Below are 48,993 nucleotides of genomic sequence, written 5' to 3'. Positions count from 1 at the left end.
AAGAGAACTCTACCACAACACTTTCGGTCATGCACGAAGTCTCTCACTGATCGAACGATAATCCACCAGTAAAAGGATCTAAATTGGATCTCGTTTTGCGAGCATCATACTACTGGCCTAACTCCAGTCAATGATTCCCAGCCGGAAACCTGCGGTAAAGCGTGGATAAGGTAACATCGAAGATAATCGCTATCCGCTTACGTGAAACACCATTCGCAATAAGCCTTCCGATCTGTTCCCATTGCTCTGGTGCCAATTTTGAGCGGCGTCCTCCTATCCTGCCGTTAGCCCTTGCCACCGCCAATCCTGCACGCGTTCTTTCAATCATATTTTCCCGCTCCATCTCTGCGACTGCACTCAGCATCGTGTAGGCAAAGCGGCCAATTGAAGTGCTAATTTTTATCCCTTCCGTAATCGAAATAAACTCAATGTTGTTTGATAAAAAATAGTTTAGTAAATCAACAAGATGAATCAGAGAACGCCCCATTCGGTCCAGCTTCCAGACAATAACCGTATCGCCCGGCCGTAACACCTTCAGTAGCTTATCAAGTCCTGGTCGTTTTGATTTAGCACCGGATATTTTATCTTCAAAAATCCGGTCACATCCTGAACTCCTGAGCGCCTCCAATTGTAATTCCAAATTCTGGTCAAAAGTTGACACCCTCGCATAACCATATTGCATACTTTCTAAACCGCGATTGTTGCTAAAAGCGGGAAAAAATATCGTTCAGACGACACAGAGGCAATTCGCAAAAACCTCGGTTTACAGGAAACGGTAAATCAGGCTTCTGGCGCATTACAGAAAAACCAGAACGGCGCAGATATTCCGGGAAAAGATACCTTCACCAAAAATATTGGGGCCTGCCGCGCATATAGCGCATGGCTGGATATTGGTGGCGATAGTCAGGTCTGGACAACCGCGCAATTTATTTCGTGGCTGGAGAGTCAGGGAGCATTTAACCATCCTTACTGGATGTGCAAAGGCTCATGGGCTTATGCAAATAATAAGGTCATTACAGATACAGGTTGCGGAAATATTTGTCTTGCAGGTGCTGTGGTGGAAGTTATTGGCACTCGCGGCGCAATGACCATACGCGTTACCACGCCGAGCACGTCCAGCGGTGGAGGAATTACTAACGCTCAATTCACTTATATTAATCATGGTGATGCTTACGCTCCTGGCTGGCGACGAGACTACAACACGAAAAATCAACAACCTGCATTTGCTTTAGGGCAAACAGGAAGCACTGTCGGAAATGATAAAGCTGTTGGCTGGAACTGGAATAGCGGGGTCTATAACGCAAATATTGGTGGCGCATCGACATTAATCCTCCACTTCAATATGAATACGGGGAGCTGCCCTGCTGCACAGTTCCGCGTGAATTACAGAAATGGCGGAATCTTTTATCGTTCAGCGCGTGATGGTTATGGCTTTGAAGCTGACTGGTCAGAGTTTTACACCACAACCCGCAAACCCTCTGCGGGAGATGTTGGTGCATATACGCAGGCAGAATGTAACTCAAGGTTTATTACAGGTATTCGCCTTGGCGGTCTGTCATCTGTTCAGACATGGAATGGTCCCGGCTGGTCTGACAGGTCAGGTTATGTCGTTACGGGTTCAGTTAACGGAAACCGTGATGAATTAATTGATACAACTCAGGCAAGGCCAATTCAGTATTGCATTAATGGAACGTGGTATAACGCGGGGAGTATTTAATTATGATGCACTTAAAAAATATTACTGCTGGCAACCCTAAAACAAAAGAGCAATACCAGCTAACGAAACAATTTAACATCAAATGGCTTTACTCTGAGGACGGAAAAAACTGGTATGAGGAACAAAAGAATTTCCAGCCAGACACTTTGAAAATGGTCTATGACCATAACGGCGTTATTATTTGTATTGAAAAGGATGTTTCAGCAATTAATCCGGAAGGCGCAAGCGTCGTTGAATTACCTGATATTACAGCAAATCGCCGTGCTGACATTTCGGGTAAATGGATGTTCAAAGATGGCGTAGTGGTAAAACGAACTTATACCGAGGAAGAGCAGAGGCAACAGGCGGAAAATGAAAAGCAAAGCCTGCTACAGCTCGTCAGGGATAAAACCCAGCTATGGGACTCACAGCTACGGCTGGGCATCATTTCCGACGAGAATAAACAAAAATTAACCGAGTGGATGCTCTATGCGCAGAAAGTCGAATCTACAGACACCTCCAGCCTGCCAGTAACATTTCCCGAACAACCTGAATGAGACAAGGCCCGATAGCGGGCCTTAATTTTTATTCAGGCTTTTGTGGCCATTCAGGATTTGCCGTATCCACACGGCTGACCAGAACACTGTAGCGTTCCCATGACTCCAGTCGTGCGCGCTCCTCATCCGTCGCCATATTCAGCCTGACAGCGCGTTCCAGTGGCTGAATAACGCTTTCTGCTTCGGAAAGTAACGCGGCCTTTTGTGATTCGGCCTGTTGTTGCTGTTCGTCAGCCGTATAAATCCGTTTAACCACAGCTCCGTCCTTAAACATCCACTTCCCTGAATCATCGGCACGACGATTGGCTGTTATATCGGGAACCTCAACGACGCTAAAGCCTTCAGGGTTAAGCGTAGAGGCATCCTTGGTGATAGCGACAATAATATTATTTTCATCGTAAACAATCTTTATTGTGTCTGGCTGAAAGTTTTTCACTTCCTCATACCAGTTTTTTCCGTCCTCAGAGTAAAGCCAGATAACTCCGTGTTTCTTTGTTAATTCGTACTGCTCAAGTGTTTTAGCGTTACCCGCTTTAATGTTCTTTAAGTGCATCATATTAAACGCTCGCTACATTATACCAGGTGCCATTTATATACTTTTGAACGGGTCTGTAATAAACGCCCGCTATATTATCGGCAGAGTTGGACCCTGTATCCTGAACATTAATACCAGACAATACATGACCTGACGGGCACTGGAAATTCCATGTTTGCCAGTTGTTCACTCCATAATATTGCTGTGAACCAAGTCGAACATCTTTCACATATCTGGAATCAAAATTGCCATAGTTGCCGGGAATAACTTGCGCACCGCAAAGCCAGTTTCCGTTATTATCCATGTACGCCTGACCATCGGTGCCATTGGCTGTCCTTGAATTATTAATCATGTAGATGCCAAATTGCTTGTTCCCCAGTCCACCTATCATGAACTTGCGGTCGGCGTGATTCTGGCGAAGCAACGCCTGAGCGCTATCAGTGTTAACTATATTTTTCCCAAAGATAGCGTTGTTATCGCGCATCTGAATCCACATACCATTACTGCTGTTAATAGCAAAACGGTCTGAAAGTGTCTCCCCTGAAACATTAAGACCACGCCCCATCGAAACAGCGCCAGTAGCGTTATTAATCCATAATGGCCTTAATCCGTTATAAGTCCCCATGTTGTCACCGGAGTTTGTCAACATGAAGTATGTATTTGAACCATCATTACGAATAAAGAATCCGTAATTACCATAAGCAATACGTAGGCCGTTTGCTGATTTTGATATGACTTCGCCATTTACAATGGCATTGACAAGAACATACAAAGCATCCCATTTAAGATTCATCAGGTCTTTTGTTGTGGTACTTTGTTTGCTTCTCCATTTGAAATATTCATTGCCGTTGTCGCCTGTCTCAAACCACATGTATGAATCAGTGTCACCATCGGCATCATTTTTAAATCCAATCTTCGCCCAGTCAGTATTTCGAATCCAGGCAAGGATTGAGTCATTTTCAAAAGTAAGCCCGCCGGACAAGGTATCGCCTGTCTTTTGAACGGCGTTACCAGCCTTGTTTACCGTTTCCTGTAAACCGAGGTATTCGATAACGGCAGCAACGGTCGATTTCGCAAGAATATCCCGCCCGACTTTTGTCAGGGTTGCCAGGCTGGCGACATCATTCCCCGTAAAATACGGAAACTTGTCTGCCGCAGTAGCAAGCCCGGCCAGCGCCGTCAGGGTGGCATCTTTCGGTTGCTTACCCGCAAGCGCGTTAGTCATGGTGGTCGCAAAATTCGGGTCGTTTCCCAGAGCCGCCGCTAACTCGTTCAGCGTATTCAGTGCGTCAGGTGACGAGTCCACGAGGGCAGCGATCGCAGCCATAACGAAAGCCGTGCTTGCGATTTGGGTATTATTCGTTCCCTGTCGCGCAGTTGGCGTTGTTGGCGTTCCGGTCAACGCAGGACTGTTTAAGGGCGCTTTCTTGTTCGTTTCATCCATTACCGCCTTGACCGCTTTCGATGTCGCGGCCAGTGTTTCAGACGTGCTGTTGGTGGAACTACTGAGCTGAGTTATTCCCCTTACAGTCAGTGAAGCTACAGGCACATTTGTTATCTGCTCCCACGAATGCGTGTGATTGGACGGAGCCTTTCCGGCCGCAAGATCATACGCTGCCTTAACAGCCTTTGGTGTTGCTGCTAGCGTTTCAGACGTGCTGTTGGTGGCACTACTGAGCTGAACAATCCCTTTTCGCGCTGTGGTAGCGTCCTGTGCGGTGTATTTGCCATTAGCCAGGTCATATGCTGCCTTAACAGCCTTAGGCGTCGCAGCAAGCGTTTCAGACGAGCTATTGGTGGCGCTGCTAAGTTGAACAAAGCCTTTTGAGGTTAAAGTTGCATCAGGATGATTACGTGATTGTTCATGTTTCACAATGGCTTGCTTAAGCCGCTTTGCTGAAACAGCAAGGGAATCATCTGTACCGTCATCAATTTCTTGTTCATTGGCAAATCTTGCAACCCCAACAACAGTTTCGGTTGCGGGAGGATTAATAAACTCAATATCACCAAATGTAATATTTTTAGTATCAAGAGTCTTGATTGCTATGTCACTTGATATTAAAGCAATAGTAGATGATGCTTTATTTATTATTGCTTGTTCTTGCGAGTATACAGCAAACAACGTTCCCTTATTTGTATACAATCCTATTGTATGGACAACATACTCATCTTTACTATCATCCTTCGCCGTTACATGAATTGTATCAGGGGAAACAACTTTGCCACCTATTGTGGTAAGTCGTTTTATTTCGTTTGTTATATTTGTTTGTGAAGTTGACGTGACATAATATCTACTACCTAAACCAACAGAAACAATCTCAACTTTATTTGTTCCTGTTTTGTTGGCATTAACCAGCTCCTGACGCCCGGCGTCAGTCATCGTAAATAATAATTTACTCACGCTTAATTCCTTGAATTAACAAATTGCGAATTAGCACTCGCCAATTAATCGTACATAAGACACAGGCTGACAAGCACCAACAATACCGACACCACCAGAAACATTGGCTGCTTGCGAAAATGTAAATAATGTTCTTGCCGACTTTGCGCTCTTGATACTTCTTAACGTATCTTCCAACATCTCTTTCGAAGGAACGGCACCATCAAAAGAGTTAATCGAAGCAACAATTGAGGCTGTATATGGTTCGCCAGGTGGTGATGTTTCAAACCATTCTGTTATGTTTACCTCTCCACCCAAGCTATTTACTACATCTTCAACCGCTGCCCTTGTACCCTTTATTCGCTTTGTTCGTATTATTGATTTAAAAACAGAACGCTTTAACGATACAGGCCAACTATCCCTCCATGTATCAGCATTCCATTGCCAAGCTAAATGATCGAGAACAACTGAGTCCAGGTTATCAACAACGCTATATATTTCTGTCTTATATATTAAATTGTTAATTGCTTGTAGTTCATCATCAATAGCTTTCGACATAGCTATCACGTTGGGATCTCTAGCTAAGTTAGGAGGTAAAACATCCAACAAGCTAACATTAAAGATATCAGCCATCCTCTAACCCCGCATACTGGCAATTTATATTTCTCTCTCTGGCGACCTGCGTCTCTCCAACTACAGTAAATACAGGACTTGATATTTCTAATCTTTTAGCCCCGGCATTTTTTAAACGTTGAATAATTTCATCTGGATTTATATCTCTTCCCATAACCGAACGTTGCCATTGTTTATACTCATCAAGAGCTTTCTCAACCTCACTTTGAATTAACGTTGTTCTGTTTTTGTCCGATGAGTTAATCCAGTATTTAATTATTATATCGTATTCAATGCTCTCTGGTTTCTTAACAAGAACTTTATCTGTGAATGGTCGAATATTAGTTGCAGAGAGAACGCTATTTATCTGCTCTAATAGTTCATCAGAAGGTATATCCCCGTTCTCTAACAAAGAACGGATTTCTACAGTTCCGGGCGATGGTGTATATACATTCACATCTTTTATATTCTGATTGGCTGTTCTTGTCCAATATTTATAAGAATCCTCCGGCCCTGCTGTAGACAGTTTTTCCGGCGACAGTTTTATTCTTTCAGCATAATTATCATCTGACTCTGTATCAGCACCAGAATTAGATGTTGTTAGATTCCTTACGCTGGAAACATACGGCAACGGAGTCACCAACTCGTTTATTTGCCCAGGTAAAAATCCATTCCCCGATAAGCCAGGTATAACAGCATATCCTGAGACTGTACCAACTGTTTTCCCAGCTGGTATTTCCAACAAAACATCTGTTTGGAAAATAACACTATTTCCAGTTGAAATTTGAGTGCCAGCAGGTATTGTATATATCCCCGATAATTTTGTTGACAGATTAAACTCAAATGTAGTCAAGGCAGATTGAGCTTCCAGCCTAGGCGTATCCGTCAGATAGCCTATATGGTCGAGATATTCACCCCCACCATATGTAAGAAGGTTTTGTTTTGCAGAAAAATCGATAGCTTTTCTTTGCTGTATAATAATCTCACACAATGACAAGATGAATAATCTACGTGGATCAGCAGGTGCTAATGTTTCACCTGTTATACTCTCAAAAGCCCTGATTGAACGAGTTGTTATATCAGTCGGGTTAGAATCTGCGAAAGTAATATCTGGCAAACCACCGCGCGGCAACGTCATTCTCTAACTCCTATCACAAGTTTTGGCCTAATAAAACCATCAGAAACGTCCGTTCTTTCAAAAGTAACAGAATGGATAATCGCTCTAGGCTCAAACTCACTAATTTTTTGAATTATTTCTCGTGTTGCTGTAGCAATAAAAATTGGGCTAGGGCTATCAACAAGACTTGAATTAACTCCTAATTTTCTGGCATATGGTACAGTGCCAATCTGAGTATTAATAATAGTAGAGACATTTTGCAAAACTTCTTCTACAACTGTTTTGGGCGACCAATCAATCGAGTAAGAAGGTGATGATATGGTAAACGTATTATTCATAATAATTTACCTAACGCACTTCTAGTTTTTGACTCTATATTGCCAGCAATATCAACTAATGCTTCTTTCAGAGAGGTCTGTCCGACTTCCTGTAATTTAATGCCGACGATAATCACTCGTGGATTCCCAGTTGGACCGAAATAAGTCCATGATTCCTCTATATCTGTAATTATAAAATTACCAAAATACTGAATACCAATTACAACAGGATTTACTTCCTGAATTGATTGCATTGTCCTAAGTAATGAAAGCGCAGCCAATGGAACAATGCCAAGTGTTGTATCCAACCGCATATTAAAACTAACTTCATCCAGATCTGGACCTATATCCTCCAGAACAGGTTTAAGCCCAATAACATCATGGCGCGCTACACGACGCTTTGACGTCCTTTTAAAATTGTTGAACGTATTCACCACTATTGATGAGGCAACAAAAGGCATTGTACCAAGCATACCCACAATCATGCCTGAGCCTCCGTTGTCGGAGCGTATTCCCCCTGAGCCGTGTGATGGTGGCCTTTAGATTTAATCCCATCAACATCTATATCACCACCAACAACCTTAACATCCCCAGAAATTGTAGCTGCAACACCTCCAGCAGAAGATCCTTTCATTCCACCTTTGAAGGTTAGTAATCCTTCAACTGTAGCATTTCCGGTAATGATGGTTTCTGGAGCATCAATAGTTACGGTTCCTGTAGCCTTAACGGTTACATCTCCGACAGCATCAACAAGGAGTAAATTAGATTCTCTGTCTACCTCAATACGAGTTCCGTTATTAAATCTAATGACGCGTTTATTAACAGTATTAGATGGCGGCTTCTGTGTTTCATCATAAAAACTACCAAGAATAAAACCTTGTTGCGGCCCTGCGGGATGAAAGATACACAAAACTTGCTCACCAATATCTGGCATCCAGTAATCAGCATTCTTATCCGTATTTTTCACAATAACTGATAACTTTGCCGAAGTGACGTTATCCTGATCATCGAAAGTAACTCTTGCTGTAACATCACCATCATCAATATCAGAAACAACGCCAACTCTTATAGTCTGACGTAATAATGTTTCTAAATCATTCATAATTAATACCCATTAATTACTCTTCGGACATCAATCGAGGTGGTATAACCACTAGCCCCAATTGAATGCACAGCTTTCGATATAAGATATTTTCCAGAAAATGAACCGAATCCGTCCAGATTTATAGTTACACCAGCTACCAATCTGGTGTCTCCAACCAATACTAAAGATCCTGTATTTTGATATCTATTTTTAAGCCGCAAAGCAGCCTTTGCCTTACGTTTTGCTTCATCTAAATTAGCTACCAGTTTTCTTATCTTAAGATTCGACCCTTCTTCTACGGATGGATCTACCCAAGTATACGAAAGCGACTTTCTTTTTTTAGGTACGCGATATTTGCACGTGCAACTTTTATACAAATCTGTAGATTGTGTGCTAAAGCTATATCTGATTATCTCATCAATACCTAACGTAAGCGTAGCGATAGGATCTTTTTGCTCAAACATCTCTTGAGCAAATATTATTAATTGGCTATCAGTGACCTTTAACGACAACCCTTCATCCTGGCATAGTCGATGGAGAAATTTTAAATCGCTTTCCTCCATTTGATCTTCACGCGCATAATATGGATTACTATCACCATCAATAAGAAACAACAGTTCAAGGTTAGCTAATTTAGCTATAGAGGTTGCTATATCTTTAAGAGTTGTTTTTTCCCATGCATTACTTTTTAAATCACGTCTAATGCCTGATGAAACAGGAACAGAAACAGCAGTCACCTCAACAACAGAAGGTGGTCCAGAGCAAGTTATGCCATCTACCTGGAATTTCCCGCACTCAAGGACGATTTGATTTATAGGCTTAAAGCTCAAATCAATAAAATCACCCTTTTTAGGTGTCCAGTCTCCAGACCATTTCCCATCATCATTTTTTAATATAATAGAAATATCATCGACCTGACCATCTTCATTATCTGTATAAGACATTGACAAAACATCAGGTGACATATGAGCGGTAATATTTACATTCTGATATATAACATCAAAAAGCGTTTTACGTAACACTATTGCGTCTCCACGGAGGCAAATTGTTTACTGATATTGGCATAACCGGAGCATCAGGAACTTTAAGAATAATTCCCGCAGAAAAAAGCACCGTAAAGCGGTGCTCAGTATTAGCATCAATAAGAAGATAAGACAGGTACTCATTACCATACAACTTTAACGCGATACTATCCCATGAGTCCCCTTGAACCGTTCTATAATCATCCAAAACTTAATCTCCGTTGTTGGAACATATGAGCACTCAATTTCTTCTCAAAATCAGAATATCCCGCATCTAATGCTCTTTTAGCTGCCGCCTCAGTTTCCTTTGGTGAACCAGCCGGAAGATTGATTACAGGTGAATAGGTTATTCCACCAGTCACAGCATTAACGTTCTGGCGAGGTCCAGAAGTCCCGGCGGCAGATATCCCGTGAGGTGATAAATTTGATTGCCCGAACTTGGTTGCTATTGCATTCTGTAAGCTGTTATTCCTGCTAACGCCTGATGCCAGAGTAGTCATTATTGCACCACCTGACTTTGTTAGCTGTGAGAATGGACCTTTTTTCGCGTCAGAGAACGGTAAATACTCACGTACAGAAGAAAAAACGCCTTTCACTTCATTAATTAAAGCATTTGCTTTTGATTTTATCCCAGTGATTAACGTCTCAATTATTTTTGCGCCTGACTCACTCCAGTTTATTCCAGACAAATAAGCCGTTACAGATTGGAATGCTCTTATAAAGAGTCCAACTGGTGAAAAACGCATAAAAACAGATACCAGTGTATCTATGATTTTCTTTCCTGTTTCGCTCCAGTTAATACCAGAAAGGTAATTTGTTGTAAGTTTAAATGCTTTAATTAAGAACGGAAGCGGAGACATCCATTTAAAAGCACTAATTAATGTACTGTAAATTCTTACTCCTGCCGAACTCCAGTTTATGTTGGAAAGATAATCCCATGCTTTACCAAACATAGATATAATCCATCCATTGAGATCAAAGTTTAAGATAAAGTTTTTTATAGCTTCAAACGATTTAACTGTATATTCCTTAACAGAAGGCCAAACTCTGACAGCATAATCTCTGATCTTATCCCAGTTCTGATAGAGCAATATTCCTGCGGCAACCAGCGCAGATATAGCCATCTGAATCCACCCGAAGGGTGTTAGCTTTGTCGCTACAGATAAAGCCAGCATAGCTACCCTACACGCTATAACCACACTTTTCATGGTTAGAAACGCACCTGCCGCCATCACAATCTGAGACACAAAATTGGGGTTGTTAGCTACAAATTCACTAATTTTTGTAATCAGCGGAACCAAAACACTAAGCGCGGCATTCAAAGCAGGTTGCAAGGCCTGACCAAAACTTAATGATGCATTGCTAGCCTGAATACGTAATTGTTTCAATCGCTCCGCATTGTCTTTCGTTATGTTGGCAAAATCGCGGTCAATAACAGCACTTCCAGCACCAAGAGATGTTGCTTTGATTCTCTGGTATTCCTTCCAGTTTTGAATCATCGGACGAACAAAGTTCTGAACCTGCATATCGCCAAATAGCTCACCAAGTAACTTCTGATCTCCGTTCTTAGTCATTTTCATGACAGAATGCATTGCAGCTTCGAATGGATTCTTCCCTTTTTTCTGCGCTGTTGTGACAATTTTATATAAATCTACACCGAAATTTTTCTTTGCTTTTTTTAGTGTTTCAGGGGAAAGTATTTTCGCCAAAAAGTTGTTCATATTATTAGCAGCCTCATCCGAAGTTGCAGCACCTTTGCGAGCTATCTGCAAAGCTGCCCCCATCGTCGCGGCGGCTTCTTTACCTCCCATTTTTAATGCCTGGAACTGAGCACCAAGCACAGGAAGATTTTTGGCCATATCTTTAAATTCAAAGTTTCCCTCTTTCCCTGCCTGAACCAGAATCCCCATTGCAGACTTCATTTGAGATGGATCAATCTTCAATGAGTCACTTAATGTAAATGATGCTTTCGAGACATCGAGGATATCAGAGCCAGTAGCTGTAGCTGTTCGCCCAATAGTTAGTAGATTCGCCTGAGCCTCTTTATAATCCTGCCCAGCAGCGACGAGAAAACCCTGAGCGGCCTGAATATCAGATGCAAACTGGTTGGTGGCCGTTCCGGTAACAAGCATCGCCTGCCCCATCGCCTGAACTTCTTCCGGCTTCATATCTGCCGTAAGACCAATCATTTTGTTTTCACGATTGAAATTTGCTGCATTGTTAGCAGCAGCAAATGCACCAGCCGCTACAGCACCAGTTTGTAATCCTGACCTTACAAGTTGACTCTTTGCCTCACCAAGATGCTCTCGCTTCAATTCACGCTGCCTTTCCAACGCGCGGTTTAACTCCTCCTGAGCACGTTTTACTGCAAGAACATTTTTCCGTGCTTCAGCCAACGCATTTTTATAGCTGTTAATTTTATCAATACGTTGTTTTTCTAATGCCCGGTTAAGTTCCTCCTGCTGTTTTTTCACTTGCTGAACATTTGCTCTGGCTAAAGCCAAAGCCGTTCTGTAGCGGTTAACCTGCTCAACGCTACGGACCTGAGCCTCACGATTACGATCAATGCTGGCTTTAAGCTCTTTCTCTCTTGAGGCCAAAGCTCTGGCAGATGTATCAGCTCCCTGATAGGCAGACTTTAAAGCGGCCAGTTCTTCACGCTGAGAACGTAGTGATGCTCGTAAATTCGATGAATGTGTTTTTGCCTTCTCAAAGTCACGAAGCATCGCTCTGGTTGGATTGGCCGTGTTTTTTATTTGCTTCTGTAACTCTTCAACGCGAGCGGCAGCTTTATGATATTCGAGGGCAGTCTGTCCAACCTTTACTTTTACAGATTGTAGCTTTTGAATTTCCCCATGTTCTTTCGTTAATCCAGCAAGCTCGGCATTTAATTTAGCAACAGCCTGATTAGCTGTAGTAAAACTTTTGGGGAGAGAGGCGGCAACTTTGCCGCCAATTTCAAAAGCCAGCTTAAAGTTCTTATTGCTGGCCATTAGTATTAATCCTCATTAAACACATCAATCCATGCGACGATTCGCCTCAACCGAAGCGAAAGCCAGTAGGATATAGGTGTTGATTGAGATGATTGAGATAGAGAACTCGCGGCCCTCATTATTTGCTTATCAATAGGTTTTTGCTCATCAAAACCTACGAGAGCAAAAAATTCTGTACCTTTTGACAAACTTTAACAAAGTCTTTCGCTGGCAATCCATTCAGATACTCTATTGGACGGCCAATACAGCGAGCAGCCAAGGCTGCATGGACTTTATTATCAAGTGATGTTTGAACTGAAACATGCCCTTGAGATTGCAGTAAGTCCGATACCTCTAAAATATCACTGCCTTTTAGGTTGTCTAAATCAAGGTTGAGTTCAGTCACCGGCTCAAAGTCTTCAAAACGATATTCTTTACTTAATTTAACGGTTTCCATTTTGTCACCTTATAAACCTAAATCATCACGAACGCTTTTTAATATATCTTCACCATCAAAGATACAAATAAAGTTCAACTTATCAATTTCCAAGACTTCTTTTCCATCAATAAATAATTTGATATAGAGAACTTCAAATTCATTCTCTGAATCAGTAGCCTTTGCCACCTGTAGCGAACCTAAATCCAGTTTTTTAGGGTTTAGCTTCATTGAAGCCCGAATAGGAACCGTTTTATATTTTCCTGTTCCTGCATCATAAACCTGCTGGCTACCGCGAAAATCTACCTGATGCGATGAGGATAGAAATAATTTTGTACCAGCAGAGGTCAGAGTTCGCCATTTAAGAGAGACAGTCATTGGTTTGAAATGCCCCAGCGTTCCGCTCTCAAGCTCTCCAGCGATACCTGCACCACTAACAGTTTCTGTCATCATCTCAATTGATGGCAGCTTTGCGTCAGCAACACCGATAATACGGTTTCCCTCACCGTATACTGTAAAGTTAATAAGTCTCTCAGGAATTTGATTGCTCAAAGCAACCTCCTATTATTTATTCAGAAAACAAGTTCAGCAGATAATCAGGATTATATTCCATGACGAACTCTATATCTCTGGCAGGTGAGAATGGTGTCATTTTTACATGGAATTTAACAATCCCGTCCATCAATGACGTAATCGTGTTTTCAGATTGATCAAAGGTAACAACACCACCTGCAATATCCTGATTACCTGTGAGGCCGTTAAGCCAAATATTCGCACTTGTAACAATCGATTCAATTAATCGACGGTTTGCAGGATTGTCTATTTTTGACCAATGCGAAAGAATTAACGTATTACCCACCCAGTTAAACATACGTCGGCAAACACGAAATGCGTCTTTGGGGTCTGTAGATGTTGGATAAATAGCATTACGGTTTCCCCATGATTTCCAACCATCAAAATTAAGGCTTGTTACAATCCCCTGTCCATTTAAGTAGTTTGCCTGGCTAATGTTAAGCCATACTTCACTGCCATCTTTACGTACAGCACCGTCCATCTGTAGTTTTATATTTGACGGAGAACGTGATGGAATATCACCATACTGACTATCCAGCAAGCATGTTGCGGCCGCTAAATGGGTTGAGTGATGGTAAATATTGTCACCAAGTTTCACCATCGGCCAGCACACTGTCTGGTTAGCGGCCATGTGATTATTGTTCTGTTTCCATTCAGGAACAGCCGAGTAATCACTGATAGTAGATTTATCGGTCGGTGCATCAGTTATGGCTTCTGCTTTGAACAATTCACTAATCAACGCGGCTTTAGCCGCCATTAGCTGACCAACTTCACTATCAGAACTAAATCCAGGCGCAATCACTTGTCCAGGAACCAACTTGAAGCGGGGATACACATCAGACAGTAACTCAAGCCCTGTATTGGCTTTAGTGTTGGAATCCACACCACCGATAATGTCATTTTTAGTTACGGCACCGGGATCAAGATGCGTATAACTAACCTTAAGAGTAGCGTCTTTTTCGGTAATTTTTCCTCCGCTAATAGCGGTAATGACCGTATAGCCATTATCATCCAGCGCCAGCACATAATCGGTGTCAACCGTTAATCCTGCCGAATCACCATCTGCTTTTTTCACAACAACAGATTTATATAAGACACCATCGTTAGAGAGCGTACCTTTCCCGCCAGAAAGTTTTACTACCTCATCAGTTACGTCTTTCTTATGCTTTGCTGGATCAAGCACATTAATAAATACAACTGGCGCAACACCATATATTCCAAATGCGACTTTAATTACTTCGCTTAAAGTATATTTCTCGAAGTTTGTGCTATATCCTATTTTAGATACGGCCTCTGCGTATGTATAAGCAATGATAGGTTTATTTACCGCTGAGGCTGGATCTTCTAACTGATTAACAGGAGCTGTACCAAATGCGACAATCAACCCAGCACTAACTTGTACTGGAGGAGTTATAGATGTAGCCAGCTCAGATATATAAATACCGTGGCGATATCCCATTATTTAATCTCCATGATAGAAGAAGAAACTCTAGAGTACATTACATACTCGACACTGGTTTTATCAGAAAGTCTTTTTTCTGCATCTGCAAAATCACTGGTTGCCACAAACAAACACTTTGCACCAGGAATATGTGATATTAATTTTTTACACTCTGGAGATAAACCATTCTTAAATAGTTTATGCTTCAAAATTGAGAGTTGAGGGATTGTTGGTCCTATATATACAAATGTTTGAGCAACATCTTCCTTCTTTTCTATATCTTCTTTACTACTTTTCTTATTAGCCATTTAGATAAACTCCTGAGACTGAATATTCTGAGGCTTTAATACTAGCCACGTTCCAGTTGCTTCCGTTATCCAATATGGATATGGTTGATCATCAAACATTCGCCATCTGATATCACCCTGAAAGAGAAATTTCTCTTCAAGTAAAGGCTTCTCCTGAAAATGAAACATCATCCTTTCAAGAAGAGCCATTACCCATTCATATCCAGTATGGTCCTCACAAAAACCACCTAGAAGAAACTTAACCTTAACTTCATCCGTTTCAGGCTGCATTCCTCCTTCCGTGGGCCTGATAATCACATGAGGAAATTCTGGCGGTTTATCTGGAGATGGTTGTGATTTAGGAGGCAAGTACCCTTTAAATATTGTTGGAACAAACAATTTAATATCGCTGTCTGTTTCATCATAAGGAGGCCCCTGCACTAATAAATCATGGAAAACCTCATGTTCCAACCGATTTTTTATTGCATCTATCAAAAGATTAATCAAATCGGCATTCCTCTGTTAGTATTAACAGTGAGAGTTATTTCCAATACACCAACATTATCTGATACTTCATCAATAATATAATTTTTACCGTTGATTTTCATTGACTGGTCTTTGACAGGGAGAACAGGAAAATCTTTTCTTGAAACAAATAATATTATTTGCCCCTGATTTATTCCCTCTGCAAACTCAGCATATGAGCGTTTATTCCGCTCATGAATAAGGTCTGTATCAATAACGGCAAGGATATCCTTGCCGTCTATGTTATATGTATCGGCAAACTCTTTTTCATTGAGGAATATTGCAGAAATATCTTGCGCTATAACCTCTTTGAAGGAGTTCATTACTTCTTATTACCTTTTTTTTGCGTTGATTTTTTCGCATTACTGGTATCAGAAGTAGCTACAGATTCAGATGAATCATCAGCAACCGTTTCCTCATTGCCGCCATCATCCTCAAACTCAACCTCGAATACACAGCTACCCGCCTCCGTTCGCGTAATCAACCCCGCGTCCACAGCATCATTAACAGCAGATGCGTATCCATGCTCAAAAGCTAACTTAGCAGCATCATAGCCCCCGGCCGATGCCAAATCACCATCCTCTTCGGTGGCAATAGCATGTCCTGACGCAATCAGTTCGGCAATTCTGGAGTTATCCATTAGCCCATTAAGCAAACGGCCCGCTTTTAGCGAGCCGTGGCTTATCGTATCAATGTTTTTAATCAGTCTGGCCATTTAAACCACCTTAGCCACCAGATAGGCATCAGCCACACCAGGATTAGGCAGTGGAGATGACTTCATGGCAACATAACGGCCAGCCGGCTTACGAGTTACCCAGGTGTCTGGAACTCGTGGTGACTCAACAATCGTTAGAGTCTTTTCGGCGTCATCTACAAGCTCTACAGCACCATACAGCATCGTTCCTCGACCAGGAGAGCCAAAGAGGATCTTATCTTCCGGTACTAATGGTTCTGGTTTTCCTGTTTTATCATTGCGAATAAGTTCGTCGTAACCATAAAAATCGACACCTTCAAGATTGCCATAATGAGTTACGCCTTCTTCTAACTCCTTAGGCTCAATATACCCAAGCTCTTTTCGGCGATTATCAAGATATTTAGTTACTGCTTCATTTTTAACGAAAGCATCAACAACTTTTGCGCCCATTACGGCAACACGAGGTGTAAAACCTGAAGTTAGTGATACCCGACGTTTCCAGTTGCGAACATTGACCAACGGATCTGATTTTGCAGCACTCCATAAATCATCACCTGTCAGTTCAAGATATGGTTTATCTCCTTCCTCTTCAGGCCAAAAATAAACTGTGTCATCCACACCTTCACCAACAATATCAACCTGCCCCGTAAACAAGACTTGTGCACACATCCATTCTTCACGGCGGTTAACCATTTCATCAAGCTCAAGCAAATCTTTACCTAATTGCTCGGCGGCTCGTTCTGCTGGCGATTTTGCGTTGTAAATATTCTCACCCGGAAGCCTGTTTAAAAGCAGCTCTGCTGTTGTTACCAAATCAGGTGCAACAAGTGGTGGCTCCAGAGTTCTCGTTACAAAGCCGCGTCGCTCAACGGTTTTTGAGCCAAAACCTTTACCAACAAACGGAGCCATAGTACGGCCACCGCGAACAAAATCCAGATCAACTTTCTTTGTATTAAAGGTCTGAACACCAGGAAAAAAGGTACGAAGAAGAAAACGACGAGCCTTGAAATTCTGAATAACAGGCTCAAGCATTGTACGTCGTTCAAAAATATCAATATTCGGCATAAAAATACGACCTCTTTATATTATGCAGATGGATTTTGTTGTGCGGTGTTAAGGAATATCCCAACCTTCCGGCAAGCCAGATATACATCGGCAATCTTTGCTGATTCAGGAAGGATAACCGCATGTGCATTGAACATTCCGGTCAGCCATGCTGTTCCAACTTGCGCTGAATCAGTCGCATCAATACTGTGTTGAGCGATACAATACGGTTCTTTTGCCACCCCCTCACCAGAGAGATTTATTGGTGCTACAGTGACAACATTTGTTGTCTGATCAATACTGACAAAAGCAAGCAACTCACCTCGATTTACTTTACCGCTGGCAAGTTTAATACTTGTTGTAATTGCTGGCATACCACCAGAAATAATCAGATTATCTGGTTCAAATGAAAAAGACTCTCGCATAAACTCACCTTAATTTTTATCGCGGTTTTTAAATACTGACCCAATAACATTTTTTACTACTTCAGCTTGTTTATCTCCGTTGTTTTCTGGTTGATTAACATCAACTGAATCATTCACCTCATTTGCGTCTTCTTGCCGTTGATTAAGAAAGTTTTTGTTACGCGCTCGCTCTGCATTCATAATTTCCAAAGCAAGTTCAGCCGCAGAAACTCCCGTTTTGAATTTTGCATTCTTAACCAGGTCGTCATGACCTGGAATCACGCTATTCTCGATTGTTTCAATGCGCTCGCGTTCTGATTTAACGCCCTCGTCTTTACCAGCATTAAAAACCTGATTGTATAATTCTGGATGTTTATTTTTTAATTCATCAAGAGTCACAACATCGTCCTCATTTTGTTCATTTAATTCAGTAGATAATTCATTTTTATTTTGTGGCAACTTTGCGAGCGAATCAGGTAATTTTGAAAACCTTGATGCTTCAAAAGTTATTCCATTGAGCGAAAGCATCCCTTCCTTTATAGAAGCGGATAAGCGCATTGGTTTTTCAACTTCGTCAGCAAATCCAAGCTCTACAGCCTCTTCTGCATTTAGCCATGTTTCCTGATCCATTAGTTCAATTAATTTATCCTCAGAAAGCCCTGTTTTCTCCTTATATGCAGATAAAATACTATCTCGTATCTTATCCATCATCTCAGCAATATCACGTAGTTCATCCGCATCACCAGCAGCAAATGTCCACGGATTATGGATCATCATCATAGCATTAGATGGGATAACAACTTTATCACCTGCCATTGCAATAATGGTTGCAGCCGATGCAGCAATACCATCAATATAAACAGTAATATTAGCCTTATGACGTTTTAATGAAGAAAGAATAGCTTGAGCAGTAAAAACAGAACCACCATAACTATTAATTTTTACGTTGATAGCATTTGATGATATATCCTTTAATTTATTAACTATGTCAGAAGAAGAAACCTCATCAAATTCGCCAATATATCCGTAGATTAAAAGTTCAGCCGGAGAGTCATCTTCACCCGTGCTATTTTTTATTTCCCACCAATTAGGCATCATCTGTCTCCATATTTTGTTCATTTACCTCAGAAACAGGAGGCGTAATCAGCCCCAACTCACGGCGAGCATTCTCTTCTCTGCCACAAATTTGTGCGGTTTCTTCCCAGTTAAGACCTGACATTTCAGCCGCTTCCTTTTCACGGGTAGAGAATGTTTCCTCAACACGCAGTTTTGCAGCTTTGACTTCTTTAAGGGGATCTAATTGGCCTTGTGATGGGCCATACCATTGAGCGCCACTCCATGCAGCGCGATATTCAGGCCCATAAAAAAAACCAGGGGCAATAACACGACCTTTAGCAACGGCTTCGGCCAACCATTCCTCATAGATCGGTTGGCAAAATGACTGAACCATCCAGTCACGTCGCATACGGAACATTTTCCAGGCTTCAAGTAATGCGGCCCTGCTTGCGCTATAACTTGCTGTAAAATGCTTTACCAAGAGTTCGTAAGGGAGTTCTAAAGCAGCCCCAATTTGACGGCATATGGCGACAACAAAACCATCAAATGCCGTATTTGGTCGCCCGGGATTTGCTGTATCTATCGACTCACCTTCACCCAAACTTACTATGGAGCCATTCCCCATTTCTTGGGTGTTATCATCATGGTTATCGATCTGCTCGTACTGAGGGATACCCGATTCACCGACTGGTCCATCAGGAGCGTCTGTTTTAATAAAGACAGTAAACATCCCTGACACAACCGCAGCAACCAATTCAGCATCGGTGTATCGTCCTAACTGCTTCAATGCTTCAATAACAGGAGCAAGGACAGGAACGCCACGACGTTGCCCAGGCCTTTCAAAATCCTGCATGACATGCAGAATATTTCTTCTTCCTGTTTTACTCCCATATGCGGGAATACGTTCCCACTTGCGGGTTACAAAACCAGAAGTCCCGGCTGGGTGATGTTTTGCAACCCAGTACGCCACAGGCTCGCTAAATTCACCAACCTCTACGCCACCGTAAAGATTTGGTATAAAACGATCCTCTGGATTGCAAACACGATCACCTTCAATTAAATAGACGCACAAATCATATATAACACCCTTACGCTTAATAACTGGTAGCGCAGCAAATATATCGCCAGATGTTAACGCAGATATTTGGACCAATGATTGCAATTGTCCAAAAGTACACATTCTTGATGCATCACAATTTGGAGAATCAGCCCATAATCTAAACTCACGCTCAACATGCTTTTCCCATGCTCGCGCTTCTTCCTGCGTCATCCCCAAGAAATCGGCATCAATGTTCGCATTTAGTTTTAAACCGGAACCAACAACGTTTGTCCTGATAGTTTTTATTGCGCCAACCGATAGCGGGTTTCCCATGAAGAGATCACGAGAACGCTCACGCAATTTATCTATATTTTTAACAATATCATCATCAGGAGAACCAGCTTTACTAAACCAACCCCTTAATGATTTTTTATGAGTGCTTGCACCATGACGTGAATATCCAAGGTTATTAATACCTTCAAGTGCTTCTAACCGTTTTCTTGCCAAAGCTCGATTTAATGCCCTCTGAGGTGAAAACGGCGCAATAACTCGATCAAGAATATTCATAAATCTCTTATCACCACTCGTTTAATTCGTGGGCCTCGGCGTATACCTGCTGATAATCTTTCTACTTCATTACGCCAGTAATCCATCTCTTTTCTGACTTCTGATAAATCCGCACGAGTTAACTGCCGCGTACCAAATTTATATGACTGACCGCCAATAGCAATAGCGCGATATGCTTCCCGCCAGACAGATAACATCTCTCTGGCTTCAGTCAGAGAAAATGCTTCATTGTTCATTTATATTTCCTCTATATGGTTACGCCTTTACTTATAACTCTACGGCGTCTTCTACGTATACCTGACGAGTTCTGCACATACACATTACCTCGCATTTCCTGTTCGGCAAGCCAGTTAAAATTAGGGTTCAGAATTTCCATCGCGGCAGTTGCATAGTTACGGCAATCAAGAGGCTCGTTACGCTCGTAGACTTTCACCCACTTTTCTTTTGTCTGCCCATTTTTATATTCAAATATTTTCTTCTCTGATAATAATCCTTTAAAGTATTCGGTATCATATCCTCTGTCAGAATCTAATGGGAAATGCATATAACCAGGACCAGGATCATGTAGTTTAATTCTTGCCATGATGGTCCCTTTACCATCATCAACCCCCAAATTAAACAACATAGCACCCACACGGTTATTATTACTTGGCTTTCCTATAAATGGTAAACCTACCCCACCACGCCCCCTGATAGAGTATATTCGCCTTGATTCTCTCGGCTTAGTAAAGCGATATACCTCTGTCGTAAAATGCCCACCAGAGTCAATACAAACGGAAGAAATCTGTAATTTTCGACCGTCACGGAATGACCAGCTACGGAGTAAGTATTCATCAAGTTGTTTCCAGACAACATCTTGTGCGGGATCACCTGGGAATATTTTATATTCTATCCCCCATGACTCCTTACCTTTTCCCCAACCGACCAATTCACAAACTAAATACGTGTCCTGTACGTCAACACCAGCACTTAACAATAAAACATCATCTGGTAAAAACTCTTCAAACCTTATTCTGCGTTGCAACAAGTATTCAGGATCGATATCGTCTTTAGCATCCTCTTTCCATGGCTCACCCAGCTTAAGGTTAATAAACTCCATTAATCCATTTTTATCGCGGTTTCTGGTTGCTTCCGTAAATTCTTCAACCAGCTCTGACAATGCAACCCACGGGGAGTAAAGACTGTTAATATGAAAACCAACAATACCTTTAACTCCAGTATGTTCAGCTATCCATACCCCCTTCGCCAACCAATCAACGTCTGGTTTACCAGATCCGCGCATAATCCCGCCGCACTCACAGCACTCATATCTGGCCGTTTCCGGTAACGCCTCACCTGAATCGCTCTTATCCCATCTGACTTGCGACCATTTCATCACCTGCATGGTGCCACAACATGGGCAAGGAACATGGTAGTAACGCTGATCGGAGAGCTTAAACCACTTGTGGATTTTGCTCGTTTCCTCCAAAACAGGAGTAGAAACAAAAACTTTCTTACGATTATGAAAGTTGGTAGTACGCTGAATACCTAGTTTTAGTGGGTCGCCCTCCTGCGTCACACCGTAACGATCAATCTCATCAGCTAACAGTATTCGAATTGGCCTGGATGCAAGACCTGCTGGGGAATTAGCACCAACAAGTGCTATATATCCACCAGCGTAATGCTTCATACGTATAGTCGTGCTGGACTTTTTGGCTGCACCGCGCCCCTCTTTCCCTTCATGCAGCTTGTGTTTCAAACCAGGGGAATATTTGAACGTCGGATCAATACGCTCTTTTGAAAAAGCCTCAGCCGCCTCTACCGTTGGATAAATCATCAACTGAGGAGATGGCTCCTGATCTGCAAAGTAACCCATAACATTTAGCTGTAATTCGGATTTACCAATTTGCGAGCTACATTGCATCACTACTGTTTCTGTATCAGCGTCACCAATAACATCCATTGGTTCACGCAAATATGGCACTCGGCTTGTACGCCACGGCCCTGGCTCTGGAGACGTTCCCGGCGCTACATGACGATACTTATCAGCCCATTCGGAAACAGTTAGCCGTGATTTAGGGCGAAGCGCACGGAAAAAAGCGGTGCTCCATACTGTTTCGCCCATGAGGTTTATTCTTCCTGCTTAATAAATCGGGATTCCTGGAGCGCCTGAAGCGCAAAATTAATCTCGTCTTCAATAATGCGTTCGATCTCCCTGGCTGTTTTGCCTTCACAACGGGGAGCTGCTCTTGGAGCAATACTAAATAAGCGGCTACGCAATTCATTAGCTGCCAGAAATGCATCATCCCTGACCGCATCTTTAGCGATGAGAGAGCCTTCCTTTTCTTCAAATTCAAGGCGTTTCAGCTTTGCCTGATAAATTTTTTCTGCGGTCTTAGCCTTGTTGAATTGCACCGCAACACCGGAAGTACCACCAGCTAATCCGGCATCATCAGCGGGTAACTCTGGTTGTTCCGAAGATATCCCATGCCCTCTTTTTCCATTTTCAGCAGATACCTCACGACCAACCTGTCGGCTCGCTTCATAAGCCGCACTGGCTTTATCAAAATCCAGCTTGCCGCTTTTCAGCACTGGAATGCGACCGGAACGACAGAGCTTCGTAACCATTGCCGGAGAAATACCTTTCCGGCGAGCAAACTCTGACTTACTGACGATGGCCATTACTTGCAACCATTAGCAAGATACTGAACAAATCCCTCATGCGTTTCATGCGCGTCGTGGTACTGACGATAAACATCCAGCAACAATGCAATTTCCATATCCGTCGCGGGAATACGTTCTTTATCAATAGCCAGGTACTTAATTTGAACAACAGGGGAAGAATTATCGTCTTCTTCCTGCGGCTGTTCATCGCTTAACATTTCGTCAAGCTCTGCATCATTAAACCCAAGCAGATCAATATCAAAATCATCATCCATTAACTCTTTGACTTCTTCGGCCAGAAGCTGCATATCCCAGCCAGCATTTAAGGCCAGCTTGTTATCTGCAATCCTGTAAGCCTTCTTCTGTTTTTCAGAAAGGTTACTCAACCGAATCGCCGGAACTTTATCCATTTCCAGAATTTCGGCTGCTGCAAGCCGACCATGCCCCGCAATCAGTTCATTCTTTTCATCGATCAGCACAGGATTAGTGAAACCGAACTCACGGATACTGTTCACCAACTGTTCAACCTGCTCATCTGAATGAGTCCGTGAATTTTTGGCGTATCTGAGCAGCTTACCGACTGGTAAATATTCGATTTTTAGAGCCATTTTTTAACCGCCATAACACAACAGGTTAAAGAAAACTGTTTAACTTATTGATACTAAAAGAGAAAAATGACGATCTTTTTACTCATAAAAAATCACACAAACCAGCATAATCATCTGATTTTATTAAGTTTTTATAAGTAAAAAGGATCTTGAGATGGTGTTTTGGTTAAAAGATTGGATGTATTTGCATGATTTATAACGATTTTTATCAGAACAACATCACATTGGTTAAAGATCTGCGCGTATCTTGATGATCTAAAAGAAAATTTTCTACTTTCTTTTTACCAGCACAAATACAGCAAAAAATCACGTTTTCCCGATATTTTTCAATGAGATGAGTAAATTTCTTTTACCGCAACTTTTAACCTAACTTTTTTCACGTTTAGCTAGCCGAACATCGGGGTTCGAATGACCCGCATCCAACGCTTTTGGCCAGAAGGACCCAATTCTGCCGGACGATGAAACGATGCTCGTGCTCCCCCACAGACAGCCAGCGAGCGACGCTACAGAACACAGTGAATACACTCTGCATAACAAGATGATTAACGAGAGAAGGTCTTAGAAAGAATGTCATCAATAGCCTTTGTGACTTCATCAGCAAACGCATCCTCACCAGCACGCAGCGCCACGCCATGCCAATCAAGACGCTGCGAATAGTTAGGTTGCTGGATAAACGTAAGGATCAACGTAGGACGCCGCCCAACGCGCTGCCAGACGCCTGGTTGAAGCGGGTTACTTGTACCAGGTCGAACAACAAAAAACTCCGTAGACTTGCCCTGACGGCGATTTTGATGCGCATCTCGCTGAACTCTTAGGCCAGATAAGACCTGCTGTAATTGCCCCCGCGAAATATTCCCGTATTTGTCCAGCTTTGCGCCGGGACCAGGAGCAAGCTGCCAGCCGTTAGGCAAATATCCACCAGCCCTTAGCGCCCCTTCTGAGCGTTTGTACTGTCGTTGGCCACCTTCGATTTGCGGAGTCAACGTTACAGGGGCTGGCGTTCCTCCCCATTCACGAGCATACACAATGGCTGTAGGATCACTCTTCTTTGCGGCCAAAACGTAAGTAGAGTTCTGAATCCACGGCGTGGGCCTGTCAAATACCCGATTAATTTCATTCTTAATCGCAGCCTGAGAAGCCTTTGCCGTTCTGGTTGCCGCAAGCGCCATTGCGAACGGCAATTCGCGTTCTTCAAGGCGCTGGAGTTGTCGTTGAATATCCTGAGAAGAAAAATCCATCTTTATCTCAATTCTGTCAGCCACCAGCGCCTCCTACACACTACTTAATCAACGGCCGGAAAGCCGCCAGCACATCATCAGATCGTCCGATTGTTGAACCACCAGGCAACGGCAACTCAAACTCAAAACGAACAGCTTTCTCCAGACTCGCCCAACTAAGGGAATCATCGTTAATGACGTGCAAATACCAGCTCTTACAGTTGAATATTGACCGCTTAATCCTGAAACCATGTACACGACACAACTGCTTCACTTCATCATCAGAGTGAAACTTCTGGTAAAACCAGTGCCCCTTCCGGTACAACGCGGTAAAACCGTTATGATCAATAAAATAAAGCCGGCTTTTGGAACTCGCCGCTTGTGTTTGCTTCAGGACTGTTTCCAGCTCTCCACGGCTACGACCAGAAAAGAATATTGACCCACCAGCTTTACACAGGCCTTTCAGAACCGTCAGAACGGACCATTCAGCCTCGACACTATCGACCGAGTTCAAAACGCTATCGCAAATCACGTAGTCGTAACGCCCTCGCGTTTTTAAGTCGTCCACCAGCGTATCAATCATTCGGTTTGTTGCAGCCCTATCCAGAGTGTTTCCAGCGCCCTTACGGCGGAAAAGCTCGAGATCATGCAGGTTATATCCCTTTGCCCTGAGCATTCGCGCGTAGTCTCCCTGCCCCGAACCAAAATCAATTCCTCTTGGCGTCTTAGCAATGATCGGGAGGATCAACGACTCATACAGATTTGATTTCAGGCTGCCACCATTACGCAACCGCATAAGCTGCGCATACGTCTGGATGTATGTTGTTTTCTCCAGATGAGAATACTCAAATACACCATAAGTTTTATTCAGATAACTTTGGTATTTTTCCTTCTCAACATCAGGGATCACAAACACCGTTAGCGGTGTGCGCGTCATTTTCGCTGCTAATGCATACTGAGCACAGTGAATAACCTCACCAGACTGAGTAGCAACACAACCACCCCACGGACCATACTTGATAACCAGTTCCGCTATGTTCTTTCGAACATATGCCATTTTCGCGCGCATATTGCCTGAGATCTGGCTTGCCGATACCTGAACAAAACCATGCTTATCTTCCAGACCGGACACCCTGCAACGCTCATCTCCGCTATCAAAATCCGTTCCGTTATGCAGTTGGTTAAACCGTACTTCGTCGTATACCGTCGTTTCACAGGGCAACACATACACCGCAGCACGCGTTATTCCCAATTTACGTAGCGCCTTCGTCCTTTGGTGTCCCGCCACCAGCAAATCGCCGCGCACTATCAATGGCTTCACAAGCCCCAGCTCCCTGACGCTTTCCGCCAGCCTCGCAAGATCATCCTCACCGATAAAACGCGGGTTATATTCCGCGCCGCGTAGGTGCGTTATGTCGTAATTGAGGTGAAGCATCAGCACACCTCCCCAGCCAGCAATGCGGATACAAATCCGATATAGCTGCCATTATCATCAACATAACGAGACACCGCGCAGTCAAAACGATCCGCTTCCTCATCCGTTGCCGGGATTTTATGACCTCCAAATGACAGGTACTGAACTTTTACGCCTGATTTGGCCTCATCCTTCTCAAATGGGATATCCATACCTTCTGTGTCATCGTAGACCGCCACACTCAATAAGTTATCCAGTTCGCGCTGAGTAAAACCAATTGAGTCCAGAGCAAAATCATCGGCCGCAAGATCTGCAAGCTCCGCGCTTAACAACTCTTCATCCCAACCAGCATTCAGCGGAATACGGTTGTCGGCCAGACGATATGCCTTCTTCTGATTCTCCGTTAGCCCAGCCAGAACAATGCAGGGAACATCATCCATCCCCAACTGAGTGGCCGCAGCAATTCGACCATGACCAGCAATTACAACGTTGTTCTCGTCTATCAGGATCGGATTAGTCCATCCGTACTCCTGTATGCTGGCAACAATCTGATCTACCTGCTCCACGGAGTGTGTGCGAGCGTTCTTTTCATAACCAATCAACACAGAAAGTGGTAAAGAAACCACATTAAGTTGTTTTGTCATGCCGTTTATCCGCTAAAATCCCCTCGCTTGTGCAAGCAAGTGGGCCTCGGTTTGTATCCACGGCACCCTGTGGGTATGAATGACTGTCGTCAGGTCGCAACTGACGGCGGTCGCCCACCTTCCAGTAATAAAAAAGCCACCAGCATTAACTCCACAATGAGCTGGAGTTAATGAGGCAGCTTTGGTTTGCGCATTATCGCAGCCCCTGATAAGCACAAGAGCTGCTGTAATGCGTTACTCTGGTATCAAACAGATGTGGCCGTTATTTACCTCAATGCGAGAGTATCTCGGCTTACCATCCACGATTCCGGTAATGACAAGTTCGCCATCAGGCGACCATTCTTCTTTGTCGTCTTCAAGTACCGCGCCTTCTGGCAGATCAATACAGGCAAAAACAGGACAGCCAGGATGACGTTTATCCTCCATCGCAATCAGCATCGACTCACCGAACCACTCTGTAGTAGCACGGCCATCAGCCGCCTGATAGTGAATCAGATACTGGTTTTCGCCATTTGCATACTGAGCACGGGCTTGAACTTCTCCCCATTCGTCACTGATACGCATTGTTACCAGTTGGGATAATTCAAACTTAAACGGAACAGACTCTGCACCAATAGATATCGGTGAGTTTTCTCGCTGCTCTGGACCTTCACGCTTCACAATTTGAACATCTTTGACGAGCCAATCACCTGTGTTATCTACTTTTCGATACTCATCGGTATCAGGTAACTCAATAACACTCATCCCATCCGGGCAAAGCAACGATACATCTTTCGAAACACTGCGGATAATGCCGTTATTGTCATACATCATCTTTAAAGTGTGAGGCTGAAATTTCTTCTGCTCCTCATACCAATTTCTTCCGTCTTCAGTAAAAAGCGGTAGCACATCTGGATGTTTGCCGCGGGGATCAATAAGCGGCGCACTGATATTTTTTAAATGCATCATATAAATAACCCTACATCTATCTCATTGACTTGAATGAAACGCACCCTGACCGCAATTGCTCCCGCTTACGCCGAAAAGCTCTCTGCGCCACTAAGATGCGCCACAGGACACCAGCAATAACCACCAGCGAGATACAAAAACACACGGCCACAACCATCAGAAAAATGCCAACACCATTCATGAAACTATCCATTCTTCAATGAATATCTCCAGTAATGTCAAGAGATACGCCGTCCCCAGCGCGGTTCCTACCGATATAGCTAAAACAAACCTCAAAGATAACGAGGTGTCTTTCGCTTTTCTCCAGACGTAAGCGCCAGCCAGAAATACCAACAAATCTCTTATTGGAAGCGGAAACCAGAACAAATCACTCGGCAAGTCCACGGTTATATCCTTCCATTCATTTTTATCGGATGACCAGATAGCCTTACGCAGTTGAGCTGTAAAGCTCCGGTATCAACTAAATAATCAACTAACATGATTAGAGATTCATATTCAGCCAGATAGCTAACCTGACGCATTCGACCGCCGTTGTTCTCCAGAATGTCGGCCACCTTTGCAGCCAACTCGCTTAGACAGGAGAACTTATTCCCATATATCGTTTTATACTCGCGCTTCTGGCATTCTTCGGCTTGCGGCTGGTTATCGAGAGCTATCAGCGACCGATAACTATCAAGGAAGTCCACAATCTCATTCAGGCACTCTTTGGCTGCCTCATCGTGACTTTTTCCGTATGCTTCATGGAGGACTTTCATCCTCATCATTGCTCCGTCACACATAATCGAAAGCGCGTAAAGCACATCACTAATCGCCATTTCTTTTTTGGTGCTTGTCGAAGGCATCCCATGTTCTCCTTTGTCTGGATGTAAAAAAGCCCCGGCAATTGCCGAGGCTCGTTGTTCGTTATCGTTACGGTTTAATGCTCGCGTCGTCCGGCGACAACTTCGGATTTGTATTTCAGGTCGCCCAGCAAGAATTGCAGTTTAAGCATCTTTGCCGCCGTGTAGTTCCCTGATTCCACAACCTCTTTCATGAGGTCATAAACGGCCGCTACATCATCAGCCAGGAACTCTTTGCGTTGCTGCTCAGTCGCACGTTTGAAGGAAATACGCATCACTCATCATCTCCTGCCGCACATACAACCTCACAAAAAACATCAGCGGAATGTTTCTTTTTGAATGAATGGCGCTCAAAACCGCACTCAATATCAGGCGCAAAAACATCCACCACATACGGTCTTTCAGAATGTTTGTTTTCCCAACGATAAACCGTAGTGACGTTGAAATGTTTTAACGCTTCACGGAACTCAACGCTGCCAGTCAGGTTTTTTGAGGTCAGGTATTGCAGGAGGTTTTTTACTACTTCACGGTCTTGTACTTTCATCGGGTTATCTCCGGTTTAACCAGGGCGGGTATCGCTCGGTTTCGGTTATAACCTTAGGAAATTTTTTCCCACCTGTAAAGCACTTTTTATATAAATCTATAATTATATAATTCTATGACACTTGCCAGAGAGCATCATGCAACTGGATACCTCCGTTGCACTGGTTGCCCCAGCCATGCCAGCCATCAGGTAAATCACCGCGAGCAAACAGCTCAATACGAGGAACATCACCTAACAGTCTTACCAGCTTGTCACGAACCACATCAGGCTTCCGTGAATGTTCCAGACGAGGCGATGTAAACGACTGAATGATCCCCGCATCAAGGCGAGTCGGCAGTTTGCCTTTTACCGCAAACAAGCAATCTTCACTGTTCGCACGAGTCATATGCCCCATCCCCATCACCAGCTTATCTGGCTGTCGGCTACCACATTTGTTCCATGTGAAGCCCTTCATGGTCATCAGCCTGAATCCCCATGCTTTCACCACCAGCAACGCTTCTTCTGGCTGAGTCGGAACCCACCACATGGCCAACAAACACGATTCAGGATTAGCAAGCTGCCAGACAGGAATACGAGCAATCTCCTCAGCTTTCATCGTTGGATACTTAAAACCAGCTCCACGATTCCCATCCTTACACTTGTCTTTGTATTCCCAGGGGGGATCTGCATAAATCAGATTAAACAATGCAATTGCCTCCATGTTAGTTGTGCCTCCGGCGCTTATCTCCGGCAGTCATAACGCTGGCCAGCTCTACAGCAAACACAACGAAAAGGGCACTAACCAGACTGATTAATGCCCTTGCCTGTTGTGTGCCGGATATCGCCCGACAACGCTGTTTTGGTAACACGGCTACAGTTCCGCGCCGCTCCAGCTTTTACCCCTTTGCGGATAACAGGCCCTGCCTGTAACTTAGCCCCACGTTCGCCCGAAATGCGCACCAGGCACGCATAAAGATGAGCACGAAGGAAGTAACTCCACCGCGCTTATCTTTATGTGTGAGAGTGAATTGGTGGCCCCTACCGGATTTGAACCGATGACCGTGCGATTATGAGTCGCCTGCTCTAACCACTGAGCTAAGGGGCCATATTTGATCTGTTTGTCTGGTGTGGCGCCGCGCACGAAAATCCCAGCCAATAAATTCAGGATTTTTGGGCGCGGCGGCATATCAGACAAACATGGTTGATGCATGCGCTAATGAGAAAAGCGCATAGAATGTTGTAACTATATATTTATATAATTATAGAAATATATATTACTTTGGACAGTTGATTTCCCATGCCCTGTTATGAGCCAGAATATCTTTCTTTGTCTGGCGGTCCATAACATCGATATCGTGATCAGTCAGGTAGATGGGCTTTACCCAATCACAGGCGGTATCAACCACCACCGGGACGCTTCCACGACTCCCGCAGCTCGCGATCAACATCGTCATCAGCCATATGGTTAACACTCTGCTGTACATTGCCCACCTCTTTTGTCACTTCTATACGCCGCTCCGCAGTGGCTTTTACGGCGGCTGCATTCTCATTAATGCGCTGCTTTTCAGCTTCATCTTCGGCCTTTTCTCGCCCCTTCATACGACCAAAACCAAACGCGCCGAATGCAACCAATATAATTGTGCCAATAAATGACAAAACGGCCTTCAAACCAGTCATACCACCACTCGCTCTTTCATCCAGCCGTAGACAAACGACTCATTCGCCTCGCGCTTCTCCGCCAACTCCAGATAGCGTTCGCCCTGCGTACAGTTCAGCGACGTCAGCATCACCCGTTCGCCGTCTTTTCCCCGATTCCCAAGATAAGCACGCAGCGCATTAATGGTACGTGGACCGATTCGTCCATCTGCATCCAAATCGGGATACAGCTTCCCACGCAGATTGAACACATTCAGCCAGCGTTGAAGCATTTTGGACGCCACTGTTGGCCCCATATTCACACCGGTATCACACAGCTCTGCGGCAATATCAGAGGATAATGCGGCCACCTGATCAAAGCGTGGTCCGTACCAGTAATCAGCCTCAAGGATTTCTAGTGCCTGTTCGCGGGTTAAATCGCGCATATCGCCACGGTATCCATGAGCACGGGCAGTGTTCTGAGTAATGCCCCACTTTGTTGGGCCTCCCTTGTCGTCAGGGTGATCCACATAGCCGCCCTCTTTTCCAAGAATGCTGTTAAAAATCTCATCTTTGGTCATGATTAAATCCTAATGCGTCAACTATCCGCGCCAGATTGCCCCTGAAATACAGAACAACGATGCAGATAATCAGATTTCCAATAACCACCAGCCAGTGGGATTCTTGATAAAGACCGAACACATAACGGAAGGGAACATTGGCGTATACAATGACGTAGATATAAGCCAGAAAGGAAACAAATGGACGATGCCTGGAGTCTTTCCGTCGATAAAGCATCAGCGCCATTACTATTACTGTGCAAAGCACCGCATTAATCAGTGCTGACGGGTCACTGCTTACCATTTGAACCCCCTCCACGTAAGCGGGAAAGCATTCCAAAGATGCTACCGAGATCCTGGCTGTTTACGAACGTGAGGATTTTAATTGTCAATGCAGCCACAATAACCGCACCAAGCGCATCAAGAGGTCGATCGTTGTAGCTGGTCCATTTGGCAAGAAATGAGCCAACTAACGGCGCTCCAATCACTCCAACAATGAACGATGTAAAGAAATAGCCAATCAGCTTGAGACGGCTAATATTCACCGCTGTAGCAACATAGAAAACAGCGCCAGCAAATGCCCCGAATACAACGCCGTAATCAATACCAGTTGCAATACCAAAAACGCTGGCACCCATCAGGCCACCAGCAGCAACGGCCGTACCGGAAATTGGTTCTGCTGACATTGAAATCCTCGTTAAAAAAAAAGCCCCGCCGAAAAAGGCAGGGCTTCATAAAGCAACAAATTACGCGGTAATCGCTTAACGCAGTTTTACTACGTTAAATGAAACACTACACCCAGTTACCACCTAAAACAAGGTTTTCCCATAAAAAAACCTTCATATCGTGGTTAATCGATCAATAAAAAAGCAATGTTCAACTTTTTACCAACCGAACATCCCGACCAGGACTTCCATAATATTCGCCGATATGCCACTGCTTAAGTTGAGTAATCTTCTCCAACTTAACTCCCATAGAGTCCAGTTTCTGCCATGTTTTCGGTTGTATGTGCTTCATTACCCGCTCTGAATATCTGAATACTGCTCGTAAGCGCATGGTTTCTCACTACAGCTTATATAAGTGGTTTTTCCAGCGGTTTTGCGCCGCGCTGCGCTTCTCTTTTACTCCCTCTCTGGCAATTCCAGAAAATGAGAACAACACCACACGGCGATTGCTAACTCTCAACCACTGGCTGGGATAGCAAAGTCTGTATACACGGGAGATAAGCATCTTAGCTTTACGGTTTTTCATCGTTTTGCTCTCCTGCGTCTCCTTTGGTGCGAATTCCAGCGGCGCGCTCGGCTTCACTTTGTTCCCAAAACCACTTGTGAAGCTCCATGAGCTTTTCGTCAATCGGTGCATATTTGCGATTAAAGTAGGCCTGAGCATCTTTCTCAGATTCGTCCGGCAATTCGCCTGGACCAAACAGTGTGTTATAAATCCATGCCAGTCCGCTTTTAGCGTCGCCAGTCGATTGCCATTCGATAATGGCAGCCTGCATGACCAGAATGTTTTTCCCGATTAATAGGTCCAGTTCTTTGTACCTGTTGCGGATGTATGCATTCTCGCTTTGTAATTTTGCGTTGCGCTTCTCTGCGGCTTCCAGCTCAACACGCAGCTTCCCTACCGTTAGCGCAATTTCCTCGTTCTCCTGGTCACGGCGTTTTATGTATTGCTGGTTTCTTTCCCGTTCATCCAGAAGCCCCAGCACAATGTGTGGCGTTATCAAGGACTCAAATTCGGCAACAGCTTGCTCGCCTCGCTTGTAATTCTTTTTCGCGTTCTGTGCCGCCTCACGCAGTGCCTGATAGTTAATTGCTGTGCTGTTAGTCATTCCAGGCCTCCAGCTCGTTCTGAATCTCCTCGTCAACCTCGTCATTGGTGGCGTCTTCGTTCAGATGGTCGCGCGCCTCTTTGAGATACTGTTCACGGCGTTCGTGGTACCAGGCAGAGAACTCCGGCGACCATCCTCGATTAGCCCCCTGAAAATCTACCATCGCATTATCCTCAGCCATACGCTCGACCATGCAATCCGCGGTGGTCAGTGCAACCTCACGGATGTACCCCCGCAGGTCACGCTTACGCCAATACGGGCTATATTTTGAGTCGCAGCGACCTTTAAATTCGACGGTCCAGCGACGGATGCAGCGTGCGTTAAGTGATTTGCTCATAGTTATGCTTCCTGAATACGCTTAAACTCAATTACCCATACCCACGGGTTAGATAGCCAGTTCTCTTGCCCGTAAATACCGCGCCAGATATCACCAAAGCCAACGCGATAAACAGCTTCAGGTGGCGTAATCTTGTACGTCGCCGGAGTTGCGCCTTCTGCTTTAGCATCTGCCTCGCTCATGTCATGCAGCCGCTCCACACGCACGTCGGTAATTTCCAGCAAAATACGCGAAGCCCAGCGCGGCATGTGAATTGATGGACACCACCCGCCATCAAACTTTTCATTCACAGTGTGAGGCTTCCAGTCGGCATCATCGGGTATCGACCATAAGCCATAATCCCCCGGTTTTTGCTCACAACTGGCCCGATAAATCCTTGCTGCGTTCTTCTCATCGCCACGACAAAGGTTGTCGTTCCAGTCCACACTGCAACCATCCTCATTGCCTAATATCGCCCACGCTTCACGGACCCATATGCGATCACCAACGTTACCGAACGGGCATAAACCATGTTCAGGTGCATCCATAACGTGGGTATAGACACCATTGCGTTTCTTTGTCGGTTTACGGATAACCAGGCAGTTATCGGCCCTGACATTTTTTACAGGTCGGCGAGTCTGCGTCTTCCTTCCTTCGAGGATGGCCCTAACCATATCGTCATTAAAAACAACACCACGTTCTTTCATTTAGAAGCCACCTTGTTCAATTTCCGGCGACAAGACACGCAATCATCAGGACTCTCAAAAGTGTCTGGCTCACGGTAATCACCAAAATACATCCAACGGCCGCAAATGCTGGTCACTTCACCTTCATTAAAATAATGATGTTTATTCGCCTTCATTGGCCTGACCCATCCGGCATTTTTCTTGCTCACTTCAACTCCTCCCGACGACGTTCCTGAAGCTCTAGCATTGCGGCTCGGAAATCCTGCCACCATTCTTCATCGGCTACTGGGGTGTTCCGCTCCAGCACCTTGTCCGCATCGGCGATCAGGTTTGCCAGACTCTTGTCTGAAATCTTCGTTACCGGAGTCGTTGGTTGCTCAACCTGCCCGATAGGTTTTATCGTGCTCAAAAGGAGGCGACGGCGGGAAAGTGGTGCCCCACAACGACGGCCATCTTCCTTGCGATATGTTTCTTTCGGACCAACACACCAGGTTGTCGGCGTCTCGCGCAACTTCACTTTTTTCTCACCATCATTGGTAATGATTATTCCGGTATGTGTTTTGATGCTCATGCCACAGCCCCTCTCAACGGCTTAACTTTGGCTAATAAGGTGTTAAACAACATGGAGTTAGGATTCATGCCAAATGGCAATTCCGGTTTAGCGGAGTAGTACAGGCAACCATTTATTTTCCTGGTTGTTATCTGTCCTTCGGCAACCATGCTTCTCAGTCTGCAACGCATAGAGTTCTGCGACACACCAATGTGCTCCGCGATTACGTCCACTTTTGAACATGGGTGATCGGTCAGGAAATTAATCACATCTTGGGGGTTAATAATTTTGCGTTTCATTGTCGAGGCATCCTTATACATTTATATAAATATATAATTCTATATACGGCGGGAGACGTCCCGCCGTAGGCTTACTGTCAGGCTTTCAATAGCGATTCTTTTAGATATCGGGCATCAGCCAGGGCGTTTGGAGTAATCTTGCGAACCCATGCATTACGGGTTGGACTCCACTTAAAGGCGCGTGATTTAAGCAGCGAACGAATGTTTGCCTCTGGTTTGCCAGGGAAATAAAACAGGATGCGGTTATCCTCTGGATCTATCTCCATAGAAAAGCCGTCGTATTCTTCGCGCTGTGCTCCTGTTACAGACTTGACCGATTCAAGCTCCTTAATACGGCTCTGTAGTCGTTTGATTTCGGCGTTATTGTTGCTCAGTGCGTATGAAGGGAATCCGATGCGCCCACAGAAATCTCCGGCCAGTAACTCTTTGGCTTCGCTTTCTGTAAACCTGAGATCGATTAATGCAGAAAGCTGCTGTAATTGGTCTTTTTTGTATTTGCGAATGGCCTTATTTGCGGCCTTCATTTTGACGTGTGACTTCATGCAGCCTTGCAGCTTACGAAGCAACTTAAATAGCGCATCAGGATCATCAGACGAAATTCCATTACGACCAACACCTGCGGCTTTGCTCTCGTAGTGTGATGCTTTACTTTCGCATTCAACAAACGCTTTTCTTAATAACGCATCAGCTTTAGACAAACGGCGGCGATGGCCTTTCGCGCTATAATGGTCAACTAAAATCGGCTGGCCTAACGGGATCACATCCAACAGGTCATGCGCTCGCTTATGCGCTACCGCACCTTCTTTTCTGGCTTTTTCTGCACGAGCAATATATCGGGCAAGACGCGCGTTCTGGCGTTCCTGATAGGTGTTTACGTAATCATCTCCGCGCTGCTGCTGTTCAAGCCATGCTTTGCGCAGATCTTCTGTTACGTCCACCAGCTCCGCAGGGATACAACCAGTTTGGGCTTCATAAGAGTAACCATCCTCATAGATGCGCCCATCGTCTTCAACAAAGAAAAAGGTTTCGTGCTCATCGCTTTTGACCATACGACCATTAACATGGCGTAATAGGTAGCCAGTATCAGTGCTTAACAGGCTGTTAGGGTTGTTGATCCAGTCAGAAATAATTTCTTGTTTATTCATCAGATTTCTCCGGTTTAACCAGGGCGGGTATCGCTCGGTTTCGGGTATAACCTTAGGAAATTTTTTCCCACCTGTAAAGCACTTTTATATAAATCTATAATTATATATTTATAGATTTTCGATGTTCCCGATGTCTACACACCATCAAAACAGCTCAAAATGACACTTTTACTCTCTTCGCTTTTTCAAATAGTCGACAACATACGCCCTGGCTTTTGCCAGCTTCCGGCGATACTGTCTGAGACTAAGAGAAAGGGCGTGGGCTTTATCAATATGCGGTGCATTTATGTCGAGGCCCCGAATCTCCCACGCCCCGTATTCAATTCGGACAACCAGCGCCGCAGTCTCATCAACTACCGTGAGGGCCGTCACCGCTCCCTCGATACTGGTTTCCAGTGAGTCATTTGGTGCGCCGCCCCCTCCGGTAAACTGGCAGCGCGTAACCATCATCATTTCTAACATCGACGCGAAACCGCTACGGGCGTTGCAGCCATTGCGCACCCACAGCGCCCATAGCTCAAACAAGCTATCCAGATCGCGTCTCACTGTTCAGATCTCCCGTATCGTGACGGGATAAAGCGCCTCTACCTGCTTTTTCTTCATGATGTAGACGTCTGTTCGCACACCTTTAGTGTCGACACAATCAATCGTCCCATCGTCATAAAACACCATGAAATCAAGTTTATAAACGACACCACCAGGCAGATGAAAAGGCACCTGCATAAGAAACGTCACAACGCGGCCAGCTTTTCTCAGTAGCTTCAGTTCGCAGTAGTAATCAGCCTCTTTTTTGCTATCAAAAGCGATATCATCGACAACAGTTTTTTTATTGCCGTATTTGCTTTTCCTGGTCGCTGGTTTGCGAAAGCCGGTATATCTCATTTGGTATCCCCTGGTACTTCACCAAGACTAAGATCAAACCCAATTTCGTCTTTAACTGACTGCGGCAACAGCTCCCACGTCTGCGCACACAAAAATTCATCGGTGCCATAACGCTCAACAAAGCGAGCACAATTACTCAGGGGAGGGTGACGAACGGCAATATGCGGAGGCACGCGCCCACCACCAGGCACAACACCGCGATGATGTGGTGCGCACAACCCAAAGCTATGGAAGTGGCAATTCTCATCAACGCTGCCGTAATCAGGATCGTGATGTAGCTCCGTCCACAGCTCTGGATTCTCAATTTCACGGCCATCAATAATGCAAGCTATGCAACCCACGTGAGTGAGCACCGCTTGTATATAAAGTTTCTCTTTCTTCGTTGGTGTACGTCCGTTCATCAGCGCCCCTTACCATTGATAAAGAGGTTGAACTCGTTGATTAACTGGACATACATGCTTCTGGCCGCGTAGTTCTTTGCCAGCTCTTTACGGGATGAGATCCCGCAAAACTCACGCAGAATCACAGAGGCCTCAGAACTGTTTGAAACGTTCTTCCCTGTTTTACTGGTCAGAAAGCGCCAGAATTGGGGATTCTGGCAATGCATCGCAGCACCGCGAACATAACTACTCATTGATGGCCCCCGTCATTTCTGGTGCTTTTCACCGTGCGGCTTCTTAAAAACCTGCCATCACGAACAACAGACACTTCTCGTTTACCCAACCTCATTTCACGGCGGTAACATTCAGAAAATGCCTCGTCCGGCATCATATAAATGCGACGCTTCGCCTCCGTATCCAGAAGGGAACGGCTTGGGGTTACATATAAAAACGACTCATCAATAGGGACCAAACCACGAGCAAGAATTGCTGGCAGAATGCCAGGAAGAACGCAGAAAACAGCTCCACGATGCAGCAACATCTGGTACTCCATGACCTCCGTTATCCCCGTGACTACTGTTACGGTGTCACGTCTGTTACGGCTGGCAACCAGTCGCTGCACACGTCCAATTTTCTGATCTACAGATAGATGTTTGCTATCGTTATCAATATGATCGATAACAAATCCTTTAATCGTTTGATCAAGGTAGTGCACCACCTTCGATTGAATCTGGTGATTATCACCAAAGAAGGCCAGAATCATCATTCCTCAAGCCTCCCAAGTGCTGAACGCCGGGCGTTGCTAATCTCCTTATGAATCAGCTCGATATCGCTGGAATCTTTATTCTTAAACTCCAGCATGGCAATCGCATCACGAACCTCTGAAACGGTTACGTGTGAGTGTTTCCAGCGAGCAATGAATCGCGGACCGCGTAGATTGCAACGCTCCGCAGGCATCCCCAGCTCAGAGAAAACCGCTTTCAGCCTTGATAAGCAGTTAACAGGGAGATTCCCTTTGATCTTGTTCTGCCGAACCGATGTGCCATCGCTACGCTGGCGCTGACGTTCGGCAAAATCTGCCGCCCATTGCTGGACGTTAATCCGGCCTTCCGAATACGCCACCAGCAGCGTCAGGTTATCCGCACGAGGGAATCTCTCGAAGCGATACCAGGCACCAATCAGTGATGACGTAAAGCCAAACTTTCTGGCAACACCAATTTGGCCTCCATTTTCGTCAACCCACTCCTGAAAGGTCATTTAACGAACTCCAGTTAAACCACAATATGTGGTATTAAAACCACATATTGTGGGTTTTTCAATGGGCGAAACAAAAAATAACCTTCTATTTGTGGTCCACCTCTCGTCTTACCATGTGAAAACCACTAAATGTGGTAATGTATAAATAACCCACCATTCACGATTGATGAGACATGAAAAGCAACGACGAGAACATCAAGAAAGAAATAGGTCTGCGCATTCAGACTCTACGGAAACAATCCGGCATGACTGCCGGAGATCTCCAGCAAGTCACTGGAATAGGCTTAAGCACCTTGCAGAACTATGAGGCCGGATTAAGACAACCATCTATACCTGCCATCAAGAAAATCGCGCACGCCCTGAAAGCATCAGCGCCTTATATCGCGTGCTTAACAGATAACCCGTTCCCACCCCAGAATACTAACGCTCCTGTTATTCCTGGGCTTGTAGCTATAAAAAATGACATAGCATCGCACGCCGGAGAAAAGCCAGTGCTGGCGATAGAACAGGAGATTCTACGAAGCAAGAACATCAACCCATCGTCTCTGTCAGTTCTCCAGAGCAACGATGAGTTAATGTCACCAACAATATCCCCTGGCTCCCAAGTCCTGATTAATACAGACGATACAGAGATTCATGAGGGGATCTATGCCCTTGAAGACAGAAATGGCCTGGTTGTTTTGAGGCACTGTAGAGTCATACCGGGTGACAATGCTGTTATGCTGTCAACCGAAAGGGATGCTGAAATGAACACTAAGCATCTGAATAACGAGGAATTTAAGCGTTATAAAGTTCTTGGCCGCGTAGTTAGTGTTGTCAACTGGTTATGATACACAGCACGGCGAAAGCCGTGCATTTCTACGCTCAAAAAAACCACATTTTGTGGTTTTGACAACATGTAAAAGTATAAAAGAGGCTACGCATGGAATTACATACAGCCAATAAAAACGAAACTCTGATCACTGCTGGAATCGAAATCCAAGCGTTGAACATAGCGATTGAGTGTATGTTATGCCAACTCATTGATAATGAGAAAGATATCGACTGGATAGAATCTATCCTTCATCTGGCATCAGAACAAAAAGTCTGCCTCAAAACGGCCTTACAATACGATGTGCCAGCGGTATCGAAGCTGTGCCAGTCATTGATGGCATATAACAGGGCTATTATTTCTGTATGCCTCATGATTCTCGATGAAAACACCCCTCTTAGCGACCGCTCAGAAGCTGCTCTAACCCTCTCACGTAAACAGCGACAGCTAGCAAATCAACTGATATCAACGATAGCTGACCTCTGACTGCAAGCGGGCTAACGCCCGCTTATATAATTATAGATTTATATAATTATATAAAACGCTTTTCATCCGCCAAAAAGTTGGTTATGCTTACCTCATTCTATAAATATAGATTTATAGAATTATATAATCAAACACATGGAGTCTCGACAAATGACTATATCTGTAGGTATTTTCAACGGAAAAGGCGGCGTAACCAAATCAACCATTGCTCGTGCTTTAGCAGTTGCTTATGCAAAGGCTGGCTGGAATGTATGCCTGATCGATATGGATGTGCTTAACGGAACGGTAACGCGTTGGGTACAACGCAGAATGGCCAACAATATCGAACCAGCAATCGCGGCACAGCCGTGCGGCACACCATCACAAGTCCAGAAAATCATCGAATCAGAAGTATACGACCTGGTTATCGTAGATGGCGGTGCCTACGCATCTGAATCAGTACCGAAGCTCTCTGAATTTCTGGATATGGTTATTTTGCCAACCAGATTCTCTACCGATGACCTGGAAACCACCGTTAACACAGCTCACGGCATCGTTAAAAAGGGTGTACCAATCAAGAAAATTTGCATGGTGTTTTCCGGCGCGGCTGAAAACGAAGCTGACTATATTGAAGCCCAAGAGTACCTGGCTAATACGCCATACTTTGTTGTCGATAAGTACATTCCCCACAAGCCAGCTCTGAGCAAAGCTCAGGATAAGGGCTTAAGCCTCATTGAGTGCTCATACGTTGCGCCACGCAAAAAGGCAGACGACGTTATTCAGGGGATTATCAACCAGCTTGAGGCTCTGACTACTGCCGCGTAATATATAATTATAGTTTTATAGATTTATATAAGAGGGGATGCACATGGCCGCACCATCAAAACCACCAAAGAAGAACAGCAAAGGCGTACCGCCATCGATCGAACAACCGCAGGTTTTCGACCCGACTGAAACGCCAACCAGAACCAAATCAGGTGGGGCACAAATGGCGTTTAACGTCGACCCTGAATTTAAACGCGAGTACAAAACGTTCGCCAGCTCAATGGATATGTCATTGAAAGAAGTGCTGACAAAATCTTTTGAGTTACTCAAGGCTCAATACAACCAGAAGTAAGAGAAGGTGACGGCCTCCAGCGCCAACTGTTGGCCGTCGCGACACAACAAGGGGAATTTGTTATGTCCGAGCAACAATATACACGGTTACTGAAAACTCGTCTAACCGACCTCAAACGGCTGCAAGCTGGTCGCTTATTTGCCCTGCTATCCACCAGGCCAGAATGGGTACGTGAAGCAGTTCTGAAAGGCTTAATGCGCTCCAGCGTTTAAATTCAACCATAAAAAAGGCCCCCGAAGGGGCCTAATCGCTACTTGCTGCTAATGTTTATCGTCACATTCAGAGCGTTATCAGTAATCTTCCAACCCTCCCCATGTGGCGTAAACAAAGCTCCAGTAACAACGATAAAAATACACATACAGTATTTTTTCATTGTATGGCCCTTACAGGCCGTTTCACGGCATCCCCACCGACGAAAACAACGCGAGAGCAAGCACGGCTGCTTGTGCTTGCATGTACGGCAACGGAGAATCCTCCCCTAAAGTCGGTGCCCGGGTGCGAATCGGCGGGAAGGTCCACAGGTATTTTACGATTATTTTAAGATTAGTAATAGGAAAGAAATTAAACGAAAAAACTCGTTTATTTTCACAAAATCAGTAACCTACCCACAATCTGTGAGTTTGCAGGCACAACAAGAACCACAATTTTTTGAAGCATAATAGTGGACTATTATTACCTTTTGGGTAAAATTAACTTGCTGCTTGTGCTTGCGTGGTTGTTTATACAACAACGTAATGCTGAAAGGACCGCGAATCCGATCAGCACGAAAGAACCGTCCTCAATAGGGCGGTTCTTTTGTTTCTGCCTACCAATAAACCCACGCTATGTGGTTGTCTCTGTTAAAATCCCGCCGTATTGACATGAATGCGCCATTGGTGGACACTTTCCGAGCCGTAGCAAAATCTACGGCCGGGATTGGAACCCCGATAATCATCATGGCGCATACCGCGTTAGCGGTTTTTTTATGCGTAAAGCACTGCTACACCCAAATTATGGTGGGGCGTGCGGGGGAGTCGTAAGACTCGCCGGATTCCATGGTGACCGGTAGTTCCAACCCTGTACGTCTCACCACCCAATGATTGGAACCAGACGGTGGTGAGTATCCTTAACCTTTAAGGGAACTATCACCATGACAAACTTACCCCATGACTATTACGTCAACCTCGTAAAGATCCTTCTCAAGAAAGCCTCATACGCCGATAAACTCCGCCTGGCTGAAATCATCGAGCGCGAAGCTATGCGCATCGCCAGCAACGATAACGCTGTTTCTGACGCAAAAATCTCCCTCGTAACCAAAGTAGTTATGGGAGGTACAAAATGAAAACGCTTCCGACCGTTAACACCCTACAGCCTATCCTGCATAACCAGATCCCCGTTATCACTAGTGAACTTCTGGCGCAGTTATACGGAACAAAAATCAAAAACATTTCTGATAACTTTCTGAACAACACGACGCGATTCATAGCCGGAAAGCATTACTTTAAAATTGAAAAAAACGAATTACGCGAGTTCAAGAACAGACCTGAAACAATCGGGTTAGTTGGTAAAAATGCCCGCTCCCTAATTCTCTGGACCGAACACGGAGCAGCCCGTCACGCCAAAATGCTCGAAACCGATCAGGCTTGGGATGTGTTCGAAAAACTGGAAGACTGCTATTTCAACCAGAACGCACAAACGGCCGCGACCGTAACCGTCTCACCAAACAATGCTCGTGAGGTTGTCGATACGCTCAACGCCAAACCGATGTTTTACATTAAAGTGTGCAACAACGAGCCACTCACAACCTCAGCCGATGTTGCCCAGGCATTCAGCACCACAAACAATTCCATCGTTATGGCCATCGATGCGTTACGCATTCCTCGCACAGCTGCGGCGCGTCATTTCTTTAAAGAGCAACGACCGTTGGAAGGAAGCGACCGCGAAATAACAATCTATCGCATGACAAAAGACGGATTTACCTTGCTCATGGAAAGTATCGACGGTCCAGGCGTGAAGGATATCAAGCTGGCCTACATTGAAGCCTTTAACGCTATCAGCAGCGTGTTAAAAACACAGTACGAGCGCGATCTGGCTAAACGACTGTACCAGGAAAAAACGATTATCCGCGCGGCAACAGAGCATAATCGGCTATTAACGGAACCGAACTACAGGAAGGAACTAATCAAGGAGTTTGACAAGGCAACAGGGAAAACCAAAGCGGCGCTAAGTCTGCCAGCAATGACTCAGGAAAATGTGATATCAGCCTTACTTCTTGATCTGCTCAGAAACGCCAGAGCACTTATCAGCTTTGACGAAAACCTGAATCCTCAGCTCAAGCTACTACCACCGACAGGCAAAGTAGTCGACCAGGCTGATCACAACAGCATACTCAGCGTACTGGATGCAAACCTGCCAGCCAGGACACTACAGGATCTGATAAAAACATGTGCTGATAAGCTGGCACAGAAAAGCAGACCATAACTACAAGGGGCTACGGCCCCTTACTCTTTTCTCTCTTATCAACACCAGAGACTTTCTGAAAATCCTTTCGAATAGCGTCAGCGTCACGCGCCAAGCCCATACTCGAACGTGTCGCCATATGACGAAAATGATCAACTGCCGGAAACAAAGAAATAATGGACCCAATAGCTTGCAGCAAACTCGCTTTTCTACGCATCATAATTCCACCATAACCGATAACCACCCTTCAGACACACCCCCCCCTCCCCCCATACAGGGTGCCCTTTACCGGAGTTCCGGCCCCTTCTCAAAAGCATCAAAAAAAGCTCGAGATCGAGTACCGGAACTCATGCCACCAGATAGCTCCACATCGTTTCCAATGCTTCGCCGCCGTGTGCGCCCTGTGGCCCACAATCATGCCATTGGTCGTCTGATATACCTTCTTCTGCTCATAGAGCACAGGCGAGTTGTCGCACTCCTGCCTTTCTCAGACTCGACTTAGTTTAGATCGCTGTTCCTGGCTTGCGTCAGCACACTTTCCCCTTGTACGCATACCCGCGCGCCACTTCGCCCAAAAACACCGAACCCAACGAAGTGGCAAAGACAACGACGCGAGCGTGAGTCTGAAATGGGCACCAGTAAAAAAGGGGTTGCAGGCGCAAAAAGATTTGATTATCTTTAGACGCAAGAAAGCCGCCCCAATCAAGAGGTGTCTTTTTAAATCCAGCCTACCAAGCAAGATTTAAATTTCAGACTGAAAACCGCCCGGCAAGGCGGTTTTTGTCTTTCTGGCGCTTACATTACACCACCATAAAACGATCCGTAAAGGATCATTTGATCCCTTGTTCCAATTCTGCCGACACTTTAACCTTTTCCCATACAAGGGTTTGCAGCCTTAACAGAATCGCATCTTTATCAAGGTGTGAAAGATCCTTAACCATATCGTCAAACGACAGAACGCGAATGGCCATCTCAATGACCCTCGGCGGCTCCCCCTTCTCATATCGCTTATATGTAGCCAACGATATCCCAAACTCTTCGGCTGCTCGCTCCTGCGTCCAGTTCATCCCACGACGCCATAATTTCAATTCGTAACCCGTCATTACATCCTCTACCTTTCCCTAGATATTCAATAAATTAGACATAGCCACTCACGACAAAATAAGATGTATTAACAATCCAATCTTTAGGCTTTAGGTAAAAAATGAGTTCATCTGCTTTTGTCACCGTGGTCACTGGTGTAAGTGTTTTTGTTCTAGGCCAACTCATCGTCAAAGGAGCTATTGAGCCTTACATTTCATTCAGGGAACAACTAGGGAAAATATCCAATCTGTTATTATGTAACCAAGCAAAAATAGTGAATCCTGGCTCGAACTTAAAGCCAGAAATCATTCATGATCTAAAAGATTCCGCAGCACAGTTAATGGCGAAATATTCCACTTTACCTTTCTATATCAAAAAGTTACATATCGGCTTTCGTCTTGTTCCATCAGCCACCGAGATTCTTGGGGCAGCTCAAAATTTGAACTATATAGCGTCAATACATGAAGGTAAGACTGGGGAGAATCCATCTAAGCATCTCGAAGAGATTGGCCATATGCTCAAAATACCAACTACCTATTCAAGCTAACCCAATGTAAGTTATCGGCTTGCCCCACAATAAGTTATCTATCTTCAAACGCCCCCTATATTAACACTCGCAAAGTGTCAAAATGACACTTTGCGCATTGTGTTTACTTAACGAGGAATAAAAATGGTTTATTGTTCGGCGGTGTAATCGGGGCTGGCTCGCTTTTGCTCATGCGATCAGTGTACCAGGCCAACTCCTTGTCAAAGTAAGCCTGATTAAAATAGGCCATGAATGTAGTTTCAAATCCATAACGACCGCTAATACGCAGCATCTGATTGCCGTTCTCTGTTTCCAGATATACCTGGGCACGTTCCTGATTCTCCTTCAGCCAGGTTAAAGCCTCATCGCATGAGGACACACGATACTCATCATCGTAGCAGTCATCGATGCGGCTTGAGGAAGAACGGCAAATCACGCCAACAGAACCAGCCAGGATAGTTTGAATTTTAAGGAAAGCGTTTTTGCGGATTTTAATCATGCTCATCGGGTTATCTCCGGTTTAACCAGGGCGGGTATCGCTCGGTTTCGGGTATAACCTTAGGAATTTTTTTCCCACCTGTAAAGCACTTTTTATATAAATATATAATTATATAATTCTATAAGCACAAAAAAGCCCCTTTGCAACAGGGGCTTATCATTCGTTCTGATCAGATGTTAAACGCTATTCGTTTTCCTGTGGGAAGCTCAACATCCAGGCTTAATTTGCCTCCCATAGCTTCAACGTAACGCTTTAATGTCGCCAGCTTTAAATCATTTCCGCGCTGCTCCAGCTTTGTTACTGCTGGCTGGCTTATACCCATCGCCTCAGCAACCTGTTTTTGTGATAACTGGAGTTCTTCACGCATCATCTGCAAGCCGACCTCAAGAATCATCTCATCTGCCATTTCTTTAATTCGCGCCTGGCTTTCCGGTGAACGGCTGGCAATCGCCTCATCTAATGTTCTCATTACTTGCTCTCCAGTGTGTTCAGATGTGCTGCAAACTCATCCTCAGCTATACGCACCAGTTTTTCATAAAACCGCTTATCGTTACTTTTGTCTCCTGCACAAAGAACGATGGCCCGGCGAATCGGATCGAACGCATAAAAGGCTCTTATCGGACGGCCAGAAAACTGAACGCGAAGCTCTTTCATATTTTTGTACCGAGAACCTTTTACGGTATCGGCATATGGCCTGGGTAACTCAGGTCCGTAAACCTGTAGCTTTTTCAAATCAGCCAAAACCTTTTCCTGAAGAGCGTCTTCTTGCTCATTTAGCCAGTCGTCAAATCGCTGGCTAAAAAGTACCGTCCACATGCTCAATCCTATAACCTGTAGTTTATATCACTAACTATATAACCTGTGAGTTATAATTTCAAGAAAAACGGGGCTATTTAACATAATGGACGTTATCGGCACCACCGGATCACCGTTCATTGTCGGATCTAAAAAATCCGCTCAAAAGATCATGTTTTCCTGGGCGTTTTCCACCGTTTTTTATGTTGCTTATTTGTTAATGAAATCTCGTTTTCAGTTTCGCCTCATTTTCGACGCGAAAGCCCTATTTTTGTGACTTTACTCCTGGCATATGGACTTCCCAGCGACGAATCCCCATAGCTGCGCAAAAATCAGCCACATAATTCAATCCCGCCCATTCGCGGATACCACCACGGGCTTTTTCAATGAAAACGGCAATCCCTTTTTTATTGAGAGCAAAAAGCCGCCAGCTTTTTGTCACTTCGTCCTGGGTAGCCACAACACAAGTGAAAGCTCCCATGCGATACAGGTCCAAGAACTCTTTGCGTGTTTTGCGTACAAGTTCCATAACAAACCTCATATTTGCATGTTTCAAACATCTGTTTTGTTATCAATGAAGATTAACCCTAACCCAGCGAAGTAACACAGCAGCGCCCAGGCTGCATACGGAATGCTGGATCTGGATGTGGACTCCTTTAACATCTGCCAGTTGCGAACATTGCGACTATCTTTTAAGCCAAGTTTTTTGGCCAACTGCGAGCCGCTCATTCCGGTCAGGCCAATGACTGCCCGAACTTCTCCACATGTAGGAGATTCCCATTCATCCGCTTTTTTTAAACAAGCCGGATTCAACATTTTTAAAACAGTATCTTTATCCATAACCATCTCCATTTATTATATCTACGATGGTAGGAAATCTTTTCCTATGTGGCAATAGAAATTTACTACATTGCGTATAAGACAAGTTTTCTATGTCTAATAGGAAATGATGTTTCTTACGTTTTATCGCGTTCTGATGGCTACTGTGTGCGTATTTATCGACGTTTATTGATAAGGCTCGCCCCTTCCTCCTGCAAAGCCCGGCCGTAGGCCTTATTTCGGCCTTATATAAATTGATTTTGTATAGTTCGAAACGCGCCGTTTCGAAAAGGATGATCAGGCTGCTCCATGCCTCCGGCAAGTGCCGGAGGAGGTATATTTGAGCGTAGCGACTCGAACCGGCGCGAGCTTTAGCTCGCTGCAAGGGCGAACATATTCACAGGCAAAGCCTGCGTAAGTTAAATAAAGAAAGTTTTAATAAAAGAAAGTGATTTTGCATTTATTTGTTTAGTGCATCTATTATAAAAAACCATTTGCATATACATATCAAAACTGTGGATAACTTTATTAGCCGATGCCTGTAAAGGCGATATTTTTGCTGTGTTCAGGTTTAGAGAAAATTAATTTAGATTGTTTTTTGAACAGATATTTTATTGCGACGTAGATAATCCTCCGGTAAAACCGGATTCATCATTCAGGTGGGTTAATGTTGGAGTGATTTCCAGGTCTTTCTTAGCCTGTTATAACGCTGCTCAACGAGGGAGCGTAAATATGCAAGGTCAGCACCAGGATACATGCCATCAGCAAATTCCTGGCTAACCTCTCTAGTGATTTGATGGCGAAGTTCGGCCTCTCCCTTTTCCTGAACAAGACGCGCAGCTCTCTCCGCTGCTTTCTGTTTTGCCTTTATCTCTCTGGCCGTCTTCCTCTGACGCCATACATTCTCCATCTGCTCCTGAATAACAATACGCTTATAATCAGCCTCCGTTATCGCTTTTTTAAGCCGTTCGCTATTCTTCGCATTGAAGTAATTAAGTTTCTGGCTAACCGCACGTCTCCATGCTTGTTCAGTAATACCAACTGTTTCCAGCAGTTGATCACGAATCTCGATTTTCGCTGGCCAATACTGTTTATTCACCCGATCCCAGCGACGTTCATAATCAATAAAACCTAACTCTTTCAGTTGCGACAACGCCCTTGTACAGCGCGTTATAGACTTGTTCCCAGCTTCGGATACGGTAGACAGGCCGCAAAAATCAGCCAACGCCTCAGCACTGGCCAGAACCCGCTTAGAAATGATGTTTACATGGTGCAAAATCGCAGCAATCACAGCATTAATCGCCCGACGACGATGCTCGTTTATCCGGCGTTTCCGCTCTGACGGTTGATTAACGTAGAACGCAACCTCACACGTAAGATCACGACCATTAATGCGCTGTAAAGCATCAGATAACACCAGCGGCAGCTTGTGCGTATGGTGCTTTGGAGGCTGGAACTCCGGCGACAAATTACAAACGTAAGCTGAACGTAGAGACGGCATTGGTCTATCCATATGTTCGCTCTTGCGTCCACGGAAAACCAACGTATAATGGGAGTTGTCGAGGCGCCCATGGTTAGTTGTTGGTTTTCCTTTCCGTGGATGTCGCAAGAAGCCCGCAGATTTATCTGCGGGCTTTTTGTTTCCATATCTGGTCACTTTTCAACCAGACACCCACAATCATAACCACGTTACGTGGTTTT

General features: G+C 44.6%; 67 protein-coding genes, 1 tRNA gene and 3 pseudogenes. 10 read left to right on the top strand and 61 right to left on the bottom strand.

The window, feature by feature from the left end; translation table 11 throughout:
- Positions 1 to 127 precede the first annotated feature (127 nt).
- Positions 128 to 682 carry a recombinase family protein gene (locus QUF14_RS28815; protein ID WP_042038368.1) on the bottom strand — a complete coding sequence of 185 codons (555 nt, stop codon included), beginning with the start codon at positions 680 to 682 and terminating at the stop codon, positions 128 to 130.
- 69 nt (positions 683 to 751) lie between these two features.
- On the opposite strand from QUF14_RS28815, the pseudogene QUF14_RS28810 reads away from it, so the two are divergent.
- Together QUF14_RS28810 and QUF14_RS28805 are read left to right on the top strand one after the other, a co-directional pair.
- Positions 752 to 1,717 (top strand): annotated as a pseudogene (locus tag QUF14_RS28810) (tail fiber protein); the annotation flags it as partial.
- 2 nt (positions 1,718 to 1,719) lie between these two features.
- Positions 1,720 to 2,253: a tail fiber assembly protein gene (locus tag QUF14_RS28805; RefSeq protein ID WP_000972163.1), complete on the top strand. Its 534-nt coding sequence runs from the start codon at positions 1,720 to 1,722 to the stop codon at positions 2,251 to 2,253.
- 28 nt (positions 2,254 to 2,281) lie between these two features.
- Here the strand turns inward: QUF14_RS28805 and QUF14_RS28800 are convergent, their stop codons facing one another.
- The 52 genes and pseudogenes from QUF14_RS28800 to QUF14_RS28545 all read right to left on the bottom strand — a co-directional run bounded on the left by QUF14_RS28800 (position 2,282) and on the right by QUF14_RS28545 (position 38,738).
- A complete protein-coding gene (locus QUF14_RS28800) occupies positions 2,282 to 2,809 on the bottom strand; it encodes a tail fiber assembly protein (protein WP_042035007.1) in 528 nt (175 codons plus the stop codon).
- 1 nt (position 2,810) lies between these two features.
- The gene (locus QUF14_RS28795) at positions 2,811 to 5,168 is read right to left on the bottom strand and encodes a tail fiber protein (protein ID WP_115204229.1); all 2,358 of its coding nucleotides are present in this window, start codon (positions 5,166 to 5,168) and stop codon (positions 2,811 to 2,813) included.
- A 51-nt stretch (positions 5,169 to 5,219) separates the two neighbouring features.
- Positions 5,220 to 5,801 carry a phage tail protein I gene (locus QUF14_RS28790; RefSeq protein WP_000763347.1) on the bottom strand — a complete coding sequence of 194 codons (582 nt, stop codon included), beginning with the start codon at positions 5,799 to 5,801 and terminating at the stop codon, positions 5,220 to 5,222.
- Entirely contained in the window at positions 5,794 to 6,918 is a 1,125-nt protein-coding gene (locus tag QUF14_RS28785) for a baseplate assembly protein (protein WP_032271500.1), read from the bottom strand. The genes QUF14_RS28790 and QUF14_RS28785 overlap by 8 nt, the downstream gene beginning before the upstream one ends.
- A complete protein-coding gene (locus QUF14_RS28780) occupies positions 6,915 to 7,235 on the bottom strand; it encodes a GPW/gp25 family protein (RefSeq protein ID WP_001406393.1) in 321 nt (106 codons plus the stop codon). The genes QUF14_RS28785 and QUF14_RS28780 overlap by 4 nt, the downstream gene beginning before the upstream one ends.
- Positions 7,232 to 7,699 carry a phage tail protein gene (locus tag QUF14_RS28775; protein ID WP_000635200.1) on the bottom strand — a complete coding sequence of 156 codons (468 nt, stop codon included), beginning with the start codon at positions 7,697 to 7,699 and terminating at the stop codon, positions 7,232 to 7,234. The genes QUF14_RS28780 and QUF14_RS28775 overlap by 4 nt, the downstream gene beginning before the upstream one ends.
- Positions 7,696 to 8,316 (bottom strand): phage baseplate assembly protein V, encoded by a 621-nt coding sequence (locus QUF14_RS28770; protein WP_000998645.1) that lies wholly within the window; start codon positions 8,314 to 8,316, stop codon positions 7,696 to 7,698. Before QUF14_RS28770 ends, QUF14_RS28775 begins: the two co-directional genes overlap by 4 nt.
- Before the next feature lie 2 nt (positions 8,317 to 8,318).
- Positions 8,319 to 9,320: a phage late control D family protein gene (locus QUF14_RS28765; protein ID WP_000944893.1), complete on the bottom strand. Its 1,002-nt coding sequence runs from the start codon at positions 9,318 to 9,320 to the stop codon at positions 8,319 to 8,321.
- Positions 9,321 to 9,520: 200 nt separating this feature from the next.
- A complete protein-coding gene (locus tag QUF14_RS28760; protein WP_042038376.1) occupies positions 9,521 to 12,313 on the bottom strand; it encodes a phage tail tape measure protein in 2,793 nt (930 codons plus the stop codon).
- Between the two features lie 154 nt (positions 12,314 to 12,467).
- Entirely contained in the window at positions 12,468 to 12,749 is a 282-nt protein-coding gene (locus tag QUF14_RS28755; protein WP_000450805.1) for a phage tail assembly protein, read from the bottom strand.
- Between the two features lie 9 nt (positions 12,750 to 12,758).
- Positions 12,759 to 13,280: a phage major tail tube protein gene (locus tag QUF14_RS28750; protein ID WP_000070729.1), complete on the bottom strand. Its 522-nt coding sequence runs from the start codon at positions 13,278 to 13,280 to the stop codon at positions 12,759 to 12,761.
- A gap of 16 nt (positions 13,281 to 13,296) precedes the next feature.
- Entirely contained in the window at positions 13,297 to 14,760 is a 1,464-nt protein-coding gene (locus QUF14_RS28745; protein ID WP_004105325.1) for a phage tail sheath family protein, read from the bottom strand.
- Positions 14,760 to 15,050 carry a hypothetical protein gene (locus QUF14_RS28740; RefSeq protein ID WP_001284547.1) on the bottom strand — a complete coding sequence of 97 codons (291 nt, stop codon included), beginning with the start codon at positions 15,048 to 15,050 and terminating at the stop codon, positions 14,760 to 14,762. The genes QUF14_RS28745 and QUF14_RS28740 overlap by 1 nt, the downstream gene beginning before the upstream one ends.
- Positions 15,051 to 15,536: a hypothetical protein gene (locus tag QUF14_RS28735; RefSeq protein WP_000609134.1), complete on the bottom strand. Its 486-nt coding sequence runs from the start codon at positions 15,534 to 15,536 to the stop codon at positions 15,051 to 15,053.
- On the bottom strand, positions 15,533 to 15,877 hold the full coding sequence (locus QUF14_RS28730; protein WP_001673365.1) for a hypothetical protein: 345 nt from the start codon (positions 15,875 to 15,877) through the stop codon (positions 15,533 to 15,535). Before QUF14_RS28730 ends, QUF14_RS28735 begins: the two co-directional genes overlap by 4 nt.
- A complete protein-coding gene (locus QUF14_RS28725; RefSeq protein ID WP_000113177.1) occupies positions 15,877 to 16,269 on the bottom strand; it encodes a hypothetical protein in 393 nt (130 codons plus the stop codon). The genes QUF14_RS28730 and QUF14_RS28725 overlap by 1 nt, the downstream gene beginning before the upstream one ends.
- Positions 16,270 to 17,313 (bottom strand): major capsid protein, encoded by a 1,044-nt coding sequence (locus tag QUF14_RS28720; protein ID WP_001523065.1) that lies wholly within the window; start codon positions 17,311 to 17,313, stop codon positions 16,270 to 16,272.
- 20 nt (positions 17,314 to 17,333) lie between these two features.
- Entirely contained in the window at positions 17,334 to 17,717 is a 384-nt protein-coding gene (locus QUF14_RS28715; protein WP_001209256.1) for a hypothetical protein, read from the bottom strand.
- Between the two features lie 9 nt (positions 17,718 to 17,726).
- Positions 17,727 to 18,791, bottom strand: a complete 1,065-nt coding sequence (locus tag QUF14_RS28710; RefSeq protein WP_001673364.1) for a head maturation protease, ClpP-related — start codon at positions 18,789 to 18,791, stop codon at positions 17,727 to 17,729.
- The gene (locus QUF14_RS28705) at positions 18,784 to 20,358 is read right to left on the bottom strand and encodes a phage portal protein (RefSeq protein WP_001022885.1); all 1,575 of its coding nucleotides are present in this window, start codon (positions 20,356 to 20,358) and stop codon (positions 18,784 to 18,786) included. The genes QUF14_RS28710 and QUF14_RS28705 overlap by 8 nt, the downstream gene beginning before the upstream one ends.
- Positions 20,355 to 20,594 (bottom strand): DUF6148 family protein, encoded by a 240-nt coding sequence (locus tag QUF14_RS28700; protein WP_001058287.1) that lies wholly within the window; start codon positions 20,592 to 20,594, stop codon positions 20,355 to 20,357. Before QUF14_RS28700 ends, QUF14_RS28705 begins: the two co-directional genes overlap by 4 nt.
- A gap of 11 nt (positions 20,595 to 20,605) precedes the next feature.
- Positions 20,606 to 22,462 carry a phage terminase large subunit family protein gene (locus tag QUF14_RS28695; RefSeq protein ID WP_001406385.1) on the bottom strand — a complete coding sequence of 619 codons (1,857 nt, stop codon included), beginning with the start codon at positions 22,460 to 22,462 and terminating at the stop codon, positions 20,606 to 20,608.
- A gap of 5 nt (positions 22,463 to 22,467) precedes the next feature.
- Complete coding sequence (locus tag QUF14_RS28690) at positions 22,468 to 23,019, bottom strand: hypothetical protein (protein ID WP_001019009.1); 552 nt, start codon at positions 23,017 to 23,019, stop codon at positions 22,468 to 22,470.
- A complete protein-coding gene (locus QUF14_RS28685; RefSeq protein WP_001185429.1) occupies positions 23,019 to 23,609 on the bottom strand; it encodes a ParB/Srx family N-terminal domain-containing protein in 591 nt (196 codons plus the stop codon). The genes QUF14_RS28690 and QUF14_RS28685 overlap by 1 nt, the downstream gene beginning before the upstream one ends.
- A gap of 542 nt (positions 23,610 to 24,151) precedes the next feature.
- Positions 24,152 to 24,871, bottom strand: a complete 720-nt coding sequence (locus QUF14_RS28680; RefSeq protein ID WP_243040804.1) for a hypothetical protein — start codon at positions 24,869 to 24,871, stop codon at positions 24,152 to 24,154.
- 16 nt (positions 24,872 to 24,887) lie between these two features.
- On the bottom strand, positions 24,888 to 26,261 hold the full coding sequence (locus QUF14_RS28675; RefSeq protein ID WP_001443071.1) for a methyltransferase domain-containing protein: 1,374 nt from the start codon (positions 26,259 to 26,261) through the stop codon (positions 24,888 to 24,890).
- Entirely contained in the window at positions 26,261 to 26,884 is a 624-nt protein-coding gene (locus QUF14_RS28670) for a ParB/Srx family N-terminal domain-containing protein (RefSeq protein WP_042038382.1), read from the bottom strand. Before QUF14_RS28670 ends, QUF14_RS28675 begins: the two co-directional genes overlap by 1 nt.
- A gap of 234 nt (positions 26,885 to 27,118) precedes the next feature.
- The gene (locus tag QUF14_RS28665; protein ID WP_042038411.1) at positions 27,119 to 27,544 is read right to left on the bottom strand and encodes a hypothetical protein; all 426 of its coding nucleotides are present in this window, start codon (positions 27,542 to 27,544) and stop codon (positions 27,119 to 27,121) included.
- Positions 27,545 to 27,829 (bottom strand): annotated as a pseudogene (locus QUF14_RS28660) (tail fiber assembly protein); the annotation flags it as partial.
- Positions 27,830 to 28,218: 389 nt separating this feature from the next.
- A complete protein-coding gene (locus QUF14_RS28655) occupies positions 28,219 to 28,674 on the bottom strand; it encodes a hypothetical protein (RefSeq protein WP_042038383.1) in 456 nt (151 codons plus the stop codon).
- Positions 28,675 to 28,748: 74 nt separating this feature from the next.
- Positions 28,749 to 28,946 (bottom strand): hypothetical protein, encoded by a 198-nt coding sequence (locus tag QUF14_RS28650; protein ID WP_001222808.1) that lies wholly within the window; start codon positions 28,944 to 28,946, stop codon positions 28,749 to 28,751.
- Entirely contained in the window at positions 28,946 to 29,215 is a 270-nt protein-coding gene (locus QUF14_RS28645) for a hypothetical protein (protein ID WP_001523045.1), read from the bottom strand. Before QUF14_RS28645 ends, QUF14_RS28650 begins: the two co-directional genes overlap by 1 nt.
- A gap of 112 nt (positions 29,216 to 29,327) precedes the next feature.
- A complete protein-coding gene (locus tag QUF14_RS28640; RefSeq protein ID WP_023278667.1) occupies positions 29,328 to 29,915 on the bottom strand; it encodes an MT-A70 family methyltransferase in 588 nt (195 codons plus the stop codon).
- A gap of 308 nt (positions 29,916 to 30,223) precedes the next feature.
- Positions 30,224 to 30,299: transfer RNA gene (locus tag QUF14_RS28635), tRNA-Ile, on the bottom strand.
- A 293-nt stretch (positions 30,300 to 30,592) separates the two neighbouring features.
- On the bottom strand, positions 30,593 to 30,871 hold the full coding sequence (locus tag QUF14_RS28630; protein ID WP_000147212.1) for a hypothetical protein: 279 nt from the start codon (positions 30,869 to 30,871) through the stop codon (positions 30,593 to 30,595).
- Positions 30,868 to 31,413, bottom strand: coding sequence for a glycoside hydrolase family 108 protein (locus tag QUF14_RS28625; protein WP_024179329.1), 546 nt, complete (start codon positions 31,411 to 31,413; stop codon positions 30,868 to 30,870). The genes QUF14_RS28630 and QUF14_RS28625 overlap by 4 nt, the downstream gene beginning before the upstream one ends.
- Complete coding sequence (locus tag QUF14_RS28620) at positions 31,397 to 31,693, bottom strand: phage holin family protein (RefSeq protein WP_000254764.1); 297 nt, start codon at positions 31,691 to 31,693, stop codon at positions 31,397 to 31,399. Before QUF14_RS28620 ends, QUF14_RS28625 begins: the two co-directional genes overlap by 17 nt.
- Complete coding sequence (locus tag QUF14_RS28615) at positions 31,680 to 32,075, bottom strand: phage holin family protein (RefSeq protein WP_001271967.1); 396 nt, start codon at positions 32,073 to 32,075, stop codon at positions 31,680 to 31,682. Before QUF14_RS28615 ends, QUF14_RS28620 begins: the two co-directional genes overlap by 14 nt.
- A gap of 379 nt (positions 32,076 to 32,454) precedes the next feature.
- Positions 32,455 to 32,640 carry a hypothetical protein gene (locus QUF14_RS28610; RefSeq protein ID WP_042968898.1) on the bottom strand — a complete coding sequence of 62 codons (186 nt, stop codon included), beginning with the start codon at positions 32,638 to 32,640 and terminating at the stop codon, positions 32,455 to 32,457.
- On the bottom strand, positions 32,627 to 33,223 hold the full coding sequence (locus QUF14_RS28605; RefSeq protein WP_115785764.1) for an ead/Ea22-like family protein: 597 nt from the start codon (positions 33,221 to 33,223) through the stop codon (positions 32,627 to 32,629). The genes QUF14_RS28610 and QUF14_RS28605 overlap by 14 nt, the downstream gene beginning before the upstream one ends.
- Entirely contained in the window at positions 33,216 to 33,560 is a 345-nt protein-coding gene (locus tag QUF14_RS28600; protein WP_032271980.1) for a hypothetical protein, read from the bottom strand. The genes QUF14_RS28605 and QUF14_RS28600 overlap by 8 nt, the downstream gene beginning before the upstream one ends.
- A gap of 2 nt (positions 33,561 to 33,562) precedes the next feature.
- On the bottom strand, positions 33,563 to 34,246 hold the full coding sequence (locus QUF14_RS28595) for an ASCH domain-containing protein (protein WP_042968900.1): 684 nt from the start codon (positions 34,244 to 34,246) through the stop codon (positions 33,563 to 33,565).
- On the bottom strand, positions 34,243 to 34,401 hold the full coding sequence (locus QUF14_RS28590) for a hypothetical protein (protein WP_001706266.1): 159 nt from the start codon (positions 34,399 to 34,401) through the stop codon (positions 34,243 to 34,245). The genes QUF14_RS28595 and QUF14_RS28590 overlap by 4 nt, the downstream gene beginning before the upstream one ends.
- Positions 34,402 to 34,430: 29 nt before the next feature.
- Complete coding sequence (locus QUF14_RS28585) at positions 34,431 to 34,796, bottom strand: hypothetical protein (RefSeq protein WP_001521425.1); 366 nt, start codon at positions 34,794 to 34,796, stop codon at positions 34,431 to 34,433.
- Positions 34,793 to 35,074 carry a helix-turn-helix domain-containing protein gene (locus QUF14_RS28580; RefSeq protein ID WP_000823235.1) on the bottom strand — a complete coding sequence of 94 codons (282 nt, stop codon included), beginning with the start codon at positions 35,072 to 35,074 and terminating at the stop codon, positions 34,793 to 34,795. Before QUF14_RS28580 ends, QUF14_RS28585 begins: the two co-directional genes overlap by 4 nt.
- 77 nt (positions 35,075 to 35,151) lie before the next feature.
- Entirely contained in the window at positions 35,152 to 36,219 is a 1,068-nt protein-coding gene (locus QUF14_RS28575; protein ID WP_096040784.1) for a DUF3560 domain-containing protein, read from the bottom strand.
- 168 nt (positions 36,220 to 36,387) lie between these two features.
- On the bottom strand, positions 36,388 to 36,765 hold the full coding sequence (locus tag QUF14_RS28570; RefSeq protein ID WP_001250512.1) for a hypothetical protein: 378 nt from the start codon (positions 36,763 to 36,765) through the stop codon (positions 36,388 to 36,390).
- Positions 36,766 to 36,768: 3 nt separating this feature from the next.
- Entirely contained in the window at positions 36,769 to 37,101 is a 333-nt protein-coding gene (locus tag QUF14_RS28565; RefSeq protein ID WP_001270825.1) for a DUF1064 domain-containing protein, read from the bottom strand.
- Positions 37,098 to 37,502: a Ref family recombination enhancement nuclease gene (locus tag QUF14_RS28560; protein WP_001014473.1), complete on the bottom strand. Its 405-nt coding sequence runs from the start codon at positions 37,500 to 37,502 to the stop codon at positions 37,098 to 37,100. Before QUF14_RS28560 ends, QUF14_RS28565 begins: the two co-directional genes overlap by 4 nt.
- A complete protein-coding gene (locus QUF14_RS28555) occupies positions 37,502 to 37,735 on the bottom strand; it encodes a hypothetical protein (RefSeq protein ID WP_000100624.1) in 234 nt (77 codons plus the stop codon). Before QUF14_RS28555 ends, QUF14_RS28560 begins: the two co-directional genes overlap by 1 nt.
- Positions 37,732 to 38,247 carry a hypothetical protein gene (locus tag QUF14_RS28550; RefSeq protein WP_096040783.1) on the bottom strand — a complete coding sequence of 172 codons (516 nt, stop codon included), beginning with the start codon at positions 38,245 to 38,247 and terminating at the stop codon, positions 37,732 to 37,734. The genes QUF14_RS28555 and QUF14_RS28550 overlap by 4 nt, the downstream gene beginning before the upstream one ends.
- The gene (locus tag QUF14_RS28545) at positions 38,244 to 38,738 is read right to left on the bottom strand and encodes a hypothetical protein (RefSeq protein WP_033816865.1); all 495 of its coding nucleotides are present in this window, start codon (positions 38,736 to 38,738) and stop codon (positions 38,244 to 38,246) included. The genes QUF14_RS28550 and QUF14_RS28545 overlap by 4 nt, the downstream gene beginning before the upstream one ends.
- A gap of 173 nt (positions 38,739 to 38,911) precedes the next feature.
- Between QUF14_RS28545 and QUF14_RS28540 the strand changes: the two genes are divergently transcribed.
- From QUF14_RS28540 to QUF14_RS28505, 7 genes and pseudogenes are all read left to right on the top strand, one after another.
- Positions 38,912 to 39,568, top strand: coding sequence for an XRE family transcriptional regulator (locus tag QUF14_RS28540; RefSeq protein ID WP_000839976.1), 657 nt, complete (start codon positions 38,912 to 38,914; stop codon positions 39,566 to 39,568).
- Between the two features lie 92 nt (positions 39,569 to 39,660).
- The gene (locus tag QUF14_RS28535) at positions 39,661 to 40,035 is read left to right on the top strand and encodes a hypothetical protein (protein ID WP_042038394.1); all 375 of its coding nucleotides are present in this window, start codon (positions 39,661 to 39,663) and stop codon (positions 40,033 to 40,035) included.
- Positions 40,036 to 40,185: 150 nt separating this feature from the next.
- On the top strand, positions 40,186 to 40,839 hold the full coding sequence (locus QUF14_RS28530; RefSeq protein WP_000156167.1) for a ParA family protein: 654 nt from the start codon (positions 40,186 to 40,188) through the stop codon (positions 40,837 to 40,839).
- A 43-nt stretch (positions 40,840 to 40,882) separates the two neighbouring features.
- Positions 40,883 to 41,131 (top strand): hypothetical protein, encoded by a 249-nt coding sequence (locus tag QUF14_RS28525; RefSeq protein ID WP_000730008.1) that lies wholly within the window; start codon positions 40,883 to 40,885, stop codon positions 41,129 to 41,131.
- 1,129 nt (positions 41,132 to 42,260) lie between these two features.
- Positions 42,261 to 42,452 (top strand): hypothetical protein, encoded by a 192-nt coding sequence (locus QUF14_RS28515; protein ID WP_042038396.1) that lies wholly within the window; start codon positions 42,261 to 42,263, stop codon positions 42,450 to 42,452.
- Positions 42,449 to 42,796 (top strand): annotated as a pseudogene (locus tag QUF14_RS28510) (ORF6N domain-containing protein); the annotation flags it as partial. The gene QUF14_RS28515 and the pseudogene QUF14_RS28510, both read left to right, overlap by 4 nt.
- A gap of 78 nt (positions 42,797 to 42,874) precedes the next feature.
- Positions 42,875 to 43,591, top strand: coding sequence for a Rha family transcriptional regulator (locus tag QUF14_RS28505; protein ID WP_223673534.1), 717 nt, complete (start codon positions 42,875 to 42,877; stop codon positions 43,589 to 43,591).
- 10 nt (positions 43,592 to 43,601) lie between these two features.
- On the opposite strand, the gene QUF14_RS28500 is transcribed toward QUF14_RS28505, so the two are convergent.
- Positions 43,602 to 43,790: a hypothetical protein gene (locus QUF14_RS28500; RefSeq protein ID WP_004105254.1), complete on the bottom strand. Its 189-nt coding sequence runs from the start codon at positions 43,788 to 43,790 to the stop codon at positions 43,602 to 43,604.
- A gap of 610 nt (positions 43,791 to 44,400) precedes the next feature.
- Complete coding sequence (locus QUF14_RS28495; RefSeq protein ID WP_042038402.1) at positions 44,401 to 44,673, bottom strand: helix-turn-helix domain-containing protein; 273 nt, start codon at positions 44,671 to 44,673, stop codon at positions 44,401 to 44,403.
- 101 nt (positions 44,674 to 44,774) lie between these two features.
- Here QUF14_RS28495 and QUF14_RS28490 point away from each other — a divergent pair, with 101 nt between their 5' ends.
- Complete coding sequence (locus tag QUF14_RS28490) at positions 44,775 to 45,200, top strand: hypothetical protein (RefSeq protein WP_016240784.1); 426 nt, start codon at positions 44,775 to 44,777, stop codon at positions 45,198 to 45,200.
- Positions 45,201 to 45,303: 103 nt separating this feature from the next.
- On the opposite strand, the gene QUF14_RS28485 is transcribed toward QUF14_RS28490, so the two are convergent.
- The 6 genes from QUF14_RS28485 to repA all read right to left on the bottom strand — a co-directional run bounded on the left by QUF14_RS28485 (position 45,304) and on the right by repA (position 48,805).
- Positions 45,304 to 45,684: a hypothetical protein gene (locus tag QUF14_RS28485; RefSeq protein WP_000061761.1), complete on the bottom strand. Its 381-nt coding sequence runs from the start codon at positions 45,682 to 45,684 to the stop codon at positions 45,304 to 45,306.
- A gap of 163 nt (positions 45,685 to 45,847) precedes the next feature.
- A complete protein-coding gene (locus tag QUF14_RS28480; RefSeq protein ID WP_001259435.1) occupies positions 45,848 to 46,147 on the bottom strand; it encodes a helix-turn-helix domain-containing protein in 300 nt (99 codons plus the stop codon).
- Complete coding sequence (locus QUF14_RS28475; protein WP_000269912.1) at positions 46,147 to 46,494, bottom strand: type II toxin-antitoxin system RelE/ParE family toxin; 348 nt, start codon at positions 46,492 to 46,494, stop codon at positions 46,147 to 46,149. Before QUF14_RS28475 ends, QUF14_RS28480 begins: the two co-directional genes overlap by 1 nt.
- 244 nt (positions 46,495 to 46,738) lie before the next feature.
- The gene (locus tag QUF14_RS28470) at positions 46,739 to 47,002 is read right to left on the bottom strand and encodes a hypothetical protein (RefSeq protein WP_000424604.1); all 264 of its coding nucleotides are present in this window, start codon (positions 47,000 to 47,002) and stop codon (positions 46,739 to 46,741) included.
- A gap of 23 nt (positions 47,003 to 47,025) precedes the next feature.
- Positions 47,026 to 47,313 (bottom strand): helix-turn-helix domain-containing protein, encoded by a 288-nt coding sequence (locus QUF14_RS28465; protein ID WP_000356589.1) that lies wholly within the window; start codon positions 47,311 to 47,313, stop codon positions 47,026 to 47,028.
- A 643-nt stretch (positions 47,314 to 47,956) separates the two neighbouring features.
- On the bottom strand, positions 47,957 to 48,805 hold the full coding sequence (repA, locus tag QUF14_RS28460; protein ID WP_225190326.1) for a plasmid replication initiator RepA: 849 nt from the start codon (positions 48,803 to 48,805) through the stop codon (positions 47,957 to 47,959).
- Between the last annotated feature and the right edge of the window lie 188 nt (positions 48,806 to 48,993).

The sequence above is a fragment of the Escherichia sp. HH091_1A genome (assembly GCF_030295175.1).
In the GTDB taxonomy this organism is placed as follows: Bacteria; Pseudomonadota; Gammaproteobacteria; order Enterobacterales; family Enterobacteriaceae; genus Escherichia; species Escherichia coli_F.
This window is presented reverse-complemented; position numbering and strand designations above follow the sequence as displayed.

What these genes read in the sequence shown, in the direction of transcription:
- QUF14_RS28815 (WP_042038368.1), bottom strand. Translation starts at nt 682, where the DNA reads ATGCAATATGGTTATGCGAGGGTGTCAACTTTTGACCAGAATTTGGAA.
- QUF14_RS28805 (WP_000972163.1), top strand. Translation starts at nt 1,720, where the DNA reads ATGATGCACTTAAAAAATATTACTGCTGGCAACCCTAAAACAAAAGAG.
- QUF14_RS28800 (WP_042035007.1), bottom strand. Translation starts at nt 2,809, where the DNA reads ATGATGCACTTAAAGAACATTAAAGCGGGTAACGCTAAAACACTTGAG.
- QUF14_RS28795 (WP_115204229.1), bottom strand. Translation starts at nt 5,168, where the DNA reads ATGACTGACGCCGGGCGTCAGGAGCTGGTTAATGCCAACAAAACAGGA.
- QUF14_RS28790 (WP_000763347.1), bottom strand. Translation starts at nt 5,801, where the DNA reads ATGGCTGATATCTTTAATGTTAGCTTGTTGGATGTTTTACCTCCTAAC.
- QUF14_RS28785 (WP_032271500.1), bottom strand. Translation starts at nt 6,918, where the DNA reads ATGACGTTGCCGCGCGGTGGTTTGCCAGATATTACTTTCGCAGATTCT.
- QUF14_RS28780 (WP_001406393.1), bottom strand. Translation starts at nt 7,235, where the DNA reads ATGAATAATACGTTTACCATATCATCACCTTCTTACTCGATTGATTGG.
- QUF14_RS28775 (WP_000635200.1), bottom strand. Translation starts at nt 7,699, where the DNA reads ATGATTGTGGGTATGCTTGGTACAATGCCTTTTGTTGCCTCATCAATA.
- QUF14_RS28770 (WP_000998645.1), bottom strand. Translation starts at nt 8,316, where the DNA reads ATGAATGATTTAGAAACATTATTACGTCAGACTATAAGAGTTGGCGTT.
- QUF14_RS28760 (WP_042038376.1), bottom strand. Translation starts at nt 12,313, where the DNA reads ATGGCCAGCAATAAGAACTTTAAGCTGGCTTTTGAAATTGGCGGCAAA.
- QUF14_RS28755 (WP_000450805.1), bottom strand. Translation starts at nt 12,749, where the DNA reads ATGGAAACCGTTAAATTAAGTAAAGAATATCGTTTTGAAGACTTTGAG.
- QUF14_RS28745 (WP_004105325.1), bottom strand. Translation starts at nt 14,760, where the DNA reads ATGGGATATCGCCACGGTATTTATATATCTGAGCTGGCTACATCTATA.
- QUF14_RS28740 (WP_001284547.1), bottom strand. Translation starts at nt 15,050, where the DNA reads ATGGCTAATAAGAAAAGTAGTAAAGAAGATATAGAAAAGAAGGAAGAT.
- QUF14_RS28730 (WP_001673365.1), bottom strand. Translation starts at nt 15,877, where the DNA reads ATGAACTCCTTCAAAGAGGTTATAGCGCAAGATATTTCTGCAATATTC.
- QUF14_RS28725 (WP_000113177.1), bottom strand. Translation starts at nt 16,269, where the DNA reads ATGGCCAGACTGATTAAAAACATTGATACGATAAGCCACGGCTCGCTA.
- QUF14_RS28720 (WP_001523065.1), bottom strand. Translation starts at nt 17,313, where the DNA reads ATGCCGAATATTGATATTTTTGAACGACGTACAATGCTTGAGCCTGTT.
- QUF14_RS28715 (WP_001209256.1), bottom strand. Translation starts at nt 17,717, where the DNA reads ATGCGAGAGTCTTTTTCATTTGAACCAGATAATCTGATTATTTCTGGT.
- QUF14_RS28710 (WP_001673364.1), bottom strand. Translation starts at nt 18,791, where the DNA reads ATGCCTAATTGGTGGGAAATAAAAAATAGCACGGGTGAAGATGACTCT.
- QUF14_RS28705 (WP_001022885.1), bottom strand. Translation starts at nt 20,358, where the DNA reads ATGAATATTCTTGATCGAGTTATTGCGCCGTTTTCACCTCAGAGGGCA.
- QUF14_RS28700 (WP_001058287.1), bottom strand. Translation starts at nt 20,594, where the DNA reads ATGAACAATGAAGCATTTTCTCTGACTGAAGCCAGAGAGATGTTATCT.
- QUF14_RS28695 (WP_001406385.1), bottom strand. Translation starts at nt 22,462, where the DNA reads ATGGGCGAAACAGTATGGAGCACCGCTTTTTTCCGTGCGCTTCGCCCT.
- QUF14_RS28690 (WP_001019009.1), bottom strand. Translation starts at nt 23,019, where the DNA reads ATGGCCATCGTCAGTAAGTCAGAGTTTGCTCGCCGGAAAGGTATTTCT.
- QUF14_RS28685 (WP_001185429.1), bottom strand. Translation starts at nt 23,609, where the DNA reads ATGGCTCTAAAAATCGAATATTTACCAGTCGGTAAGCTGCTCAGATAC.
- QUF14_RS28675 (WP_001443071.1), bottom strand. Translation starts at nt 26,261, where the DNA reads ATGCTTCACCTCAATTACGACATAACGCACCTACGCGGCGCGGAATAT.
- QUF14_RS28670 (WP_042038382.1), bottom strand. Translation starts at nt 26,884, where the DNA reads ATGACAAAACAACTTAATGTGGTTTCTTTACCACTTTCTGTGTTGATT.
- QUF14_RS28655 (WP_042038383.1), bottom strand. Translation starts at nt 28,674, where the DNA reads ATGCCTTCGACAAGCACCAAAAAAGAAATGGCGATTAGTGATGTGCTT.
- QUF14_RS28650 (WP_001222808.1), bottom strand. Translation starts at nt 28,946, where the DNA reads ATGCGTATTTCCTTCAAACGTGCGACTGAGCAGCAACGCAAAGAGTTC.
- QUF14_RS28645 (WP_001523045.1), bottom strand. Translation starts at nt 29,215, where the DNA reads ATGAAAGTACAAGACCGTGAAGTAGTAAAAAACCTCCTGCAATACCTG.
- QUF14_RS28640 (WP_023278667.1), bottom strand. Translation starts at nt 29,915, where the DNA reads ATGGAGGCAATTGCATTGTTTAATCTGATTTATGCAGATCCCCCCTGG.
- QUF14_RS28630 (WP_000147212.1), bottom strand. Translation starts at nt 30,871, where the DNA reads ATGACTGGTTTGAAGGCCGTTTTGTCATTTATTGGCACAATTATATTG.
- QUF14_RS28620 (WP_000254764.1), bottom strand. Translation starts at nt 31,693, where the DNA reads ATGGTAAGCAGTGACCCGTCAGCACTGATTAATGCGGTGCTTTGCACA.
- QUF14_RS28615 (WP_001271967.1), bottom strand. Translation starts at nt 32,075, where the DNA reads ATGTCAGCAGAACCAATTTCCGGTACGGCCGTTGCTGCTGGTGGCCTG.
- QUF14_RS28610 (WP_042968898.1), bottom strand. Translation starts at nt 32,640, where the DNA reads ATGAAAAACCGTAAAGCTAAGATGCTTATCTCCCGTGTATACAGACTT.
- QUF14_RS28605 (WP_115785764.1), bottom strand. Translation starts at nt 33,223, where the DNA reads ATGACTAACAGCACAGCAATTAACTATCAGGCACTGCGTGAGGCGGCA.
- QUF14_RS28600 (WP_032271980.1), bottom strand. Translation starts at nt 33,560, where the DNA reads ATGAGCAAATCACTTAACGCACGCTGCATCCGTCGCTGGACCGTCGAA.
- QUF14_RS28595 (WP_042968900.1), bottom strand. Translation starts at nt 34,246, where the DNA reads ATGAAAGAACGTGGTGTTGTTTTTAATGACGATATGGTTAGGGCCATC.
- QUF14_RS28590 (WP_001706266.1), bottom strand. Translation starts at nt 34,401, where the DNA reads ATGAAGGCGAATAAACATCATTATTTTAATGAAGGTGAAGTGACCAGC.
- QUF14_RS28585 (WP_001521425.1), bottom strand. Translation starts at nt 34,796, where the DNA reads ATGAGCATCAAAACACATACCGGAATAATCATTACCAATGATGGTGAG.
- QUF14_RS28580 (WP_000823235.1), bottom strand. Translation starts at nt 35,074, where the DNA reads ATGAAACGCAAAATTATTAACCCCCAAGATGTGATTAATTTCCTGACC.
- QUF14_RS28575 (WP_096040784.1), bottom strand. Translation starts at nt 36,219, where the DNA reads ATGAATAAACAAGAAATTATTTCTGACTGGATCAACAACCCTAACAGC.
- QUF14_RS28565 (WP_001270825.1), bottom strand. Translation starts at nt 37,101, where the DNA reads ATGAGATATACCGGCTTTCGCAAACCAGCGACCAGGAAAAGCAAATAC.
- QUF14_RS28560 (WP_001014473.1), bottom strand. Translation starts at nt 37,502, where the DNA reads ATGAACGGACGTACACCAACGAAGAAAGAGAAACTTTATATACAAGCG.
- QUF14_RS28555 (WP_000100624.1), bottom strand. Translation starts at nt 37,735, where the DNA reads ATGAGTAGTTATGTTCGCGGTGCTGCGATGCATTGCCAGAATCCCCAA.
- QUF14_RS28550 (WP_096040783.1), bottom strand. Translation starts at nt 38,247, where the DNA reads ATGATGATTCTGGCCTTCTTTGGTGATAATCACCAGATTCAATCGAAG.
- QUF14_RS28545 (WP_033816865.1), bottom strand. Translation starts at nt 38,738, where the DNA reads ATGACCTTTCAGGAGTGGGTTGACGAAAATGGAGGCCAAATTGGTGTT.
- QUF14_RS28540 (WP_000839976.1), top strand. Translation starts at nt 38,912, where the DNA reads ATGAAAAGCAACGACGAGAACATCAAGAAAGAAATAGGTCTGCGCATT.
- QUF14_RS28535 (WP_042038394.1), top strand. Translation starts at nt 39,661, where the DNA reads ATGGAATTACATACAGCCAATAAAAACGAAACTCTGATCACTGCTGGA.
- QUF14_RS28530 (WP_000156167.1), top strand. Translation starts at nt 40,186, where the DNA reads ATGACTATATCTGTAGGTATTTTCAACGGAAAAGGCGGCGTAACCAAA.
- QUF14_RS28525 (WP_000730008.1), top strand. Translation starts at nt 40,883, where the DNA reads ATGGCCGCACCATCAAAACCACCAAAGAAGAACAGCAAAGGCGTACCG.
- QUF14_RS28515 (WP_042038396.1), top strand. Translation starts at nt 42,261, where the DNA reads ATGACAAACTTACCCCATGACTATTACGTCAACCTCGTAAAGATCCTT.
- QUF14_RS28505 (WP_223673534.1), top strand. Translation starts at nt 42,875, where the DNA reads ATGTTTTACATTAAAGTGTGCAACAACGAGCCACTCACAACCTCAGCC.
- QUF14_RS28500 (WP_004105254.1), bottom strand. Translation starts at nt 43,790, where the DNA reads ATGATGCGTAGAAAAGCGAGTTTGCTGCAAGCTATTGGGTCCATTATT.
- QUF14_RS28495 (WP_042038402.1), bottom strand. Translation starts at nt 44,673, where the DNA reads ATGACGGGTTACGAATTGAAATTATGGCGTCGTGGGATGAACTGGACG.
- QUF14_RS28490 (WP_016240784.1), top strand. Translation starts at nt 44,775, where the DNA reads ATGAGTTCATCTGCTTTTGTCACCGTGGTCACTGGTGTAAGTGTTTTT.
- QUF14_RS28485 (WP_000061761.1), bottom strand. Translation starts at nt 45,684, where the DNA reads ATGAGCATGATTAAAATCCGCAAAAACGCTTTCCTTAAAATTCAAACT.
- QUF14_RS28480 (WP_001259435.1), bottom strand. Translation starts at nt 46,147, where the DNA reads ATGAGAACATTAGATGAGGCGATTGCCAGCCGTTCACCGGAAAGCCAG.
- QUF14_RS28475 (WP_000269912.1), bottom strand. Translation starts at nt 46,494, where the DNA reads ATGTGGACGGTACTTTTTAGCCAGCGATTTGACGACTGGCTAAATGAG.
- QUF14_RS28470 (WP_000424604.1), bottom strand. Translation starts at nt 47,002, where the DNA reads ATGGAACTTGTACGCAAAACACGCAAAGAGTTCTTGGACCTGTATCGC.
- QUF14_RS28465 (WP_000356589.1), bottom strand. Translation starts at nt 47,313, where the DNA reads ATGGATAAAGATACTGTTTTAAAAATGTTGAATCCGGCTTGTTTAAAA.
- repA (WP_225190326.1), bottom strand. Translation starts at nt 48,805, where the DNA reads ATGGATAGACCAATGCCGTCTCTACGTTCAGCTTACGTTTGTAATTTG.